Genomic DNA, 57671 nt, shown 5'->3' on the forward strand with positions numbered 1-57671 from the left:
CAGAGCTCTGCGTCGCTGCTCCTTGGTGTATGAGCGGTTCATGATGGAATCCTCCAAGATTCCGTCCGCATCCCCTTTTGACCCTTAACCCTTTGGCGCCTAGGGGTTCGCATAACCTCACAATTTGGTCACAGCGGGCCTCCGTCACAGCGCGGAGGTCAATCTGTCACTACCGTGGTTTTCAAGAGGTTTTCACCAACGAAAAACATTTTCGCTAGGGGAAACCGGATGAACCAACATTTAGGAGTGACATCATGACCAGCCCATTCGATTCCGAGAACCGCACCGGTGACATTGACAACGCAGATAACGCACCGGACCGTAGCTACGCCGACACTGATCGCCGCAACGAGGACCTGCACGACTCTGCACGTGACACCTCCACTGAGGAGCACGGTGTGCGGCGCGACGGCAGCGTGGACACGCACCTGCGCGACGAGCGCACGCTTGACGACGGCCGCGTGGTCAAGTCCGAGCCGGTTGACCTGGGCGTGAAGGACGTTCACGCGGATGGCCAGGGCTGCACCTGCGGTAACCACGGTGAAGGCTGCACTTGCGGCCACCACAAGACCTGCGACTGCCCTCCCGGTGAGTGCCACTGCCATGGCCACGCCGGTGAGCAGGGCGCGCACCGCAATGAGGGCGCGCACCGCAATGAGGGTGGTGTTCCGGACCACGGCGACTGCGCGTGCCAGCAGTGCCAGGAGCGCCGCCGCGACAACAACAGCGAGACCCGCGACAACGGCGAAGAGAAGGACTTCACCCACCCGGACACGGTGAACGAGGACGGTACGAACCCGGCTGTCCGTACCGTCGATAAGGCGGAGGGCTACAACGAGAACGCATCCTGGAACGACGGCATTGAGCCGGCACAGCGTCAGGAGCCGCGCTCGTACGAGAACGAGGACGAAAGCGTCAACTAAGCCTCTGGGTCGCTTTGTTCATTACTTATTAGACAAGGCTTAACCGTGAAAGCCTTTTACATGCGTGCTGAGTGGGCATAATGGCCCCCATGCGCATGACTGTTATTGGCACTGGTTACCTCGGAGCAACTCACGCCGCCTGCATGGCGGAGCTGGGGCACGAGGTGCTGGGGATTGATGTTGACCAGGCGAAGATCGACGCTCTGAAGAATGGCAGGGTGCCGTTCTTCGAGCCGGGGCTTCCGGAGGTGCTGGAGCGCAACATTTCCAATGGGCGTCTGAGCTTTACCACGGACTACGAAGAAGCCGCTCAGTTCGCCAACGTCCACTTCATCGGAGTGGGCACTCCGCAGCAGCGCGGGTCCTATGCGGCGGATACGACCTATGTGGAGGCTGCCGTCGATAGTCTCGTGCCGCACCTTGAGGGTGACCACGTGATCCTGGGCAAGTCGACCGTTCCCGTCGGCACGGCGGCGGCACTGCAGGAGCGTGCGGACAGGCTCGCCGAGCAGGCGGGCAAGGGCGCCAGCGTGGAGATCGCGTGGAACCCGGAGTTCCTCCGTGAGGGCTACGCCGTGCAGGACACGATCACCCCGGACCGCATCGTTTTGGGTGTGAACACCCAAAACGAAGGAACATCGACGGCAGAAGCTGTCGCCCGCGAGGTGTACGCGGAGCCGCTGAACAACGACACCCCGTTCATCGTCACGGATCTGCAGACCGCTGAGCTGGTGAAAGTCTCAGCGAACGCGTTCCTGGCCACGAAGATCAGCTTCATCAACGCCGTGTCAGAGGTCTGCGAGAATGTCGGCGCGGATGTCACGCAGCTTGCCGACGCCATTGGTCACGACGACCGCATTGGCCGTAAGTTCCTCGGTGCCGGCCTGGGCTTCGGCGGCGGCTGCCTGCCGAAGGACATTCGCGCCTTCATGGCTCGCGCCGGGGAGGTCGGCGCCGATCAGGCACTGACGTTCCTGCGCGAGGTCGACGCGATCAATATGCGCCGCCGCGAGCGCGTGATCGATCTGTCGCGGGAGATTCTCGGCTCACTGATCGGCAAGCGGATCACGGTCCTCGGCGCGGCGTTCAAGCCGAACTCCGACGATGTCCGCGACTCGCCGGCCCTTGCCGTCGCCGGCCAGCTCAATCTCTCCGGTGCCGCCGTGCGCGTCTACGACCCGCAGGCCATGGACAACGCGCGCAAGGTCTTCCCGACGCTCGATTACGCCGCGTCGCTTGATGATGCCCTCACCGGCGCTGAGCTGGTCATCCTCGCCACCGAATGGCAGGACTTCAAGGAGCTCGACCCAGCTCACGCCGGTGAGCTCGTTGCGGAAAAGCGGCTTATCGACGGGCGCAACGTCCTCCCCGTCGACGCCTGGCAGGCCGTAGGCTGGCAGCTCTGGGCGCTCGGCCGCACCCTCTAACGGAGGTCCGTTCGAGGGGGGAAGCATTTTTATTCAGGATTGTTTACAACATTCTGTGTTGCAGGTAGTCTTTCGTTGGTTAATCAGTACAGAAACGTTAGGCGAATCCTCCCAATGACCCCCCTTAGCTCTGTGCAGCCCTCTGGCCTGCGCATTTCCGTTACCAAGCGCGCCGTCAGTGCCGCCACGGTCGCCATTATTGGATTGTCCACTGTCCGGGTAGTTGCCCCCGATTGGGGCGCGCTTCCTGCTGCTTCGGCGGAACCCCAGACCGTAAACGGCCAGCATTACAACGACCAAGCTCCGCAAAACGTGCCGTGGGGTGCGGTAAAGAATGAAAATCAGTTCAGCGGAATGTTTTTAAGCCTCGATGCAATTTCGAAGGAAAAGGCTAAGACAGGCAAGTACGGCAACTGGGGTAGCTCAGTACCGCTGACCATCTGGAGCAAGCAAGATAAGACGGACTACAAGAACGTCTTCTCTGGTCTCGATCGCCCGGTGCCGTTCAAGGGTTCCAACAGGCTTGCAACTCCGCTGGGCGAGTGGTCATACACCTCCGAATTCAATGAAGTGTTCTCCGTCAACTGGACTCCCGCTCCGGGGTACATCGGTTACGCCCCGCCGCTGCCGATCCAGATCGATCCCTTTAAATCGAAGCTCAAAAAGGAGTACCACTACGCCACCGTTGACCTGCCGGGCAAAGGCACGACGGATCTGACATCCACGGGCGCCTTCGGTGCCACGCAGACTGCCCAGGCATCTGCTGGCTTCAACGGTGTGAAGGACGGCATGGGCTGGTCCGGGTTCACACCGAAGTACGCCTTCCAGGTGGATAGGCAGGACGCAGTCGCAGGCAAGGTCGACGGCGCTCTCGACTACAAGACTGACGCTGCCACCAATTACCTCGGCCACGTCACCACCGAGCTGAACACCAGCGAAGGTAAGTACTCGATCAATCCGGACACTGGTGAGGTCTCCTTCACGCCGAGCCCGATCTTCTTCTCGGATGCCGAGGTCAAGGATGCGAACATCACGCAGAAGTCGGCGGCACCGGTGCGCGTCGTCGTCAGCAACATGACCACGAATACGATCGGGAAGAACCGCCGCGTCATGGCGTACGGGCAGACTCGGCCGGCGCACACAATCAACCCGAATAATGCTTCGTATGCGGAGGTCACCACCCTTTACACGCCGAACGTCGTCAAGCCGACGGTCGGCCTGAACAACGCGGAAGCGAATGAACTGGCCGGACGCGACGTCACGCTGAATCCTGATTTCGCGCAGTCCAGCGGGCAGGCGGCGATCGATAAATCCTCAGTGGCCTTGATCAATGCCACTGGTCAGGACGCCGGGCGCGAGCTGACGGTCGACGGCGAGGGCACGTGGAAGGTCAACCGCAACGGCTCGGTGACCTTCACCCCTGAGCTCGGTTTCGTGGGCAACCCCACGCCGATCCAGTACACCGCGAAGAACGAGCACGGTGTTCCCGCGGGCAGGGCTACCCTTTCCGTGCGGTACGACGTGCAGGACGGAACGCTGGCGACGACGATCGAGGAGCAGGGCAAAGCTCAGAAGTCCACGGACAACGGTAAGGGCGACTGGGGCCTGACCGCCCAGAAGATGTTCCCGGGTTACCCGAGGTCGTGGTACGGCGAGTTCACGTACGGCCTGGTCACCCCTGATGGTGAGCTGGTCACGCAAGATACTTCGCTGCAGATTGCGAATGTCGGCCGGTACAGCATCAACAAGAACACCGGTGAGGTCACATTCACTCCGGAACCGTCCTTCACGGGCGCTGCTCCGGCTGTCGGCGTGCGCATCACGAATCTGAAGACTGCGAATGGCCAGCCCCGCCCTGCGGACGGTCACTACCGGCCGATTGTGTCAACGACGAACATGATCCTGCGGCCTGTGTCCGCCACCGGCGAGGTGGGGGAGAAGCTCACTGCGGCTCCGAAGTACGGCAGGGGTATGGTCCCGGGCTCCGTTCAGATCGACGGTGCTGACGCGGACAGCAGCGGCAAAACGAAGACTATCCCCAACCAGGGTGCCTGGTCCGTTGACCGTGAGGGCGTTTTCACGTTCACGCCTGTCGACGGTTTCTACGGCACCCCGGACCCGGTCGATTACACCGTGGCCAACGCTGAGGGTGTGCGCTCGGAGCCGGGCACGGTGCTGGGTGAGTACAAGGCTGTGAAGACGTCGCCGTCGACAAGCACTGGCGATGCAAAGCAGCCGCAGAAGTCGAAGTCGGGCAAGGAGATGTTCCCGTCCTTCCCGAGCGACTGGACTATCGCGTACTCGCTTGCGGATGCTGCGGACAACGTTCTGACGAGGAACGAGGGCACCTACACTATCGTCCCGACCACCGGCGTGGTCACGTTCGAGCCTGCCGACAACTACCGCGGAACCCCCGGTACCGTCACTGTGGAAGCAATGACGAAGACCGGCGCGAAGGAATCCACCACCTACCAGGTGTCGGTGACGGGCCAGACTACGGCGACGAACACGACGACGTTGCCGCCGGTGACGGAGACGGTCACCACCGAAGTTCCGACCACTGTGACTACTGCGGTCCCCACCACCGTGGGCGGTGTTCCGACAACGGTTGAAAAGACCGTCACCACGACCGTGACGTCGAAGTCGACGTACCAGGTCACGGTCACGACGACCCCGCCGCAGGCAACGATTACGCAGTTCCCCGCGCCGATGACGGAGACCATTTCGCCCAGCCCGGTCACGGTGACGCCTGCCCCGATCACCACAACGGTGAACGTCACGGGTGAACCGACGGCGGTCACTGCCACTCCGGAGGCCATCACCGCGACGGTGCCGGACGTGGTCACGACGGTCAGCGGCACGCCCGTCACTGTGGCAGTGCCGCCGGTGACGGTGACCCCGAACCCGGTCACCGTGACTGTGACGCCGCGTGTTTCTCCCACCGTCACGGTCACGCCTGAACCGGCAACGGCGACTCCGGATCCCGTCACTACCACGCTGACGCCGGCTCCGATCACTACGACCTTGGACGGCAACAGCCTCGAGATCAGCGATTCCGTTATCAAGGTCACTGCACCGACGGACAACCCGTTCTCTGTGCAGGTGGACGTGCCGGAGATGGAAACAGGCTCCCTGAAGTTCACCGGTGTTGGCGGTGTCGACCTCCAGCCGGAGATCACCCCGGACATGCGTGAAATGAAAGTTCCGGGCCAGGGTCGCTGGATTATTGACAGCGCTACGGGTGAGATCACTTTCTTCCCGAATCCGAACTTCGGCGGTAGGATCTCCCGGGCTGAACTCGCCTACAAGCGTAAAGACGGTTCTGAGCACAAGTTCACTATCCAGGCTTCCTACCCGAAAACGGAGGAGCCGGAAGAGCCGAGCAATACGGGCACGCCGAACAAGCCGACTGAGCCGAAACCGTCGGGGAACTCGCGCGATGCTCTACTGTGGTTGCTGCCGTTCGGTCTGCTGGCTGCGGGCCTTGGTTTGCTGGGTATGCCGACGATCACCTTGTACCCGGAGCAGATCAAGAAGAGTCTCACGCGCCAATAAAGGTCAGGGGGCGGGCAATAAACGTTGTCGCTTATCGGTGCCCCCTAGCCCCCACGCTCCTTAGTGCTGGTGGTAGTCGCTGAGGAAGTTGCCCAGCCGTTCTATGGCGTTCTCCAGCTGGGACGCCCACGGCAGCGTGACCACGCGGAAGTGGTCCGGTTTGGGGTAGTTGAAGCCGGAGCCGCCGACCATGAGGATCTTTTCGCTCTTGAGCAGGTCGAGCATGAAGCGTTCGTCGTCGTAGATGTGGTACATCTCGGTGTCGATCTTCGGGAAGGCGTAGAGCGCACCCTTCGGTTCGACGACAGAGACGCCGGGGATTTCCCGCAGCTTCTTGATGGTGATGTCGCGCTGTTCCTTGAGTCGGCCGCCTTCACCGGTGAGACTGAAAATGGACTGCCGGCCGCCGAGCGCGACCTGGATCGCGTGCTGGCCTGGCACGTTGGAGCACAGGCGCGTGCCGGCGAGCAGATCCAGGCCCTCGACGAATCCGGTGGCGCGGCGCTTCGGGCCGGTAATCATCATCCAGCCGGCGCGGTAACCGCACACCCGGTACGCCTTCGACAGGCCATTGAAGGTGCAGGTGAGCAGGTCAGGGGCGACCTCCGCCATGGAAATGTGCTTGGCGCCGTCGTACAGGACGCGGTCGTAGATCTCGTCGGCAAGCACCATGAGCTCGTGCTCGCGGGCGATATCCGCGATGCCCTCGAGGATCTCGCGCGAGTACACAGCACCCGTGGGGTTGTTCGGGTTGATCACCACGATCGCCTTGGTGCGGTCGTTCACCTTGGAGCGAATGTCCTCGAGCGAGGGGTTCCAGTCGTCTTCCTCGTCGCAGATGTAGTGCACGGGAGTGCCGCCGCTTAACGACGTCGCCGCTGTCCACAGCGGGTAATCGGGAGACGGGATGAGGACCTCGTCTCCGTCGTTAAGCAATGCCTGCGTGACCATGTTGATCAGCTCGCTGACCCCGTTGCCCAAGTACACGTCGTCAATATCGAATTCTGGGAAACCGTCGATCTCCTCGTAGCGCGTGACGACGGCTCGCCGCGCCGGAATAATGCCCTTCGACGTCGAGTACGCCTGCGAGTGCGGCAAGTTGGCGATGATGTCGCGCATGATCACATCGGGAGCATCGAAACCGAAGATGCCGGGGTTGCCCGTGTTCAGCTTGAGGATGTTGTGGCCGTCGCGCTCCATTTCCTCCGCCGTCGCCGCGACCGGTCCACGCAGGTCATAGGCCACGTTCTTGAGCTTGTCCGCCTGATCAAAATGGCGGTGTTTCTTCAAAGGCTTGCGCTGGGGGTTCTCATTGGTGTCGTCGCTCATGGGGCCATTCTATTGAGAATTCGCCGCGGTTTTCACCGCTTGAAGCGGTTAATCGTGTCTTGCGCGTAGCCCATCACGTCGCCAGTGAGCTGGTCGCGCTGCGCTGCACGCAAAGCTTTACGACGTTCCTCCTCCAGCCGGCGGGCCGTCCTCATATCCCTGAGTCGCTTGCGCTCAAGCTGTGCCGGACTTGGGGTGTACCAGCTATCCGGGCCGACCTTCATGATGTAGAGGAGGATGAACAGCGTCGGAACAATGAAGACTGGCATCATCGCCCATAACGGTGCGACAGTTTCCGCCAGCACGATGCCGCCGCTGAGCGACAGCAGCGTGCCCAGGCCGAACATGCCGAGGCGGATGTTCTGGCCACTCTTGCGGGCAGTCGCAATCTCGTGGCGGGTATAGACGTCGAGTTCCTGGCCGTGCGCCGGCTGGTACTGCTGGTATGCCTCTATCTCCTGAGACTGCTGCTGCGTGGGGAGGTCCCGGAACAGCGGTTCCAGGTCACGGTGGGTGGCGGCCTGGGTAGCGGCATCGCACCGCTTGTCGTACTCCTCCGGATCCAAGCGGCCCTCGCCGTACGCGTAGGTCAGCTGGGCCAACGCGTCCGCACGCTCCGCGTCAGACAGGCGAAGGTCGCGGGCCGGGGGCTTAGGGTACGGCTGATTACTCACGCCATCCATCTTAAACCCGGTTCATCTCGCGGCGGCGTGTTCATGCAACGGGGCACGTTAAGCGCTGTCTACCCCCTTGGTGCAATCTGAATAATGGCTGAACAATGCTTCGCTTGAACTCGCATATTTTCGCCAACACAATATGATAGCCCTTATGACCAACCCCAATGATCCAAATAACCCGTTCGGCGGTCAGGACAACAATCCTTTCGGCGGCGGCTACGGAAACAACAGCAGCAATTCCAACAACCAGAACCCCGCTGACTCGACCGGTTCCACCTCCTACGGGCAGGGAGGCTACGGCCAGTCCGGCTCCAGCTCCTATGGCCAGAGCAGCTATGGCCAGGGCGGCTCTAGCGCCTACGGAGAGGGCTCCTATGGCCAGGGTGGCTCCAGCGCTTACGGTCAGTCCGGCTCCGACCAGTTCGGTTCCACCTCGAACTCCGGCTACGGTGACTCCACCTACGGTCAGTCTGGCCAGAACGGCTACGGTCAGTCCGGCTCGGGCTACGACCAGTCTGGCTCCGGCTACGGCGCCTACGGGCAGACACCGGGTCAGGACGGTTACGGACAGAACTCCTACGGTCAGGCCTATGCTCCGGGGCCGGGTTTCCAGCACCCGGAGAATGACCCGAACGCTTCCGAGTCGGGCCGCCCGCTGCAGCCCACCGGCGGCTCGCTGCCGATCGTCGAGTCTATTCCGTTCGCGTTCAAGCGCCTGTTCAGCAAGAACTGGCACGTATACATCGGCTTCACGGTGCTGATGATGATCGCCTCGATCGTTGCGCTGCTCCTCATCATTGTTCCGGTGATCGCGGCGGCGACCAACGACCCCAATGCTGGCAGCCCGAACTACAACCTGGCGGAGGAGCATCCCTTCGGGATCATCGCCGGGTACCTGGTCATGATAGCCATCATGTTCGTGATGTACATCGTGCTGTACAACACTGCATTGCGCGACAGCCGCGGTGAAGAACCGAGCTGGGGCAACCTGTTCAAGAACATCCGATGGGGCCAGGTCATCTTGGTCCACGTCCTTCTCGGATTGGCTGTGTTTGTGATCTATGTAGTCTTCGCGCTGCTCATGATCTTCTTATCTGAGGTACACGTCGCGCTGGGCATCATCGTCTTCCTGCTCATGATCGCAGCAATGATCGCCGCTGCTCCAGTTCTCAACCTGGCGCCGTTCTACGTGTACGACGGCCGCACCAACGCCGTCGGTGCCTTCAAGATGGCGTGGCAGGATGCTAAGCCCCATTTCCTGCTGATCGTGGTTTCACTCTTCCTCATCAGCATCGCTTGCAGTGCATTCGCAATCGTAACGATCGGGTTCGGCATGTTCGCTCTTCCAGCGCTCCAGGCCCTCGCCTACGTCTTCATCTACCGCTGGATCAGCGCACACCGCGACCAGCCCAACCAGGCTGGCCCGCAGCACCCTGAGTCCCCCAACGGCTACATGAGCATGTACTAAAGCTCACCCGGGTGTAACCCTCAGCGTGCCGCCTGCATCTAACAATGGTGCTGGGCGGCACGCTTTTCATCTCTTAGCAGCAGGTATGAAGGAGCCAAGATGACCACGGTGACAGTCACCGAGCCGATCGGGTTCGGGTTCAAGCGGGTATTCGACAATTTTCTCGTCTACGCCGGGATCAACCTCATCTTCACGGCTATTGTCATCGCCACGTTGATCATGGGTGGGGTCACGGGGGTTCTCTCCGACGAGGAGATCGTGACCAACGAAGACCTCATTAAGGCGCTCGTTTTCGTCGCTGTTCTCGGCTTCATCTGGTTGTGGTGGCAGGTCGCACGCACCCGCGTTGCTCTCCGCGATGTCGCCGGCGAAGGAGCCCGCTGGTCCAACGCATTCACTGGTTTGCCGATCATCGGGGCAGTGGTGGCGTACTTCCTGACCGCCTGTTTCGGGGTGATCGTTGTCGGTCTGCCTATCGTCGGAGCGGCCCTGCTTTTCGACGTCCACCCGGCCTTCACCGTTCTCCTCGGTATTGCTGCTGTAGTGCTCGCGTTCCTGGTGTACCCGGTGGTCGTTCTGGTGCCGGTGTACGTCATCGATAGGGCAGCGAACCCATTCGAGGCCTTTGGCCGGGTCTTCAAGGACCTCAAAGGGTGCTACTGGACGGTTCTGGGGTCGATCACTCTGCTGCGCATCATCAACTCGATGCTTTCCTTGTTCACGCTCAACCTCTCGCTGTTTGTCACCTACCCGGCCGAGTCTTTGGCATTTGCCCGCATTTACCAGCTGATCCGCTCCGACTATCCTTACGTCCCCACGTACGGCGTCGCGCGCGGGATGCAGCCGCCCTACGGCGATCCCATGTACCCGGCTGGTTCCTACCCGGCTTATCCGGCCCACCCGTACCCGTCTGCATACCCTGATTCCCCGTATCCGGCGCCTTACCCGAGCCAGCCGTATCCTAGCCAGCCCTACCCGGGCCAGCCGTACCAGCAGCCGCCGTACCAGCAGCCGCCGTACCAGGGTCCGGGCACACCCGGCTGGTAACAGAAACTGCAGCTCCCAACTGCTTCGACTGTGAAGAGAATGACTAAGAGGGTCTGACCCCCGATTCAGAATCGGAGTCAAACCCTCTTAGTTGCGGCCGGGCCGGGCTGCTTGCCAGCTAGTCCGGGTTTATGCTTGCCAGCGCTCGTCTGCACCGGTCTTGCGGTCAGCGTAGCGCTTCTGGGCGTTCTCGTAGTCCTCTTCCGGGAGCTGGTAGAAGTACACGCGTGGCATGACAGCCTCAGCGTGCTCGAGGTAGGTGGTGACGAACTTGTCCACGTCCTCGCGCTCGGCCGACTTCTTGCTCACGTAGATGAACAGCGGACGGGACAGCGGGTAGTTGCCGTCCTTCGTTTCCTCAGCGGTCGGTTCGACACCGCCGACCTTCACGTTGTCGATCATGCGCTGGGCATCTTCCTCAGCGGAGAGGTAGTTACCGATGCCCATGAAGGACAGAGCGTTCGGGTCATCAGCAACCCACTGGGTCAGCTCATCGATGTCGTCGGTGGACTCGTAGTCGTCGCGGATCTCGTCACCGTCCAGGACCAGGTCCTCGAACACGCCGAGGGTACCGGAACCCTCCGGGCGGCCGTAGAGCTTGATCTCCTCGTCCGGCCAGGACGGGTCGATGTCGGACCACTTGGACACCTCGGACTCCTTCGACCAAATGTCGTGCAGCTGCTCGACGGTCAGGTCGGTCGCGAAGTCGTTGTCGCGGTGTTTGACGATGGTGATGGCGTCCAGACCGATCGGCAGCTCAATGTACTCGACGTCGTTGTCGGCGCACTGCTTCTGGAAGTCGACCTCTGCGCCGTCACCCGGGATAGGCGTGGAGGCGTCGTTGATGTCAGCTTCGCCGTTGCAGAACTTCTCGAAACCGTCGGTCGAACCAATGGCCTCTACGTCGACATCGAAGTCGTAGCGGTTCGCCATGTAGGAGGTGATCGGCTCGATGGTGGCGGAACCGGTGGTCTTGATCGGGCCCCCAGCGGCAGCGTTGGTCTCGCTGCCGTTGTCGCCGCCAGAGTTGCTGTTGCCGGAGCTGCCGTTCGAGCCGCTGTCAGAGGAGCAGCCGACTGCGAGGACGGTCATGCCCGCCAGGATGGCTGCGGTGATGGACTTGCGGGCTTTAGCCATTGGTCTTGCCCTCCTGCATCTCAGCACGGAACTCGCGCAGCAGGCGGAAGAGGTTCTTCCAGGAACCCTGGGAGTTGCTCCAGTACTTGGCGAAGTTCTCGTCGAGCTCAGCCTGCTGTTCAGGCGTGACGTTCGGGTTGATCTTCTTGTGCTTGCGGGTGCCCTCTCCGGTTGCAGCAGCAGCCTCACCCTCCTGGTCAGCGGCTAGACGGTCCGCGTTGCGGCCGCGGGCGTTGAGCTCGACGCGCAGCTCTTCTGCGGTCTCTTCGAGCTCCTCGAGCAGGGCTTGCAGTGCCTCATCCGGAGCCTCGTTCTGGATGAGCTCCTGAGCCATCGGGGACAGGTCGGGGGTCTCGTTCGGGTTAGTCATTGAAGACTCCTTACATCAAAGTGTTGGAAATGAAGACGGCTAGCAGCGGGATAGCGAAGAACACGCCACCGATGTAGATGAAGACGTAGAGCTTGTTCTTCTCGGCCAGGCCAGCGAGCCAGTCCGAGCAGCGCGGGGGGATGTTGCGCAGGAACGGGATACTCAAGATGAGAATCGCGGAGAAGAGGTTGAACAGCATGTGCACCAGCGCACCGGACATTGCTGCCTCTGCTTCTGCACCGGATGCGGAGAACGCAGCGATGAGGCCGGTGAAGGTCGTACCGATGTTCGCACCGACCACGAACGGGAACAGGGTGCGCACTTCGAACTTGCCAGACGCTGCCAGCGGAACCGTCAGGGCGGTGGTGGTGGAGGAGGACTGAACCAGCGCGGTGATTAGCGCACCAGAGAGCGCACCGATGAAGGCGTTCTTACCCAGTGCGGCGTAGAGGATGTCCTGGGCCTTGCCCACCAGCAGAGCGTTGAGGACCTTACCGATGAACTGGATGGACACCAGAATCAGAGCGACACCGATCAGGGCGAGAATAATGCCGCCCCACATGTCACCGAGTGGCTCGACGAGGCTGCTGACCAGCTCAACGAGCGGCTCTGTGATCATGTCAATGAAGTCACCGAAGGCCTCGAAGCCCTTCGAGATGATGCTGTCGCCGCCACCGGCCAACGACGGTGCGATGGCAGTTGCGGTCTTGCCTAAGAATCCGGTGAGGATCTCCAGCGGGAAGAAGACGCCGATGGCGATCAGGTTGAAGAAGTCGTGCACGGTCGCCATGGAGAAACCGTTCTTGAACTGCTTCTTGTTACCGGCCAGACCCAGGGCGACCAGGGTCGAGGTGACCGAGGTACCCATGTTGGCACCGAAGAGCATCGGGATGGCGATGTTCAGCGGCAGACCACCGGCGATCATGCCCACCACGATGGAAGTGGTGGTAGAGGAAGACTGGATGATCGCCGTGGAGACGATACCGATGGCCAGACCCACGAACGGGTTCTCAGCGAAGGAGAACAGCTCTTTAGCCTGGTCGCCGGCGACCATCTTGAAGCCGTCACCGATCATGCCGACGCCGTTGAGGAGCAGCCAGATGCCGAGGAAGACGGCGACCCAGTTAGCTACCTGCTTTGCGGTGCCTTCAAACGGGAGGAAACCGAGCGGGTCGTTTTCCTCGGCCTTGTCTTCGATGTCGTCATCGATATCGGAGGAGTCGGTATCGGAGGAATCAGTGGTCGTGGTGTTCTTGCCGTCGACATCGACCGGCTCAGAATCTTTCACGTTCCGGTCGATGACGCGCACGTCTGCCTCGTCGGGCAGATCGTGCTCACCAGCTGGATCGCGGGGGAGTCCCTTTTTACTCATTAGCGCTCACTTCTAATTAGGGGCGAATATGGGCGCTCGTCAGGCTAATCTAAGGAACTGGACAGGCGAGTAACAGAAGATGAACGCTTGTTGAACTAGAAGTCGCCCGCAGCTCCGTCTGGTTGCTGCATACGCCAGTACACCCCGCGGCGCGCCATCAGCTCGTCGTGGGAGCCCTGTTCGACGATGCGGCCGGCCTCCATGACCAGGATGGTGTCGGCGTCGCGGATCGTCGATAAGCGGTGAGCAATAACGAACGCGGTGCGCCCAGAGCGCAACGACCCCATCGCTTCCTGCACGAGAACCTCGGTGCGGGTGTCCACGGACGACGTTGCTTCATCGAGGATGAGCACCGACGGCTGAGCAAGAAACGCTCGAGCAATAGTGATCAACTGTCGCTCACCGGCAGAGATGGCGCCGGAATCCAGGTCGACGACCGTGTCGTAGCCGTCGGCAAGCGTGCGCACGAAGCGGTCGACGTACGTGGCGCGCGCGGCGGCGATGACCTCCTCGTCGGTGGCGTCAAGATGCCCGTAGCGAATGTTCTCCATGATGGTGCCTTTGAACAGCACAGCGTCCTGCAGCACCATGCCGATCTCGCCGCGCAAGGCCGCACGAGGGACGCTTCGCGTATCGACGCCATCGAGCCGGATCTCACCCCTATCGATGTCGTAGAACCGCATGAGCAGGTTGACCAGTGTCGTTTTTCCGGCGCCCGTGGGGCCGACGATCGCGGCGGTCTGCCCCGGTTCGACGCGCAGGGTCAGGTCTTCGATAAGTGGCGTGTCGGGGGAGTAGCTGAAGGAAACGTCGTCGAATTCGACGAGTCCGCGCGCGGGTGTGGCAAGGATGCCGTTGGCGTCGGTGCTCTGCGCGGGCGCGTCGAGGAACTCGAAGATGCGCTCGGCCGATGCGACACCGGACTGCAGCATTTGCAACATCCCGCCGAGCTCACCGAGCGGCTGGTTGAGCTGGCGCGAATACTGGATGAACGCCACCGCCGAACCCAGCGTGATGTGCCCGCCAGCCACGCGCAGAGCACCGACGACCGCGATGACCACATACGACAGGTAGGTGATGAACTGCATGGTCGGGAAGATCGTGCCCGAAAGGAACTGCGCCTTGAACGCGGAGCCGAACAGCTCGGCGTTGCGGCGATCGAATTCATTCTCCATCTCGTCGGTGCGACCGAAGATGAGCGCGACCTCGTGGCCGGTGAACGCTTCCTCGACGTGACCGTTCAGCGCGCCGGTAGAGCGCCATTGCTGACTGAACTGCTTCTGCGAGCGCGTTCCCAGCACGGCGATGACCAGTCCTGACAGCGGCACAGCGATGAGAGCGACGAGGGCGAGCTCCCAGGAGATGGAGAACATCATCACCACGATGCCGGTGAGCATGATCGCCGAGTGAATCAAGTGCCCCATCGCCTGTTGCAGGGCTTGCTGCACGTTGTCCACGTCGTTCGTCGTGCGCGACAGCAGGTCGCCGCGCTGCCGGGTGTCAAAGTAACTCAACGGCAGATCATGAACTTTCGCCTCGATCGACGCACGCAGGTCGTACACCGCCCGCATGACGGCCCGGTTGATCACTGCGCCTGAGGCCCAGTCAGCGAACGATGCGCCGGTGTAGATGACCAGCAGCCACATCACAACGTCGCTCAGCCGCTCCATGTCGCCGCGCGCGATCACGTCGATGGCTATGCCCAGCACCGCCGGCCCGGCCACCATGAGCAGCACCGAGACCACATTGAGCACCACGCCTGTGCCGAACGCGAGCTTGTGCGGGCCCATGAGCTTCAGCATCCGCCAGGCAGAGGGCCAGAACGCTTTTGCTTGTCTGCGCCCCGCCTCCCCGGTCTTCTCCTCCAACTCCAGGAACTCTTCGTCGGTCAAGTCTGTCTTGGCACTCATGCGTCCACTCCTTCCTGGGACGCAACGATCTCTTGGTACGTCGGTGAGTTGGCCAGCAGGGATTCGTGGGTACCGCGGTCCACAATCCGGCCGGCTTCCATGACCAGGATCTGGTCGGCGTCGACAATGGAGCTGACCTTCTGCGCCACGAGAATGGTCACCGCACCGGCCGTGTATTCGGCCATGGCCGCCTGCAGGTTGGATTCGGTGATGGGGTCAAGGGCGGAGAAAGAGTCGTCGAAAAGCAGCACCTTCGGATTTGCTACGAACATGCGCGCGATGCACAGACGCTGGCGCTGCCCGCCGGAAACGTTCGTGCCGCCCTGGGAGATGGGCATGTTCAAGTCCTCGACGAAGTCCGCCTGAGCGACGCGCAACGCCGCCCACAGTTCGTCATCGGTGGCGTCCGGGTTGCCGAAACGCAGGTTCGTCGCCACCGTGCCGGAAAACAGGTACGGCTTCTGCGGAACCATTGACACGGTGCTGGCCAGGTGCTCGCGGCTCAGCTCCGTGGTGGGCACGCCGCCGAGTGACACCACGCCGGACCTGGGCGCACGCAGCCGTGGGATCAAGGACAGCAGCGTCGTCTTTCCCGCGCCAGTCGACCCGATCACGGCCGTCGTCGTGCCTGGGCGGGCCTCGAAAGAAATGTCCTCCAGGACCGGGGCGTCCGCGCCGGGGTAGCAGTAGGTGACGCGGTCGAATGTGACGGTGGGGTCAGTGGCCGGGGTGGTTGGGGCGTCGATAAGCGAGGGCGAGTGCACCAAGACTTCCGTTACACGGCGTGCGCACACGAACGCGCGGGGCAGCGGAATGATCATCGCCGCGCCCATCACCACCGCAATGAGAATTTGCAGCATGTACTGCATGAATGCCGTCAACGAACCGATCTGCATCAGGCCGGCATCGATACGTTGGCCGCCGAACCACATCAACGCGGCGATCGCGGCGTTGAGGATCAGCATGACCACAGGAAACAGGATCACGAACACGCGGCCGACGTTCAGGCTCACCCGCGTAATGTCCGCGTTGGCCTCGGCGAAACGTTGCGTTTCGAAGTCTTCGCGGCCGAACGCGCGCACCACACGAATGCCGCTGATCTGCTCGCGCAGAACGGCGTTGACCGCGTCGAGGCGCTCCTGCATCTGCGTGAACAACGGCAACAGCAGCGCAACGACTGCCGTGACCACCACCGCGAGAATCACTACCGCAACCGCGACCAGCCATGACAAGCCAGCGTCCTGCCGCAACGCCATGACCACACCGCCGATCGCCATGATCGGCGCGGTCGCGAGCATGCCCAGTGTGAGCTGCAGCGCGACCTGAATCTGGTAGATATCGTTCGTCCCGCGCGTGATCAGCGTCGCCGGCGGAAACTCCGCCATATCCTCAGCGTCAAAGCGGTTGACGTGCGCGAACACGTCCTTGCGCAGCTCACGCGCCACGCTTGTCGACGCCCACGCCGCCAACCACATCACCCCCACCGCCGTGACAATCTGCACCAAGGCCGCGAACAGCATCACCCCGCCAGTGCGCCATATATAAGGTATGTCGCCACGGGCCAGACCCTTGTCGATGATGTCCGCATTCAGCGACGGCAACCACAACGTAGCCAGCACCGACACGAGCTGGAGTACCAGCACGCCCGCGATGGCGGCGGCGAAGCGGCGGTCTGTGCGGAACACGCTGCCGATGAGGCGGATCAGATGGGGGAGGTTCACGGGGCAATCATAGGCCTGTGCCGTTTCTGGAGCATAGTGTCGCCATTCGGCCGTATATACTTGGAGTTATATCCGTAGTGACGGTGTTGATAGTGCTAAAGGAGGAAGTTGTGACGAAGCCCGTTGAAACCACCGTGTTCAAATCCGGAAACAGTCAGGCTGTCCGCATTCCGGTGACCCACCGACTCGTCGTCGAACGAGTGACCGTCGAGCACGTCCCCGAGGGTCTGCTCCTCCGTCCCGTCGAAGAGACAATCGGTGACGCGCTCAGCCGGCTGCGCGCCTACCAAGGCGCAGAAGGTATCGAAGGGGGACTTCTCGAAGAAGTCGAAGACCTTCCACTCGAACCCTTACCTGACTTCGACGACAGGTCTTGATAGACCATGCGGTATCTGTTCGACACGAACGCCTGGATTGATCTTGAACGGGGCAGTTATCCGCACGTGCTGGACCGTGCCTCGAGCTGCACACGAGATCAAGTAGGCGTCTCCACAGTGGTTCTCGGAGAACTGTATGCAGGTGCTTTACGGTCGATGGACCCTATTCGAGCGCGACAATCCATCGACACGTTCTTGGCGGGCTGGCCGAGGATCGGTGTGGATGAACGAACTGCAGAGATCTACGCGGAAATTCGAGCGGCCCTGCAAAGTCAAGGACGAGTTATCGGCCCCAATGACTTATGGATCGCGGCTCAGGCATTGCGCGAGGATGTGGTCCTCGTGACGGCCAACGACGATGAATTCTCCCGAGTGCCATCGCTTGAGGTTGAGAACTGGCGATAGTCCGCACTGCGGAGTCCCTGCGGTTTTGCGGCAGTCCGGTGAGGTGGCGCCGGGCTGGAATACTGCTCGGGCATTTCCGGAATACTGCTCAGGTAAACATGCAGGTCAGAAACGTTCGGTTTGGCTTATAAGGTCGAGCAGTATTCCGGGGGTCGGGTGGAGTTCGATGGAGCGGACTCCGCATTGCGGAGTCCCTGCGGTTTTGCGGAGTCCCTGCGGTTTTGCGGAGTCCCTGGGGTTTTGCGGAGCTAGGGTGTGGCTGGAACTGCATTCGCTGCAGACAGCAGGGTCGTCCACTGGGCCACCGTGACGACGCCAGGCGCAGACGGGCCGGATGCTGACACCGCGGAAACGTCCGCCCAAGCCGGCCGGTGCCAGCCTTCCCACGTGGTGAAGGGGAGGCTGCGGGACTCGAGAAGGGCGACGATCGCGCCGGGCTGGTCGGCCACCTGCGGTGAAGCGACGACGGGGGTGCGGCTGACGGCAATCGCGGCATCGGCGGCGGACGCGGAGAGCGCGTCGTAAACCTCGGCCGCGCCAGGAGATGTGCCGATGACCACGACGGACCCGGCGGTGTCACCGGCCCCGGCGTCAGAATCAGACGCCACGACAATCGTGTCGTAGTAGTGGGTCAGTTCGCCGACGGTCACGTCAGTTCCGATGGTGAGGTTGCCGAAGAGTCTGAGGCGGGGGACGTCGATAAGCGAGCGGGCGCTGCGGTGCGATGAGCCGAAGCGGATGAGGGATGTGGGGGCGGGGGAGGCGTCGAAAAGGTCGACGAAGTAGCTGCGGCCGGGCATGCAGATGAGGAGGTCCGATGCGTGGATGCCGGTGGGGCCGGCTCCAATGACGGCGACGCGGGAAACGCGGTTGGTCATGTGAGGCTCCTTCTGTAGCTAGGTAGACCGCTTGGTCTAAAAACTTAGCAACGATTAGTACGCAGTCAAGGCTCAAGCGAGATTTACATTCATATGAACGTGCAGACCAGCGAGCCGAAACCTTGCGGAGGAGTGACCTTAGGCGGGCTGGCTGTGTAGCGTGCTGATCAACAAACCGCACCGCGCAACGCTATAGACAGAGCGGTACACAGAAGGAGGCGGCATGACCACCACCACAAGCGCAGAAGCACGGCCCCGCCCGGCGCGTAAGCCGAAGCCGGAAGGCCAGTGGAAGATCGACGGCCAGGCGCCCCTCAACCACGATGAGGAGCTCAAGCAGGTCGAGCCGGTGCTGGCGGTCAAGCAGCGCGTCATCGACATCTACTCTAAGCAGGGCTTCAAGTCGATCCCGGAAGAAGATCTGTACCCGCGCTTTAAGTGGCTGGGCATGTACACGCAACGCAAGCAGAACTTGGGCGGCGAGCACACCGGCAAGGACAACCTCGAGCTGCAGGACGAGTTCTTCATGGCGCGCGTGCGTTTTGACGGCGGCCAGTGCTCCACCGAACAAGCCCGCGCCGTCGGCGAGATCAGCCGCGACTACTGCCGGTCCACAGCCGACCTGACGGACCGCCAGAACATTCAGCTCCACTGGCTGCGCGTCGAAGACGCGCCGGCGATGTGGGACAAGCTCGAGTCGGTCGGCCTGAACACCTGGGACGCCTGCGGCGATGTGCCGCGCGTGATCATGGGTTCGCCGGTGGCGGGCATCGCGAAGGATGAGATTATCGACGCCACACCGGCGATTGAGAAGATCAAGAACGAGTACGTCCTGCGCGAGGAATTCCAGAACCTGCCGCGCAAGTTCAAGACCGCGATTTCCGGCAACGCCCGCCAGGATGTCGTGCATGAGATCAACGACATCGCGTTCATCGGGGTCAACCACCCCGAGTTGGGTCCGGGCTTCGAGTGCTTTGTCGGCGGAGGCTTGGCGACGAACCCGATGCTCGCTCAGTCCCTCGGCGCGTTCATCACTTTGGAGGAGGTGCCGGAGGTGTGGGCAGGCGTGGTCCGCCTGTTCCGCGACTACGGTTACCGCCGCCTCCGCGCCCGGGCACGCATCAAGTTCTTGGTGGCGCAGTGGGGCATCGATAAGTTCCGCCAGGTCCTCGAGGACGAGTACCTGGGCTACAAGCTTCCCGACGGCCCGCACGCCCCGACCAACCTGATCGACCGCGACCACATTGGCATCCACGAGCAGAAAGACGGCAATGTCTACCTGGGCGTGAAGCCGACGATGGGCCACCTCACCGGCGAGCAGCTCATCGCCATCGCTGACCTGGCCGAGTCTTACGGCCTGAGTCGTCTGCGCTTCACCCCGTTCAAGGAAATTCTGTTCCTCGACGTCGACCCGGAGCAGGTCCGGGCGCTTGCGGCAGACCTGACTGAGATGGGCCTGTACTCCGCCCCCAGCGAATTCCGCCGCGGCATGCTCACCTGCACCGGCTTGGAATACTGCAAGCTCGCCCACGTGACCACAAAGGCCCGCGGCATTGAGCTTGTCGACGAACTCGAGGAACGCCTCAAGGACTTCGACTCTCCCATCACCATCGCCCTGAACGGCTGCCCGAACGCCTGCGCCCGCACGCACATCGCGGACATCGGCCTGAAGGGCCAAATGGTCGACGACGGCAACGGCAACAAGGTCGAAGGCTTCCAGGTCCACTTGGGAGGCGCCATCGGCGACGGCGCCAACTTCGGCCGGAAGCTCCGCGGCCACAAGGTCCTCTCGACTGAGCTTGGGGATTATGTGACGAGGGTGGCGGGTAATTTCGTCGAAAAGCGAAACGACGGCGAGCTCTTCCGCGACTGGGTCGCGCGCGCCGACGAGGATGACCTGCGATGAGCTTCCGCCGCAAGCCGAACCCGAACCGCAACCACCCCGCGTATTGCCCCTACTGCGCGGGGGAAGGGTTATTTCCTGATGAACAATCGGATTTTGCATGGAAATGCACCGAGTGCCTGCGTATCTTCGAGGTGTTGTTCCACGGGCAAGATGACCCGGACGTGGCTCCGCAGAAGGCCAAGTCAACGGAGCAAACACTGCAGGAATCGCTGGCCCGTCACGGCCACGACGCGGTGTTGAGGAAGGAGAAATAGTGGACTTTCTAAACAGGTCCGCGGGTGATGTGCGCGACCCCGAAGTGAGCCCCGAGGGCCCCAAAGAAACAGCGCCGCTGACCCCAGAGATCGCCGAAGCAAACGCGAAGCTTGTCGACGAATGGGCTGACAAACTCTACAACGCCTCCGCGAAAGAAATCCTCGAGTGGGCCCACGAGTATGCCCCAGGCAACCTCGTGGTGACGTTGAGCATGGAGAACACCGTTCTCGCGGAGCTGGCGAAAGACTACCTGCCGGAGGCGGACTTCCTCTTCCTGGATACGGAGTACCACTTCGACGAGACGCTTGATGTCGCGGACCAGGTCGAAGAGCGTTATCCGGCGCAGCGCCTCGTCCGCGCAAAGGCGATCTTGTCGCGCGAGGAACAGGACCGCGTCTACGGCAAGGCGCTCTACCGCCGCAACCCGACCGCGTGCTGCCGCATGCGCAAGGTGGAGCCGCTCGCGGTGAACCTCTCGCCCTACGTCGGCTGGGTCACGGGCCTGCGGCGTGACGACGGCCCCACCCGCGCCGAAGCCCCCGCTTTGAGTTTGGATGCCACGGGCCGGTTGAAGATCAGCCCGATCATCACGTGGTCGCTGGACGAGACCGACGCATACATAGAGGACAAGAATTTGATCATCCACCCGCTGACCAAGCAGGGCTACCCCTCCATCGGCTGTGCGACCTGCACCCTGCCGGTCGCTGAGGGCGAGGATCCCCGCGCTGGTCGCTGGGCCTTTTCGAGCAAGACGGAGTGTGGTCTGCATGGCTAACGAACTCTCCCCGCACCTGCGGGATCTGGAGAACGAGTCGATTCACATCCTGCGTGAGGTGGCAGGGCAATTCGACAAAATCGGCCTGCTGTTCTCGGGCGGCAAGGACTCCTGTGTCGTCTTCGAGCTGGCGCGCCGCGCGTTTGCGCCCGCCGCAATGCCGATCGAGTTGCTGCACGTGGACACCGGCCACAACTTCCCGGAAGTGATCGAGTTCCGCGACCGCCTCGTCGAGGAAACCGGTGCCCGCCTGCGTGTGGCGCACGTGCAGGATTGGATTGACCGCGGCGACCTGGTCGAGCGTCCCGACGGCACCCGCAACCCGCTGCAGACCGTGCCCCTAGTGGAGACCATCGCTGAGGTCGGTTACGACGCAGTTCTCGGCGGCGCCCGCCGCGACGAGGAGCGCGCCCGCGCCAAGGAGCGCGTCTTCTCCGTCCGCGACTCTTTCGGCGGCTGGGACCCGCGCCGTCAGCGCCCTGAGCTGTGGAGTCTCTACAACGGCGAGAAGCTTCCGGGCGAGAACATCCGCGTCTTCCCCATCTCCAACTGGACGGAAGCGGACGTGTGGGAGTACATCGGCGCCCGCGACATTGAGCTGCCGGCCATTTACTTCGCTCACGACCGCGAGGTGTTCAACCGCGACGGCATGTGGCTCACCGCCGGCGAGTGGGGCGGCCCGCGCGAGGATGAGACCGTGGAGACCCGCCGCGTGCGCTACCGCACCGTCGGTGACATGAGCTGCACCGGCGCAGTCGATTCGACCGCGACAACCATTGACGAGGTGCTGGTCGAGCTCGCCTCCTCCACCCTGACCGAGCGCGGCGCCACGCGTGCCGACGACCGCCTGTCCGAATCCGCCATGGAAGACCGCAAGAAGGAGGGCTACTTCTGATGAGTCCTTTTGGAAATTCTGCAGAGCCGAATGCGTCGGCGAGTGAAGCGTTAGCGCAACGAGCGACGCTGAGGCTCTGCACGGCCGGCTCCGTTGACGACGGCAAATCCACCTTCGTCGGCCGCCTCCTGCACGACACGAAGTCGGTGCTCGCGGATCAGCTCGCCAGCGTCGAACGCACCTCCGCCGACCGCGGCTTCGAGGGCCTCGACCTCTCCTTGCTTGTCGACGGCCTTCGCGCCGAGCGCGAACAAGGCATCACCATCGACGTCGCCTACCGGTACTTCGCCACCGACCAGCGCAGCTTCATCCTCGCGGACACCCCGGGGCATGAGCAGTACACGCGCAACACCGTCACGGGCATGTCCACGTCCCAGGTCGTCGTTTTGCTTGTCGACGCCCGAAACGGCATCAAACCGCAAACCATCCGCCACCTCACCGTGGCGAGCCTGCTCGGTGTGAAGACAGTCATCCTGGCCGTGAACAAGATCGACCTGGTGGACTACTCGCAGAACGTCTTCGAGGAGATCAAGGGCGAGTTCGAGTCCCGCTGCACTGCCCTGGGCATCGAGGAGCCGCACGCCGTGCCGATCTCCGCGAAGTTCGGCGCCAACGTCGCCGAGCGCTCCACCGAGACATCCTGGTACGAAGGCCCGACCGTGCTCGAGCTGCTGGAGACCATCCCGGTCAACTCCGGCCGCGCGCTGGACCTGGCGTTCCGGTTCAACATCCAGTACGTCCTGCGTGAGCACGAGACCGACTACCGTGCCTACGCCGGCACCGTGAACTCCGGCTCCGTGAAGGTCGGCGATGAGGTTGTCGCGCCGAATGGCCGCACCACGACGGTGACGCACATCGACACGGCGGATGGCCTCGACGGCGCGCAGTCCGCTGAGGCTGGCGACGCGGTCTCCCTGCGCCTTGCCGACGACATTGACCTCACCCGCGGCGACCTGCTGGCCTCCGCGCCATTCCCGGAGCTCGTCCGCGAGTTCCACGGCACCGTCGTCGGTCTGACCGAGAAGGACGTCGCCGCTGGGCAGGCTGTGAAGCTGCGCTACGGCACCTCGCTGGTCCGTGCCCGTGTTGCCAGCGTCGACCGCGTCATCGACATCGACGGCACGGCTTCGTCCAACTCGGATAACACCGCGCCAGAGTCCTTCGGCCTGAACGACATTGCGCACGTGACCGTCCAGACGGCGCAGGAGCTGCCGGTGGAGGAGTACGCGGCGCGCGGTGCCGTGGGCAATTTCCTGCTCATTGACCAGGCGTCCGGTAACACGCTGGCAGCTGGTCTCGTGGGAACGCGGCTGCGGTAGGAGAGCTGAGGTCATCATGAACGCACCCGCCCTGATCACGCTGTCGCACGGATCGCGCCACCCCGGCGCGCGCCCCGGTGTGGCCACGCTGACCGCTGCTGCTGCAGCTCAGCTGGGCGTGACGGGTGTGGATGCGCACCTCGAGTTCGACACCCCCGACCTCACCGCCGCTGCCCAGCAGCTTGTCGACGCTGGCTGCACCCGCGCCGTTGTCGTACCGACCCTGTTCACCACCGCCTTCCACGCCACCCACGACGTTCCGCAAGCGATCGCGGAAGCCCGCGCAGCGACCGGACTCGACCTCATCCCCGCCGAGGGGCTGGGCCAAGGTCGCGACGTCGCCGCCATCCTCGCCGCTCGAGCCGTGAGCGATATCGCGGCGTCTGGCCTGTCAATCCAGGAGATCATCCTCTACCCGGTCGGCACTTCCAACACGGAGGCGGCCGGGAAGACGGTGGAGCTGGGGCGAGACGTCGAAAAGCTCGTCGGCATTCCTGTCACGACCGTTCCCGCGACGGGCCATGGGAAGAGGGACGTGGGGGAGCTGGAAAGCGTCGATAAGCATTTGCTCCCGCTCTTTGTCACTGAAGGGTTGCTCCTGGACCGGGCGTTTCGAATGTGGCCCGGTTCCGTCTCCGCGCCGCTGGGTGCGGACCTCGCACACGTCGTAGCTTCGCGCTACCGCCGCGCACTCGCGCACACAGACGCACTGGCCGCTTCGGCCACGGCGTAATTCTCACCAAAGGACAGCCACCATGAACCGCATGATCACGCTCATACTCATCGCCATCGCCGGCTTAGCCGGCCAACTTGTGGACGGCGGCCTGGGCATGGGCTTCGGCGTCACATCGACGACGATCCTTGTCATGCTCGCAGGCCTGGGACCCGCGCAGGCCTCCGCGGTGGTGCACACGGCTGAGCTGGGTACAACGCTCGTGTCCGGCATCAGCCACTGGAAATTCGGCAACGTCGACTGGCGCGTTGTCGCAGCGATCGGCATTCCTGGCTCCATCGGAGCGTTCGCCGGTGCGACTGTCCTGTCCAACCTGTCGACGGAATCCGCGAAGCCGATCATGTCGCTCATTCTCGCGGCGATCGGCATCAACCTGGTCTACCGATTCTCCCGCGGGCTCATTCGCCGGCAGGTCGTAGAGACGCCGCACTCGAAACCCTTCCTTGGGTTCCTGGGTTTGTTCGGCGGATTTGTCGACGCCACTGGTGGCGGCGGCTGGGGTCCCGTCACCACCTCGACGCTGCTGTCGGCTGGCCGCTCCGAGCCGCGCCGCATTGTCGGTACCGTCAACACCGCGGAGTTCTTCGTCACCGCGGCCGCGACCGCCGGCTTCGTGCTGGGAATGTGGGACGACCTGGTCACCCACCTCTCCGCGGTCGGTGCGCTGCTGCTCGGCGGCGTGATCGCCGCGCCGCTGGCCGCATGGCTGGTGACCAGGCTCAACCCGATCCTGCTCGGCGGCATCGTGGGCACCTTGATCGTCATGCTCAACCTGCCCGTCGTGCTCAAGGCCCTTGGTGTCGGGGCGACCGTGCTGATCGTGGTGCGGGTGGTCGTTCTGGTTGTCGGCGTGGCACTGTCGATCCGCGGCTGGCGGCGCCACCGCGCGAACTGGCGCGCGGCGAACGAGAAGGAAGCAGCAATCGGCGCTGAGTCGGGTTCGGCCGAGGCGACGGAAACGCCGGCACACGCGCCGGATACCTCCAACGCCAGTGCGCGGAGCTAAGCACTAGTACAGCTCTGGTCGACCGGCCGGGGCAAGCCCATCCTGCGGACGCTCCCGGGTAGCCCTTTCAATGAGCGTTCGCCCAGCGAGGAGCGCACCCCACGGCCCGATCACCCACGCAGGCCAGAAATAGGTGGGAGTCGCCGTCACCGCGATGATGCCCCAAATGGTCAGCACGATCAGCGACACCGCTACCCACGTTGCAACCTCAACTTTCAACTCCTTGTTGTGGAGTTGGCGCACCGAACGGGAAGAGACCGGGCGTGGCATCGTCCGAGCGGGCGCTGCAGCGCCAGTAGGGGAAGGGCCGGTACCTGCCGAACGTGTGGCTATGCTTGCGGTCTTTGCCTGCGGAAGACCCTCGAGTGCGCGCGAGATTGCCGCGGGATTGTCGTCGAGAAGCATCGCCGACCGTTCTTCAAATTCGTTGAGATCGATCTGGCCCGAGCCGACAGCGTCTTGCAACTGGGCTAACGCAGCGTCGTGGGCAGGGGAATCAGGAATCGATGACATGCGCGTCCCTTGTGCGGCTCAAAGGGGTGGCCAATTCACTGGGTTCCATTGAACACGTTCCAGGCCCTATGCGCAATGCTCGGAGCTTTAACTTTTCTCTAGACTGGGGCCATGTTGATTTCGGAGCAAATACTACTTCTCTCCACCAACGACGAAGGCAAGCACGAGTCGGCTTTCCTGTGGAACGACATGCTGCTGCGCAGCGGTTTGCTTGCGGACTTGATGAGCCGCGGCCTTGCCACCATCACAGAGCGCAAGCTCCGAGACCCGATCGTCGCTCCGAGCGTGCCTGCGGCTCAAGTGGAGGATCCTGTCCTCCGTACTGCCGTTGAAGCTCTGGAGAAACGGTCGGGCAAAACGACTTACGACGTCCTGTGGTCCGAATGGTTTGGTAAGCGCCAGGATGTCGCCCAACGACTGGTCGCCGAGGGGATTCTGGAGGAGTCCGGCGGCGGCTTCCGTCTTTTCTCCCGGAACCAGTTCCCGACCCGCGATGGGATGCCAGAACTGGAGCTCCGCGGCCGCCTGGAGCAGATCCTTCGTGGTCAGGCGCAGCCGACGGAGCAGGATGCGACGCTCATCATGCTCCTCGATATCTACGACGCCATCCGCCCGCTCCTCAAAGAGGAGCTGCGCGGGATGGGGCGCACAGAACGCAAGCAAGCGATTGAAAACGCATCCGCCTCCGTCACATCCCCCGAGATCGCTCAGACACTCAAAGCTGCGAAGAAGTCCGTGGAAATGGCTGCGGTTGGGGCGACAATGACCGTGTTCACCCCCTAAGTCGGACTGGGTGTGTTGGTGTTTTTTCGGGCAAGGCACCGCGCTCAATACATTTTTACTATCGCCTTCTGACGCCTCCGGTGAAATCCCGCCTGGGAAAACGTCGCATCGGTTCACTGAAAGGCGATACTGAAAATCTATTCCTGCCGAGCCCAGGGGACAGTAGCTTTGACCACACGACCGTGCTCCGCTGGTTCGGAGCTAACACGCAGCAAACTGCGATGATGCAGGGGACATTTTTCCGGGCGGGCCAGCTCCGAGTGTCCATATACTGAGGGCATGTTGATTTCGGAGCAAATACTACTTCTCTCCACGAACGACAAAGGTAAACACGAAACCTCAATGCTGTGGAACGACATGCTCCTCCGCAGCGGACTCATGGCCGATCTGGTTGGTTGGAAACTAGTCACGATCACTGACCGAACAATCCGCGACCCGAAGCTCACAGCTGCTGTTCCGTCGGCGCAGGTCGAGCATCCTGTGCTGCGACACGGCGTAGAGATGATTGAGAAGCGAAACAACAGGTCTACTTACGACATCATCGCGGATGACTGGTTCGCGAAGCGGAAAGATGTCGCACAGGGGCTCGTCGCGCAGGGTGTCCTCGAGGAAACAGACGGGGTTTTCAGTTTCCTCTCCCGAAATCAATTTCCTACTCGCGATGAGTCGGTGGAGCTGCAGCTCCGCGGCCGACTTGAGCAGATTCTCCGCGGCCAAGCAAACCCGACATTGCAAGAATCGATGCTCGTAGCGCTTCTCGACGCCTACGATGCCGTCCGCGCCCTCCTCAAGGAAGAGCTACGCGGAATGGGCCGCGGCGAAGTGAAGCAGGCAGTCAGAGATGTGGCGGCCTTGGTGACGGACCCGGATCTTGAGCTGGTGATCAAGGCAGCGAACAGTGCTGAAACATCGGTCACGGTCAACACGACAGTGATGATGGCTAACCAGGCCAGGAGATAGCGCAGGGGCTGACCGGACACCAAGGGAGTGTTCGGTCCAGCGCCAGCAAGTCCGCACAGGAGTCTTGTCTGCGTCCAATCGCTTACTCACTGCACTGCGCGAACTAAGCGTCTAGTTAGAGCTCGTTGATTGGGTTTTGCCCCATACCTTCTCACCTAGCAAAGCGAGCGTTGCCGGCAGGAGGATGGGTCGAACGATGAGTGCGTCCAAAGCGACGGCCATCGCCAGCCCAAGGCCCAGCTCTTGAATGATGCTGATTTCAGCCACCATGAATGAGAGGAAAACTCCAATCATGATGATCGCGGCGGAGATGATGAGACGGGATGTGTGCGCAACTCCCTCCGCGATGGCATCGCGATGGGTTGAGCCGGAAGCGAACTGCTCTTTCATTCGTGAAGCCATCAACACCATGTAATCCATACTCAGGCCAAATACGATCGCGAACACGACGATCGGCGTCACACTGTTGATCGCTTCACCAGTTACGGCTTTCCACAGCAGGGATAGGCAACCCATCGCTGCGGAGACAACGAGACCGTTGAGCACGACCGCGAGTGTGGCTAGTCGCCACGACCGGAAAGCCCATCCAAGGAGAAGCAGCGAAATCAAGAGGACGAAACCCACGATCCAGGGAATGGACTTTTGGACCAGTCGATCAAAGTCGTCGCCCTGCGCTGTGGCGCCTGAGACGAAGGTGTCGGGGTACTCGTCTGCCGCCTTCTTGATATCCGCAACCATCTCGTGGGCGGCGTCGGAATCCGGTAAGTCCGTAGACGTAATGACGACCCTCTTATAGGCGCGTCCCTCTTTCTCGGCGCTCAATGGGTAGGGGGAATACTGCTCTGCAGGTGTTCCCGACGCGAATACCTGATCGACGTGTGGAACCTCTTCAATGTCCGCGAGGAATTCCTCGACTTCTGCATTGAGTTCTTGGGCTGACTGGCCCTCCGTCCCGGCGAACGTAACCATAGTGGGAAACAGCTCGCGGGCGTTGAGCTCAGATTCAATGATTTCGATCCCCTCGCGTGAGTCCATTCCTGCTGGGAGAATGGACGAGCTTGCTACGGGAACCTGGAGTTTGATGCTCGCCAGAGGGGTAGCGGCGATGAGCAATGGCACGGCGATCAACACGACTGCAAGCAAGGGCGATTTGAGCGGGAGGCTCGAAGTGCGTTTCTCCTCATCTTCCGGAGCTCGCATTGTTTTCTCGTATCCAGGGAGTTTGCCGAAGAAGAATCGGTCTCCCAGCAGCATAATTGCAGCTGGCACAAGAGTTGCCAACGCCAAAAGCGCGATGGACGTGACCACGATGCCAGCCATGGCAATCGAGCTGAAAACCATATTCCGAGCGATGAACAGAGCACATAGAGCGGCGATGACGCTCAAGCCGCCAAAGCGGATGGAATGCCCTGCGGTGTTGGTTGCTCGCCGCAGAGCGTCCTCAGGCGGATGTCCCGCGATAAGAAACTCCTTGTATCGAGCGATCAAGAACAAGCAGTAGTCCACCGAAACGGCCAAACCGATAAGGGAGGCTGCGGTGATGTACATGTTGGAAACATCGAGGAACGAAGCTAGCAGGGTTCCGATGCCTTGCGTTCCAATAAGGCAAGCGCCTGCAACCAGGAGTGTCACCAGCGTAGGACCGACAGCTCTGTAAATGAGCAGCAGAACCAAAATGAGAAGTGGGAAGGCGATGATCTCCGCTCGCAAGGCATCTTGCTGGGACTGAATGTTCAAGTCGTAGTCCAAAGCGGGGGCTCCAGTCACATGGCTCGTGACATCTTCTCCTTCCACTGCTGTCTCGACTCTGTCACGGAGGTCAGGGATCATGTTTTGAGTCGTCGTATTATCAGCCGCTACGCCGACTTGGAGGATTTGGGTTTTCCCTGAATCAGAAGACAATGAGGCGAGCGCACGCCCATCGATGACTGAGTCGATGTTCGGCAGAGTTTCTATACCCGTCGAGACGTTGTCTAGCACTTCTGAAGAGATGCTGCTGTCGGAGTTCAGGACGACAGTGAGTTGATTCGCGGGATCGCCGAAGGCATGCTCGTTCACCTCTTGGCCGACAAAGGACGTCCCGTTCTCGTCGTTGAAGCCTCCGGCTTTCACGGCACCGTTGAGCTGGAGTGCTCCAACTACCCCGAGCGCGGAAAGGAGCAACCACACTACGAGAATGAGCTTTGAGTACTTTTTTACGAAGCTTATGGGCATATTTAGTTTCTTTCCGATGCTGACTTGGCCGACGCAACCGCAGACGCGATCTTTTCTCGGCGGAGATCGCCACGCGGATCATCGGCGGGGATGCTGTCCTCTGCTTGGCGGTAAGCCTCTATTGCGGCGTCGATGTCTCCAATTTTGAGGAACGACTCTGCGAGCCCCACGTACGATTGAGAGGTCATCTTTCCTCCGCGGGACACCGCCCGTTGGAACTGAGAGCGCGCCAAATTCGCTCCACCACCGAGCCAACGTGGCAGTGTTAAGGCGCTTCTTCCAGCGAGGTAAGCAGAAAAATCATCAGATCCGTCTAGGTCTGAAAGTAGAAGAGCCCGCTGGTTAACGATCGCGGCGCGTGCTGCAGTGCCTGCCGATGTGTGTGAGTTGAGGGCCTTGAAACCGGATAACCGGGTCTGCTGAACGGGGAGACTGAGGTCGCGGCGGGATGTTTTACGCGCGATGCGCAACAGCAATTCGACCCGCCGAACTACCGCCGGAGGAAGGGTTCCCTGGGGAGTGAGGTTCTCCCGCACTATAGTTTGCGCCAGTTCCACCATGCGGCTCACCGCGGCACCACGATCGGCTCCATTCGGATTCTTGCTTCGATCCTTTAGCTCAGCGACGATGTCAAACGCTTGGTCGCGCATTTGACGGGCGTTTTCTCGCTCATCACCCACCTCTGGCTGGACCAACGGCTCGCCGATGGAAACGGAGAAGAGACGGCGCCGCGGTACAGTAGCGCCTTTTGGTAGAACCTCTGCAAGTCCGGTCATTCCGATGGGTACGACGGGTGTGTTGTTCGCTAATGCCATGCGAAACGCGCCGGATTTGAAGGGCAGGAGTCCTTCGCCCACGTTGCGTGTGCCTTCTGGATAGAGCACGAGAGTGCCGCCGTCCTCGAGAACGTCTTGTGCGCGACGAAATACTTCTTCTCCTGGTGCGTCACGGTCGACTGGATAACAGTTCATCGACTCGTGCCAAACACGCGAAAGAAACGATTCGAATGCCTCGGCTTTGGTGGGGAACCACTCCTCGCCTCCGCGAACTGAGTTTGCCAGGGTCTTCGTAACGAAGTGGTCCATGTAACTGGAGTGATTGGCTACAAAAATGACCGGTCCGGTGCGTGGAATATTTTCCAAACCCTCGATGAAGCCGACGTGGTTCAGGACGAAGTCGTGGATTCGCGGCGTAGAAACTCGGCGGACAGTTTGACCAAGAAAGCTTGAATTGTAGTTCTTCACTGTGCGTCGCCTTTCAGCGTCTCGGCGATGGGAGTTCCGTCGGGCTTCTGGTCAATTCGGACTCCTGCGCGTACTTGTTCGTTCCGGTAGTCGCGCATGCGCTCGATGGTCGAGATGGAGATCCCGCGCTCTTTGCACCACGGGACGAGTTGAGGGAGTCGAAGCATTTCACCGTCATCACCGATGATTTCGATGATGACGCCAACTGGAGAGAAACCAGCCATTGCGGCCAGATCGCTTCCGGCCTCTGTGTGGCCGACTCGGGTGAGAACCCCGCCTTCGCGAGCGATGAGGGGGAAGATGTGCCCTGGACGGTGAAAGTCATTCTCGTTACCCCCGTTAGCCAGGAGCTGGACCGTTCGCGCTCTATCAGAGGCTGAAATACCTGTAGTGACCCCGTAGTCACCGGTCGCGTCGCAAGAGACAGAGAATGCCGTGCCGAAATCGTCCTCGTTGGTTTTCACCATGGGGTGCAGATTCAACCGTTGTGCATGGTTTGCAGGCATCGGCACGCACAGCAATCCTCTGCCCTGCGTAATCATGAAGTTGATGGCCTCTGGAGTAGCAGCTTCAGCGGCCATGATCAGATCGCCTTCGTTCTCGCGGTCTTCGTCGTCGACAAGGACCACCATCTTGCCCGCCGCGACGTCGGAAACGATTTTCTCAATCGGGCTGAGTTCGGTTTCTGCGAAAAGGCGCTCGTCAGTCTTGTTGACGGATGCCTGTTCTTCGTGTGTTTGGAGCATCATGTTCCTTTCCAGTCTTAGATGTGGCAACATGCATGTTGCAACACGGAATGTAACCAGACGGGAAAACGTAGATCAACTTCTCTGAACTGGGAATTTATTTGAAGTGGAAGTCGACCAGGCAGGGGGAAATAAATTTACTTGACCAAAGCACGTGTCTTGGATAATGTCGGTGACATGTCATTTAAAACCGAAAATAGTGCCGCCGTGACGATTCATGCCGGTGAGCGCGCCATTCTTGGGGTCGTGACAGACTTGGAACGCCTGCCCTCGTGGAATCCTGCTTTCAGCTTCGTGAGCCCGCCTCGTGCCGACGGCTCGCACGCGCTCACGGTGCAAAAAGTATTGAACGGTACGATCGTGGCCGCCGCGTCTGAGACTTCAACGGGCCACGTTGTCGACTTTGAAATTGATATTCCGGGTCTGCGCGAACATTCGTCTTTTCTGCTTGAATCCCAGTTGGATGGAACGACACGGGTTACTCATCGGATTAGGCAAGCCGGGACTCTGTCGGCCGTGATTGGGCAGCGAGAGGCGGCGTTGGTGCCCGGTAAGCGGTTAGCGCGATTGGCGCGTTTCCTCGAGACTGAAAGCTGACAACACGAGGAAAGGAATGACATGCCGTTAGAGCTATTCACTCATCCTGAGGAATTCCGTTATCTCATTCTCGCGCTCCAGCGCCAGGGGAGCCGACGGCTCAATCGGCTCTTCTCTGAGGTGGGTTTGACTCACTCCCAGGCGGAGGTCGTGGAAGTGCTAGGCGTTCATGGCCCAATTAGCACGAAAGAAGTTGGCCAGTATCTTGTCTGTGAATCCGGTAGCCCTAGCCGTTTGCTCGACGCGCTTGTTAGGAAAGGAATATCTGTCTCAGCACAGTCGACCGAGGACAAGCGTCTGACGCTTCATGCTCTCTCACCCAAAGGGCGTGAGCTTCTCACTCAGATCAAAGAGAAGAAAGTCGAGTTCGAATCCCAGTTAGCGGCCGAACTGCGAGCAGTGTCAGAGGCTCACGGGGGATCGGTGATCGAGGAACTTGTTGCACTTGTGTCGGATCCAGAGCTCAAGGGGGCTCTGCAGCGACGTTTTCCGCACCTCTATCACCCGTGATGCGAGGGAATGCGGCTTGTTGTTTACCGATTGCCGGATAGACTGGGGCGAGTTATATATCGACCATAGAAGGACTTTCCACCATGCTCGTCAGCGAAGCCCTCTTCCTGCTGCTCTCGGACAAATCCGCCCACGTCGAGGTGGGGGTGAGCCACCAGCGCGTGGCGTTGAACGGCGCGTTGCTGTGCGATCTGGTCGCAACCGGGCTGGTCGATGTGCATGCCGGTAAGAGCCCGAGCGTCTCGCTTGTCGACGGCGCCGTCGCCCGCTCCGAAGGTCACCCCGCCCTCGCTCACGGTGTGGCCCGTGTGGAGAAGAAGGGGCAGCCGAGCGTGTACTCGCTGCTCAATTCCCGGAAGTTCGCCAAGAAGGAAGCCATTGCCCAGCGACTCATTGAAGAGGGTGTGCTCGACGAGGAGCGCGCGGGATTCTTGGGCCTGCACTGGCAGCGCTTCCCGGAGAAGGATGAGACCATCGAGAAGGCCATGCGCCAGCGTTACCGCGACATCTTTCTGGGCAAGGAGGAGCCGCGCCCGGAGGAAGCAATGGTCATTCTTCTGCTGAAGAACACCGGCGAGCTGCGTCGCCAGTTCCTCGGCGAGATCGAGGGTATTCCATTCAATGACCTGCGTATGCGGGTGAAGCAGATCGATCGGCAGGTGCTGGACGCAGGCACCTTCGAGAATGTCGACGGAATCAACACGGTGCTGCTATCGGTCGCCAGCGCCGCCGCTGTGGAAGAAGCGGCGGCATCGAGCTAACGCCAGCTACGGCACGCGGCGCGTCCACTCCTCGGTGCTGAACTTGGTGTCCACGAGGTGCTGGGCTGCGGCCAAATCATCGTCGCTAAGCGCGCCGACCTCTGACGGGTAGCGCGCCGTGAATGTGTCCATGAGCGCCTGGATGACTTCCTGGCGCGGGACACCTGTCTGGCGGCGCAGCGGGTCAACACGCTTGGCGGCGGACTGCACGCCCTTAGACGACAGTTTCACCTTGCCCACGCGCAGGACATCCATCATCTTGTCAGCGTTGATGTCGTAAGACATCGTCGTGTGGTGCAGGATCGCGCCAGGGATGCGCTTTTGCGCAGCACCGCCGATCTTGCCGCCGTCGGAGGTGATGTCGTTGATGGGAACGTACCAAGCGTTCACACCGAGCGACTGCAACCCGGCCAGGACCCAGGCATCGAGATACTGGTAGCTGTCCACGTAGGACAGGCCGCGCACGATGTCGTCGGGCAGGTACATGGAGTAGGTGACGCAGTTGCCGCCCTCCATGAACATCGCCCCGCCGCCGGAGATGCGGCGCACAGGCACGATGCCGTGCTTCTCAATGCCCTCTGGATCCAACTCGTTCTGGAAGGACTGGTAGGAACCGAAGACAACAGCCTTGTCCTCCCATTCCCAAAAACGCAGGATCGGGCCCTTGCGCCCAGCAGCGACCTCTTCGAGCAGGTACTGGTCCAGCGCCACGTTGATTGGGGTGGGCAAAACGGGGGAGTGGATGACCGTCCACTCGTAGTCGGTGAGGTCTTTGGCGTCGAGGACCGCGCGCCGAGTGACGATGGCCACATCCTTCGTGGAAAAACCGTGGAGCGCGAGGTCATCGAAGCGAGAAAGCTCTGTGTCAAGGCGTTTGCACAGATCGTCGGCGGTCTCGGTGACTGATGCGCCGACGAGCGCGCGGTTGATCGCGTCGTACGCCTCCTCCGGCTCGAGGAAGAAATCGCCGGAGATGCGCGCATCCGTGATCGTCGTGCCGTCTTCTTGGACGTCCGCGACGACGAGCTTGCCTCCGGCGACCTTCACCTCAAAGTGGTGGGAGGTCACTTAGCGAACTCCTCGATGATGGCCTTGTTGAAAGCAGGGAGGTCATCGGGGGTGCGCGAAGAGACGATGCGCTTATCGACGACTACCTCTTCATCAACCCACGTCGCCCCAGCGTTCGACAGGTCGGTCTTGAGGGAAGGGTAAGAGGTCATGCGCACACCGGAGACAGCTTCTGCGTCGGTGAGGATCCAGCCGCCGTGGCAGATCACGCCGACGGGCTTGCCGGCCTGGGTGAACTCGCGGACGAGCTTCACAGCAGCCTCGTCCGTGCGGATCTGGTCAGCGTTGGAGGTGCCACCCGGCAGCAGCAGTGCGTCGTAATCGGCTGCGTTGGCCTCGGAGGTAGTCAGGTCGACAGAGACCTCGGTGCCGTTCTTGCCCTCGATGGAGCCGGACTCGGTGGACACGACTACGGTGGCCGCGCCTGCCTCGTGCACGGCATCGCGCGGGCTGGTCAGCTCAGAGTCTTCAAAGTTGTTGGTGGAAAGGATGGCAATGGTCTTGTTCTCCAGAGTGCTCATGCCAATCCAGGGTATAGAAAAAAGGCCAGCCCGGGGGCTGGCCTTTCAGGGGAAGCGCGGATAAGCAGTTTAAACGTCGTCGCTATCGAGGTCGCGCTTGCGCCCCTTGTCGGACGAGACGGCTTCCTTGGACAGGGCGCGGGATTCGCCCGGTGTCTCCTCGTCGTAGGTCTTCATCGTATCGTGCGGGACCTTGGTGGAGCCGAGCTTGCCCGCTTCCTCGTCGAGCTGGGTCTGGCCCTTGCGGCGACCGAGGGAGCGCATGCGGTCGCGCACAGCCAGGTAGGCTTCGCGGGAATCCAGCGTTTGGGATTGCTGGGTGGCTATCTGTATGTCATCGGCTGTGATCTCTCCGCTGCGGAGCGACACCATCTCAGCCCAGTAGCGGAACCAGACGGCCACGACAGCAGCCACCGGGACAGCCAAGAATGCGCCGATGATGCCGAAGACCGTACCGCCGACGGCGACAGCCAAGAGAACAATCGCCGCGTGCAGGCCCATCGCCTGGGACTGCAGCACCGGCTGGAGCACGTTGCCCTCCAGCTGCTGGACCAGGATGACCAGCGCAAGCACGAGAAGCGCCTTAGTCACGCCGCCGGAGACCAGGGCAACAACGACCGCTAGGGCACCGGCAGTGAACGCACCGATGATCGGGATGAAGCCACCGAAGAAGGTGATCACAGCCAGCACCGGCGCCAGCGGAACGCCCAGCAGGACCAGGCCAAGGCCGATGAAAATAGCGTCCACCAGGGACACGATTGCCTGGGTGCGGATGAAGCCGGACAGGGTGTTCCAGGAGCGCATGAGCACCTCAGTCAGGTGCCAGCCAGCCTTCACGCCGGTGTACTTGCGCAGCCACGGCAGGAAGCGGTCACCGTCCTTAAGGAAGAAGAAGGTGAGCACCAGCATCAGTGCCAACGTCGTACCGATGGAAGCAACCGCGCCCACACCCGTGACCACCCCGGACGCGATGTTGGAGGCTTGGCCGCGGACGAAGTCGCCCGCCTGGCTGATGGCCTGCTCAATCTGGCTGGTGTCCACGTCGAACGGGGCGGAGGTTTCCACCCAGTCCAGGATGCGCTGGACACCCTCTTCGGCCTGGTGGTAGAGCTCCACCGACTGCGTCTTGATCGTCGGGGCCATTGCGGCGAACAGGCCGCCGATCGCGCCGAAGAAAGCGAGCAGAACGATGAAGACGGCCAGCGCGCCGGGCACCTTGTGGTTGCGCAGCCAGCGGACAGGCGGCCACAACACCGTGCAGAAGATCAGCGCGAGCAACAGCGGCAGTACGCCGACCCACACGAAGCCGATGATCTTGAACAGGAATGCCGTCGCAATGACGACGACAATGAAACGCAGCGCCCACGCCGCCGCCGACTTGCCGTCGCTGGCGATGACCTGGCCGCGGTCGATCGGTTCGTGGGACATCTCCAGTGCCGCGTCGGCGGGAGTGGGGAGGGTCTTCGGCTCCTCAAGCGAGTCGAGGAGGGTGTCGGCGAAATCCCCACCGGTGTTCTTGCCGGTGGTGCCGTCCTTGTTCGAATTATTCACGCCTGTGCATTCTGCCAGAGTGGGCGATTTTGTCCACATCGAATGTGGGCGCATTCCGTAACGGTTCGGCGACAGTCATGATGCACCAGCGTTCACCGGGTGTGGGGGAGGTGGCGTCGACAAGCGCGCGTGATCAGCGGGAACGAAGAAAGTTGAGCGAACCGGGAACAACTTTGTGTGGCTGCAGGTTGTGGAGATTGAGTGAGTCAAGCTCAACTCTTCGCAGCGGTGTCACCCTCGAGTGGTACAGTGGCCCGCAGAAGTTGAGCGACGAGCAATCAACTCACAGAAAAACACTGATAAACGCACCTTGACACAGGAGGACATCACACAATGGGACGCGCAGTAGGTATTGACCTCGGTACGACGAACTCGGTCGTTTCCGTTCTTGAGGGCGGCGAGCCCGTCGTTATCGCGAACGCTGAGGGGTCGCGCACCACTCCGTCGGTCGTCGCTTTTGCGAAGAACGGCGAGATTCTCGTCGGCCAGTCCGCAAAGAACCAGGCCGTGACCAACGTTGACCGCACCATCCGCTCGGTGAAGCGCCACATGGGCGACAACGACTGGAACGTTGACATCGACGATAAGAAGTACACCCCGCAGGAAATCTCCGCCCGCACGCTGATGAAGCTCAAGCGTGATGCGGAGGCATACCTGGGTGACGAGGTCACTGATGCCGTCATTACCGTTCCGGCCTACTTCGAGGACGCACAGCGCCAGGCCACCAAGGAGGCCGGCCAGATCGCAGGCCTGAACGTGCTGCGCATCGTCAACGAGCCGACCGCGGCTGCTCTCGCTTACGGCCTGGAGAAGGCTGACACCGAGCAGTCCATCCTCGTGTTCGACCTGGGTGGCGGTACCTTCGACGTCTCCCTGCTGGAGATCGGCGACGGTGTCGTCGAGGTGCTGGCTACCGCCGGCGACAACGAGCTCGGTGGTGATGACTGGGATCAGCGCATCGTCGATTGGCTCGTGGAGAAGTTCAAGGCTCAGCACAGCATCGACCTGACCAAGGACAAGATGGCTCTGCAGCGTCTGCGCGAGGCTGCTGAGAAGGCGAAGATTGAGCTGTCGTCCGCTCAACAGGCATCCATCAACCTGCCGTACATCACGGTTGACGCTGACAAGAACCCGCTGTTCCTGGATGAGAATCTCACCCGCACCGAGTTCCAAAAAATCACCTCTGACCTGCTTGACCGCACCAAGGAGCCGTTCAACCAGGTGATCAAGGACGCTTCCATGTCCGTCGGCGACATCGACCAGGTCGTCCTCGTCGGTGGTTCCACCCGTATGCCGGCTGTGTCCGCCCTGGTTGAGGAGCTCACCGGCAACGTGCCGAACAAGTCCGTCAACCCGGACGAGGTCGTGGCCCTCGGCGCTGCCCTGCAGGCTGGTGTCCTGCGCGGCGACGTCAAGGACGTGCTGCTTCTCGACGTCACCCCGCTCTCCCTCGGCATTGAGACCAAGGGCGGCGTGATGACCAAGCTGATCGAGCGCAACACCACCATCCCTCACAAGAAGTCCGAGACCTTCACCACCGCTGAAGACAACCAGCCGTCGGTGCAGATCCAGGTCTTCCAGGGTGAGCGCGAGATGGCGTCGGCCAACAAGCTGCTCGGCTCCTTCGAGCTCGGCGGCATCGCTCCGGCACCGCGCGGTGTTCCGCAGATCGAGGTCACCTTCGACATCGACGCCAACGGCATCGTCTCCGTGTCCGCCAAGGACAAGGGCACCGGCAAGGAGAACACGATCAAGATCCAGGAAGGCTCCGGCCTGTCCCAGGACGAGATCGACCGGATGATCAAGGACGCGGAGGCTCACGCTGACGAGGACAAGGCTCGCCGCGAGGAGCAGGAGACCCGCAACAACGCGGAGTCCATGGCCTACCAGACCCGCAAGTTCCTGGACGAGAACTCCGACAAGATCTCCGAGGACATCCGCACCAAGGTCACCGCAGCTGCCGATGAGGTCGACGAAGCGCTCAAGGGCGAGGACATCGACGCCATCAAGACAGCCGTGGAGAAGCTGTCCACCGAGTCCCAGGAGATGGGCAAGGCCATCTACGAGGCTGACGCTAACGCCGGTGCTACCCAGGCAGGCGCTGCGCCGGAGGCTGACGACAACGTTGTCGACGCTGAGGTTGTCGAAGAGGACGACGCTGACAACACCGACAACGCTGACGACTCCCGGAACAACTAAGGAGCAACCATGACGAACCCGCACGAGCAGATGCCCGACAACCCGGGTGCGCCCGAAGCGACCGACGAGGAGTACATCTCCCCGGACCAGACCGAAACCTTGGCTGAAGAAGCGGCTGAGGCTGAGGCCCTGGATTCCGAGGACCCCCTCGCCGACCCGGCGGTAGACAAGGAAATCGACGAGGCATTCGCCGAAGGTGAAGGCATTGACCGTGAGGTCAACCGCGACGTCGACGGCGACGGCACCGTCAGCGACTTGGAGCTCCAGCTCGCCGAGCGCACGGAGGACCTCCAGCGCGTGAGCGCCGAGTACGCCAACTACCGCCGCCGCACCGACCGCGAGCGCGCACAAATCGCTGACACCGCCAAAGCCAAGGTCGTCGCGCAGCTGCTTCCGCTTATCGACGATCTCGAGCTCGCAAAACAGCACGGCGACCTGGCCGAAGGACCCCTGAAGGCGTTCAGCGACAACCTCCGCGGCGTACTGGACAACCAGAGCGTGCAGGGGTTCGGTACCGAGGGTGATGCCTTCGACCCGGAGATCCACGAAGCTGTGCAGGATCTGTCTACCGGTGACGCCAAGGTCATCGGGACGGTGCTGCGCAAGGGCTACAAGATCGGCGACAAGCTGATCCGCAACGCGATGGTCATCATCGCTGACCCGGCTGATGGGGCTGGCCCTGATTCGGCTGGCTCCGCGGATGAGGCCGGTCCGGCTGGTTCGCCTGGCACGGACGGCCCGACGGAATAGTTGGGTGATGCGGCCGGAGGGGAAGCGCAGATAAGCAGAAAGCTTTCCCCCTGGCCGCTTCTTTATTTAGTAACGAATTTATTGAGCGAAACTACACTTAGAAAGTAAACCTCTGAGACGAAAGGAGGGGGTGCACATGGCTATGCAGCAAGAATGGGCCAACAAGGACTATTACGGCGACCTGGGGCTGAGCAAGTCCGCCTCCGCGGCCGACATTAAAAAGGCCTACCGCAAACTCGCCCGGGAATACCACCCGGACTCCAACCCCGGCAACAAGGCGGCCGAGGACAAGTTCAAGCGAGTCGCTGAAGCCTACGACGTCATCGGCGACGAAGCAAAGCGCAAAGAGTACGACGAATTCAAGAAGATGATGGACTCCGGAGGCTTCATGCGCTTCGGAGGGAAAGGAGGCTCGGGTTTCCCGGGCGGGTTTCGCAGCACGGAACAAGACTTCACCACCACCGACTACGGATTCGGAGAAGCGTTTGGACAAGGCGGAGGATTTTCTGCGGAAGGCGGTCTTGGTGACCTCTTCGGTGGCCTCTTTAACCGCGGCGGCGGCACTGGCAGGGGTGCTCGGCCGACGCGGGGGGCCGACGTCGAAACGCAAATAGAACTCGACTTCCGCGAAGCCGTCAAAGGCACCACCATCCCCGTCGAGCTGACCGGTGAAGCGCCGTGCACCGACTGCCACGGCTCAGGGTCGAAGACCGGCAAAACCTCAACATGCCCGGACTGCTCCGGCACCGGGTTTGTCAGCGAGCAGAAGGGCGCGTTCGGGATGTCCCGGCCCTGCACCCGTTGCGGCGGCACCGGCCAGACCGTCGAGGACCCGTGCCCGACATGCGGCGGCACCGGCACGACCCACCGGACTAGGTCAATCACCGTGCGGATCCCCGCCGGCGTGATCGACGGCCAAAAGGTCCGCCTGGCCGGCCAGGGCGAGGCAGGACCGAACGGAACCCCGGCCGGCGACCTCTTCGTCTACGTCACCGTCCGACCCGACAAAGTGTTCACCCGTAACGGCGACGACCTCGCAGTCACCGTGCCCGTCAGCTTCTGCGAGCTAGCCCTCGGCGGCACCGTCACCGTGCCCACCCTGGACAACCCCGTCAAGGTCAAAGTGCCGGCCGGCACACCCAACGGCCGCACGCTGCGTGTGAAAGGCCGCGGCGTGCCCAAGAAATCTGGCAACGCTGGCGACCTCATGGTCACCGTCGAAGTCACCGTGCCGAAGAACCTCGACGCCACCGCCTCCAGCGCCCTGCGCGCCTACGCCCAGGCCGAAAAGGACTCCGGCTTCAACCCCCGCGCGGGCTGGGCCGGAGCCGTTTAGGAAAGGAGGTGACGCACAGTGCCAATGGATGAGGAATACTACGTCATCTCCGTCGCCGCCGAACTGACCGGAATGCACGCCCAAACCCTGCGCACCTACGACAGGATGGGCCTGGTCACCCCGATGCGCACCTCCGGCGGCGGGCGCCGCTACTCCGAACGCGACATCAACCGGCTACGGACCATCCAGCGCCTGTCGCAGGAAGAGGGGGTGAACCTCGCAGGCATCAAGACCATCATCAGCCTCAGCGAGCGTATCGACGAGCTCGAGGACGAAAACACCGAACTCAAACAGCTCCTCGCACAGGAGAAGCGCGAAAAGCGGCGCGGCGGCGAACTCGTCCACGTGCCCCGCTCCACGGCGGTGGTGGCGTGGTCGCGAAACACTCGCCGGAGTCGGACCTCGTCCACCCAGCAGCAGCAATAGCGGTCGGGACTGGGGCTGGCGCTGGGGTTGCGGCTGGGGGACTTTGCCCCCTCAGCAGTCCCAGCGGTCCCCATTGGCCCCTGTGCCCGCAATTGTGGGATGCGGGGGCCTTTTGCGGTCTTGTCTCGGGTTCGTCTTGGGTTCGATTGAGGGCCGCTTGGGTCGCGGTTGTGCAAAAGATAACAAACCCGATTCCTGTCTAGAGCTGTCTGTGCAGTTAGAGAGCTTTTCGGGGGGTAAATCGAATTCGAGTTTGTCATCTTTTGCACAAGGCCCCGTGCGATCGCTCGATCGGGCCTAGCCCGTGCCCAACTTGGACCTAGCTCGGACCTAGCCCGGGCCACGCTGCCCGGCGTGCGCAATAGTTTACGTGCCGGGTTCACTAAAATTGTGTTTGTGCAGGTGGGCGAGCCAGAGGTCTGTAAATCGAAATCGAGTTTGTCAACTTTTCCGCACGTGAACCCCAAGGGGCGCACTAAACCCACACGCGCACCGCAATTGGCGCACGCCGCACGCGCACCCTAGGCACTCGCGCGGGGCCGCCTCAGAACCCAAAAAGAGGGCCAGCCACAAGGCTGACCCTCTCCGAGAACTAGCTCACCAAGCTAGAACTCGATCGCTGCCGCACCCTTGATGTTGCGGAGGTTAGAGCGTGCGAGCTCGACCATGTTGCCGATGCCGCCGTCGAGGACGGTCTTGACTGCGGACTCGGTGAAGCCCTTGATCATGGCCCAGTCGAAGTTGGGCGGCAGGGACAGGGCGTCTGGGTCGGTGACAATGTCAACAAGCACCGGGCCGTCGTGGGCGAAGGCCTTCTTCAGGGTCTTTTGCAGATCCTGCGGCTTTTCCACGCGGAAGGAGGTGATGCCGACGGCGGAGGCGATGTCGGCATAGTTGACGCCGTCGTGGTCGGTCTGGAATTCCTTCAGGCCGGCAACCATCATCTCGAGCTTGACCATGCCCAGGGACGAATTGTTGAACACCATCATCTTGACGGGCAGCTCGTGCAGCTTGACGGTGATGAGCTCGGACAGCAGCATCGAGACACCGCCGTCACCGGAGAAAGTGATCACCTGGCGGTCACGGTCGGCGGCTTGAGCGCCGATGGCCTGCGGCACAGCATTGGCCATGGTGCCGTGGCGGAAGGATGCGAGCTCATCCTTCTTGCCGTTCGGGGTGATGTAGCGGGCGGCCCAGACGTTGCACATGCCGGTGTCGACGGTGAAGAGGGCGTCGTCGTCGGCAAGCTCGTCGATGAGGTTGGCGGCGTACTCGGGGTGGATCGGGGTGGCCTTGTCCTTCTTGCCGTAGTTGTCGACCACGTTCTCGAGCAGGCGCGCGTGCTCCTTGAGCATCTTGTCTAGGAACGAGCGGTCCGTCTTCTCCTCGATGTGGGGGAGGATGTTCTCGATGACGCTCTTGACATCACCGACGACGGGGTATTGCACCTTCGTGCGGCGGCCCATGTTCTCGGCCTTGATGTCGATCTGGGCGACGTTGCCGGTGGGCAGCCAGTCGTTGTAGGGGAAGTCGGTGCCCACCAGGATGAGCAGGTCGGCTTCGTGGGATGCGTCGTAGCACGCGCCGTAGCCGAGCAGGCCGTTCATGCCCACGTCGAACGGGTTGTCGTACTGGATGTGCATCTTGCCGCCGAAGGAGTGGCCGATGGGGGCCTTGATCTTCTCGGCGAGCTGGAGGACTTCTTCGCGGGCGTTTTGGACACCGACGCCGCAGAAGAGGGTCACGGTTTCAGCGTCGTTAATTGCTTGGACCAGCGCCGCAGCTTCGCCGGAGTCCGGGAAAACGCGCTTGTCGGTGCCGCGGGCGATGGTGGATTCGAGCAGCGGCAGGTCTACTGCGTCCTGGCTGGCGATGTCACCGGGCATGACGAATACGGATACACCGTTGCCGGCCATCGTGGACTGGATCGCGTGGTGCAAAATGCGCGCGCCCTGGGTGGCGGAGTTGGCCATCTCGCAGTACCCGGAGCATTCCTGGAAGATCTTCTCCGGGTGGGTTTCCTGGAAGAACTTGGAGCCGATCTCCTGGCTGGGGATGTGCGACGCAATGGCGAGCACCTTGTTGCCATTGCGGTGGGAGTCATAAAGGCCCTGAATAAGGTGGGTGTTGCCCGGTCCGCAGGAGGCTGCGCACACCGCGAGTTCGCCGGTCACGGAGGACTCGGCACCGGCTGCGAATGCGGCAGCTTCCTCGTTGCGGACGTGAATCCACTCGATGTTGCTCTCCGCGACCGCGTCCGAGACGGGGTTGAGCGAGTCACCGACAATGCCGTAAATGCGCTTGACGCCGTTCTTTTCTAGCGTCTCCACGATCTGGTGGGCGAAATCTTTAGCCATAAGAAATTCCTTTCAATTTTGTTGCACCACCACCGTACGCGCTTTTCGCTTATCGACGCGCCATCCGCCCCAGCCCCTCCAGCATCTCCGCGTCCGTGAAGTAATCGGTGTGGGAACCGCGCACCCCGTTCAATTGGTCGGCACCGAAGATGGGGCTCGAGGGGTTGTAGCCGTGCACGGCACCGAACGGCCCCCGGAGCGCCCGGATCGGGTCGGTGGGGGAGTCCACGACTGTGACCTGCGGGTTATCGCCCACGAGCGTGAGTTCGTTGGCGTTGCGCGCCGGGACTCCGGGCGAACCGGCGAGGACCAGGTCATCGGCGAACAGCCCGTGATCCATTGCAGCGCGGGTGGCCACGACCGATCCGTAGCTGTGGCCGATGACGATCTTGTGGGCGTCAGGGAAGCGTTCGTCGATAGCCATTTGGAACATTGCGAGGTCGTCGGCACCGGCGCGGGCAGCTGACGGGTCAATGCCCGAGGGGACATCCGGCGGCGGGGCGTACCCTTGCCACACGATGACGGCGCCGCCGGTCGCATCGGCGACGTTCTGTGCTTCTTCGATGGCCCGGGGAAGTTTCTCCGGGGTTCCGGAGGACACGCCCGAGACCATGGTGGTCACCGAGCTGGGGTCGATGAGGTCGCCCGCGCCACCGTCGCCAACATCGCTCCGCGGCCCGACCATGACGGTGTACCCGCCGGGGCCGGCCTCGAGGAGAAGGCCGTCCGCATCCTCGATCGCGTCTCGGACGGATGCGGGGGCGGTGCCCATGTTCCGCGCGCTGATATCGTTCAGCGACTCCCCGGGATGGAAAGCCAGCCGGTCCAGGTCGGCTTCGTGCTCTAAGAGACAGGCCCCGGAGATCGCGGAAGCGCAGGCCTGGTCGAGCATCCGGGCGGCCAGGGCCAGGCTGACGACGGCGGCGCGGTGGGCCGCTATGGCGGGCGGGGGAACGATCGCTGTCCTGAGGACTTCATTTGCGAGGTCGAGGGCGGCCTGCGCTGTGGCGGCGTCCTCCAAGATCCTGGCCACAGTATTCATCTGGTCGGCGGGCCCATCGAAGGCGCGCCCGAGATCAGCCAGACGGCCCAGCCCGGCATCGGCGGCCGGTCCGGCGAAGCCGGTGGAGGAGAGGGAGGTGAGGTGGTGGGAGGTGTCGTCGATACGCGAAAGGGCGCTGGTGCGCGCGGACCGCAAGCTGGACGCGGCGGCGGTGAGTTCTGATGTGACCAGCATTTATCCTCCGAAGACCGTGTCGTCGACGTGGACGGCGTCGGCGACGAAGCTGTGCAGTTCGCCGTCGTGGGCGTGGAGGGCCTCGTCGCGGCGGCGCAGCGCGGCCTGGAGGGAGTCATGCGCGCGGGCGAGTGCGGTCGCGGTGAGGCTGGGAGTGGCCAGTCCGTCCATCGTGGGTGCGGACCATTCGGACAGGTCGGGGAGGTTACGTGGCGTTTCGATGTAGCTCATGGCCCTAGCCAAAACCATCCGCAAACTAGGTGCAACAAGGCCCCGTTTTGCCTGTGGAATTCGGCGAGAATTACACATACGCTGGGGCGCATGCGTATCGGACTCGTGCAAATCACCACTTCCGACGACAAGGCGGACAACCTCCGGCTGGCGTCCGAAAAGATCCGCGAAGCGGCGGACAAAGGTGCGACACTCATCGTCTGCCCGGAGGCGACTTCGCAGGCGTTCGACTCCGGTCGCCTGGACACGCAGGCCGAGGAGCTTGACGGGCCGTTTGCGACGGGGTTGCGCGAGCTTGCTCGCGAGCTCGGCGTCACCATCGTCGCCGGCATGTTCCGCCCCGCCGACAGCCAGGGCGAGATCAACCGCGTCTACAACACCGCGCTGATCACCGGAAACGGGCTGCATGAGGGGTACGACAAGATCCACACCTTCGACACCGCGCAATACCAAGAGTCCAAAACTGTCCGCCCCGGCACCGACCTGCACACCTTCACCCATGAGGGCGTGACGGTGGGCGTGGCCATTTGCTTCGACATCCGCTACCCCGAGCAGTTCAAGCAGCTCGCCCGCGAAGGCGCCAAGGTCATCGTGGTTCCCACCAGCTGGGCCGACGGCGAAAATAAGGTCGAGCAGTGGAACATTCTTTCCCGGGCCCGTGCACTGGATGCAGGGGTATTCATCATGGCCCCAGACCAGGCCCGGCCGGGTGGTTCCGCCGAAGCAGGAAAAAATTCCGGGCCGACCGGCGTGGGGCACTCGATGGCGGTCGCGCCCGACGGCCGCATCCTTGCCGAGGGCGGATACGAGCCCGAGGTCATCGTCGTCGACATCGACCCCGACGAGGCCGCCAAGCAGCAGGAAGCGCTGCCGCTCCTTTAAAACAGTGTCAGGCTGAGCCAGTCCGTCTTTTCTGCGAGGGAGCGGATGCCGGGCTCGTTGGCACCGATGGCGTCGACAAGCAGATTGACACTCATCTGCTGCTTTTCGACGTCCTCAGCCATCCTCCCCACCAGCTCAAACACCGCCGCACGCGCCCCCGGTAGCCTCTCGCCCGTGCCGTCGACGGTGAAGGTCACGCCCAGCGCGCCGGCGGGCAGGGTGAGGTCAATGGCATCGCCGCGCGGCTCGCCGAAAGTCCAGTACTCGCCGATGCCCGGCACGCGAATCGGGCCAGCTTGGCCGCCGTCCCGGAGATTCGGAAGCAGGAAGAAGACGAGCTGACCGTAATCGTTCGGAGGAACGGCAGGGACGAGTTCCTCCCACTGCTGCTGAAGAGCATCAGCTGCCCCGCTCACCGCTGGGCCGGCGTTCGGCCGCAGGACCGGCAGCGACTGGCCGGAGAGGTAATCGACTGGGGCAGGAGCCTCAAGATAGACAGCGCAGCCCGGCATGCCCGAGCCGTTGATCTCCGGCGGGATGAATAGGGGCAACACGCCCGTGACCTCCGCGGCCGTCGCCGGCGGAATGCCGTCCACGTCCGCCCGGCGGGCAACCGCCGCCATACCGATCAACCTGCCGCGGGCGCGGTCGAGCAGCTCACGCTCGTCGGCCTCCGTCATCCGTCCCGGAAGCTGCCCTGCCAGCGCCAGCGCGCGGGAGAGAGCTTGCTCCATCTCGTCGGCCAATGCCTCGTAATCCTCCGGGGTGACGCCCAGGCGCCGCCGGTCCAAGGCAGTGTCTTCGACGGAGGGTGTGGGGGAGGGGGTGAATAAAACGTCGATAAGCGTGCGTGCTTCAGGCACCTGCGTGAGCTGCGCGTCCAGCTCTTCCCGTGCCATGTGATCAAGCTCGGCCATGCAACAAACACTAGTATGTCCGGGCTGCACGCTAAGCTAACCGGCATAGCACAATTCGTGAAGGGTCCGGCACATGGAATTCACTCCCTACGACATGCTGCTTGACGTCGGATGGATATCCCTCCTCCTTATCGTCGGCAACGTTCTGCGCCAGCGAATCCGCATGCTCCAGCAGCTGCTGCTGCCGGCCCCGATCACAGCCGGTCTGCTCGGCCTGGTGCTCGGGTCCGAGGTGCTCGGGTGGATCAACTTCTCAGAGAACGTCGGCACCTACACCACTATCCTCATCGCCGTCGTGTTCGCGTCGATGGCGTACTCGATGGATCTCGGCGGCTCCGTGGCTAAGGGTGCGCGCAACATGTGGGCGTTTTCCACCACGATGTTCGTGTTCCAGTGGGGCCTGTTCGTGCTGCTCGGCCTCTACCTGTTCAAGCCCGTGTTCGGCACCGAAGACTGGTTCGGCATGATGCTGCCGGTCGGTTTCGTCGGTGGCTTCGGTACCGCCGCGGCCGTGGGGTCCTCGCTGGAGGACATCGGTGTGGAAGGCGCATCCTCGCTCGGTTTCACTGCCGCGACCGTGGGCACGCTTGTCGCCATCGTCGGCGGTGTCATCGTGGCCAACTGGGGCATTCGCGCCAGCAAGACGACCGAGCTGCAGGGCGAACTGCCGGAAGACCTCCGATCCGGCTACATCGAGAACGAAGATGAGCGCCCATCCATCGGTAAAGCCACGACCAACCCGTCGTCGATCGAGCCGCTCGCGTTGCACGCCGGCTTCATCGTTTTCACCGTGCTCATTGCCTATGTGCTTAACGACGCAATCAAGGCCCAATGGCCCAACGTCTCCATTCCCTTGTACGCCCTGTCGTTCGTCATCGGCTTGCTGGGCCGCCTTGGCCTGCGCCTGGTGCGCCGCCCGAACTACCTGGACAAAGACACCGTTAGTGCCATCTCCGGTGCTGCGACCGACTACATGATCGCGTTCGGTATCGCCTCCATCGTTCCCGCCGCGCTGGCGGACTACTGGCAGGCGCTCGTGCTGCTGTTCGTTCTCGGCGTGGTGTTCTGCCTGTTCTACCTGCTGGTCATGGCGCCGCTCTACTTCGGTGAACACTGGATCGAGCGCGGGCTCTTCGGCTGGGGCTGGGCAACCGCCGCTGTGGCCACCGGTATCGCGCTGCTCAAGATGGCCGACCCGAAGCTCAAATCCGGCACCCTGAACGAATACGGCGTGGCCTACGTCGGCTTCGCCCCCTTCGAGATCGGCATGACCATTCTCGCGCCGATTGCCGTCATCGCCTCCTTCACCGGCGGATTCGGGTGGATTTCCACCGCGATCGCGGCGGGCATTCTGGTCATGAGTTTTGTTCTCAAATGGGCCCCCGCGAAGAAATACGCCGACGGCCAAACAGGAGTGGGGACTGACGGTTCAGGCAGTACGAGGATCAAGAACGCGATCTAACCCCCGCTTTTCGACGCTTTCGCCTCCACCCTCATCTGATAACCCTCCCCGTACTTCTTGAGGAGGGGCATCCGCAGCGACTCGAGGAACGCTTCGGGGAGAAGCTTCCTGATGCGCTCTTCGAGGTCATTTGCCCGTTCGGCATATTCGTCCTCCGGGTACCTGATGTATGCAAGACCTGCCAGGATCGTTTCCATTTCATCCTCGCTGAAGATGAGGGGAGGGATAGCATCGACGCTCTTGAGCTGGTACCCGCCGTAGAATCCGGGGCGGCCCTCGACCTCGAATCCCAACGCGCCGAGTTCTCCGATGTACCTGCGCAGCGTGCGATCGTTGACACCGATCCGCTCCGCAAGCTCGCTACCTGTGAATGTTTGCCTGGTTTGCAAAAGCGCGAGCAACATCGCGCCTCGTAGAAACGGTGGGCACTTGGGGCGACCTTCAAAGATCGATCCAACGTCCTTCGCTTCGGCCTTGTTTGTCATGGCCTGTTTCCCCCTCTTTTGTCTCCCACGATCTCTGCTTGTCCCCCACGATCCACACAGCCCCACGGCCGTGGTTGCCGCGATGAATCTGCCGTTAGGTTAGTTTGGTGGATATGTGCTCGCCAGCGGTTGTGGGCATGACTGACCGCATCGTTGGCGTTTTTATGTCTTGAGCAGCGATTTTGGTGCCGCTAGAACCAGGGCATAAAAGCCCTAGTTCTCGCTCGTACGAAACTGCTGCTAGAACCCGATGAACGGTCGCAACTAGGACATCGGTGACCGCAACGGCAGGAGCGCACATGTCCGCATGTAGACGGAAAGGGCCAGAGGGGGCGGGGCGTCGTCAAGCTTTTTAGCCTTGAGTGGAACAGACTCAACCTTGCGGGCGTTGAAGTGAGCGACCACCTAGCGTGGAGTTAGGCATTTAGAACAAAAGCATTCAGAAAGGAGCCCCTCGTGAGCTCATTCAACCCCACTACAAAGACACAGGAAGCTCTCCAGCAGGCGCTGCAGACGGCCTCGGCCAACGGCAACCCGGATATCCGTCCAGCGCACTTGCTGCAGGCCATCCTCTCCCAGGAGGAGGGCATCGCCGCGCCGGTGCTGAAGGCGACCGGCGTTGACCCGCAAACCGTTGTGAAGGAAGCCGCCGACATTGTCGATGGCTACCCGAAGGCGGAAGGCCAGAACATGGCCAACCCGAACTTCAACCGCGACGGCCTTAACGCGCTGAACACGGCGCAGGAACTCGCCAGCGAGCTTGGCGACGAATACGTCTCCACAGAAGTCCTCCTCGCCGGCATCGCCCGCGGTTCGGACGATGCCGCTGACCTGCTGAAGAAGCGGGGTGCGACGTACGAGACCATTAAGGGGGCGTTTCCGTCGGTACGCGGGCACCAGAAGGTGACCACGCAGGACCCGGAAGGCCAGTTCCAGGCGCTGGAGAAGTACTCGACCGACCTGACGGCACGCGCCCGGGAGGGCAAGATCGACCCGGTCATTGGGCGTGACAGCGAGATCCGCCGCGTCGTCCAGGTGCTAAGCCGCCGGACGAAGAACAATCCGGTGCTGATTGGTGAGCCGGGCGTGGGTAAGACCGCGATCGTGGAGGGCCTGGCCCGCCGCATCGTCGCGGGCGACGTGCCGGAATCTCTGAAGGGCAAGACGCTGATCAGCTTGGACTTGGGTTCGATGGTCGCGGGCGCGAAGTTCCGCGGCGAGTTCGAGGAACGCCTCAAGGCCGTGCTGGATGAGATCAAGTCCTCCGACGGTGAGATCATCACCTTCATCGACGAGCTGCACACTATTGTCGGTGCCGGCGCCACCGGCGAGGGCTCGATGGATGCCGGCAACATGATCAAGCCGATGCTGGCCCGCGGCGAGCTGCGCTTGGTCGGTGCGACCACCCTTGACGAGTACCGCAAGTACATCGAAAAGGACGCCGCCCTGGAGCGCCGTTTCCAGCAGGTGTATGTCGGCGAGCCGAGTGTGGAAGACACCATCGGTATCCTCCGCGGCCTGAAGGACCGTTACGAGGTGCACCACGGTGTCCGCATCCAGGACTCGGCGCTGGTCGCGGCGGCAAGCCTGTCCGACCGCTACATCACCAACCGCTTCCTGCCGGACAAGGCCATCGACCTGGTCGACGAGGCTGGCTCGCGCCTGCGCATGGAGATCGACTCCTCCCCGCAGGAGATTGATGAGCTTGAGCGCGTCGTCCGCCGTCTCGAGATCGAAGAGATCGCACTGGAAAAGGAGTCCGACGCAGCTTCGCGCGAGCGTCTCGACGCCCTGCGTCAGGAACTCGCCGACCAGCGCGAGAAACTCGGCGAGATGAAGGCCCGCTGGGAGAACGAGAAGTCCGAAATCGACAAGGTCCAGCACGCCAAGGAAGAGCTGGAAGATCTGCGCAACCAGTCCGAGATCGCTGAACGTGACGGTGACTTCGCCAAGGTGTCGGAGCTGCGATACGGTCGCATCCCGGAGTTGGAGGCGCAGGTGGAGGCGGCGGAGGCGTCGGCAAGCGCGAAGACCATGCTGACGGAAGAAGTCACGCCGGATGTCATCGCGGACGTTGTGTCCAGCTGGACGGGCATTCCCGCCGGCAAGATGATGGAAGGCGAGACCGAGAAGCTGCTGCACATGGAAAGCGTGCTCGGCGGGCGCGTCGTCGGGCAGCACGAGGCGGTCAACGCGGTGTCGGATGCTGTGCGCCGTTCGCGCGCCGGGATCGCCGACCCGAACCGCCCAATCGGTTCCTTCCTCTTCCTCGGCCCGACGGGTGTGGGTAAGACGGAGCTGGCCAAGTCGCTCGCGGAGTTCCTCTTCGACGACGAATCCGCCATGATCCGCATCGACATGTCCGAATACGGCGAGAAGCACTCCGTCGCGCGCCTCGTCGGTGCGCCTCCGGGATACGTCGGCTTCGACGCCGGCGGCCAGCTCACCGAAGCCGTGCGCCGTCGCCCGTACTCGCTCGTGCTTTTCGACGAAGTCGAGAAAGCCCACCCGGACGTCTTCGACGTCCTCCTGCAGGTCCTTGACGAAGGCAGGCTTACCGACGGCCAAGGCCGCACCGTCGACTTCCGCAACACCGTCATCATCCTCACCTCCAACCTGGGTGCCGGTGGTTCGCGGGACGAGATCATGGAGGCTGTGAAGCGGGCGTTCAAGCCGGAGTTCATCAACCGCCTCGACGACGTGGTCGTGTTCGATCCGCTGACGCAGGACCAGCTGGTCGGCATTGTGGACATCCAGCTGCGTTCGCTCGCGTCGCGGCTCGCGGAACGCAGGCTTGCACTCGACGTCTCCGACGCCGCCAAGCGCTGGCTCGCCGACCGCGGCTACGACCCCGCCTACGGCGCCCGCCCATTGCGCCGCCTGATCCAGAAGGAGATCGGCGACAAGCTGGCCCGCGAGGTACTGGCCGGAGAGATCCGCGACGGTGACGCCGTGCTCGTTGAGGTCGGCCCGGACGCGGACACGCTGACCGTCACCCGCGGTGCTGGTGCTGGCGGTGCCGGCGAGGCCGCTGACGCTGGTGAGGGTGCTGGCGACGGAGCCGCGCACGCCGGCGCCGACGCCGCAGACGCCAACTAGCGCTGCGGCAGGCCCGACAGTCCCCACCTCGACCCCACCGCGCCCCCCACCATTCCGATTGACTAGAACCAGACGACTAGAAAGCTCCGTTTCGGGCCGAGAACCGGGCAATCTAGCTGTCTGGTTCTAGCTATTTGCCGGGTTGGCTTGGGCGGCGGCTGGCCCGCTCGATCGCGCCGCGCAAGGTCTCGATGCAGTACTCGGGGTTCGTTAACAGCTCCCGCGGCGAAAACCGCACAACTTCCAGGCCCGTGTTGATCAGCAGTTTCTGCCGTTTCAGTTCGCCGCGGCTGATGTCGTCGAGGGATCCGTAGGTGACGCCGTCGTACTTCGCATCCCCGTCGATTTCCACGGCCACGCGGTCACCGATCATCAGGTCGGGCTCGATGTACCGCCCACCGGGAAGAGGCAGCCGCGGGTGCATCCGGATGCCTTCAATTCCGGCTTCGACGAACAGCCCCTGCGCATACGGCTCAAACGGAGACAGCGCGCGCGGACTGCTCAACTCGATGCACTGTCGAATTGTCGCGATCCCTTTAACCGGCCCAAGCCTTTCCGCTTCTCGACGCAACCTCCCAATTCCCCACCCGCTGTACTTCAACCAAGACATAGCCACCAGGCCTTCCACCAGCCCATACGTAGCGGCAATGTCGGCGGCGGTGCGGAATGGGGTGAGGGTGCGGGCGCCGTCGATAAGCGTGATCTCTTCAGGGCGCAGCTTCATGCGCCGACAACGTTGACCCTCTGGCATGGTCGTGCAGGGGTGAGCGCCGCGGGTCAGTTCGGCGGTTTCTTTCGATCGCGTAACCACCCACATGCCGTGGATGCGCGCGGCGGTGCGTCCGATTGCGATGGATTTCGGCACGCCCCGGCCAGTGGCGATGGCGACGAGTCGGGCCCTCTCATGCGGCACCAGCGAACGGAAGTAGTCGCTGCGGACGGCCTGGGTCGGCGCCAGTTTGACCATGTGGCCGGTTTCGATGGCTGCCCACACCGGGCTGCCCGCTTTGTGACGCCGCAGATTGATCAGTTCATCCCCCGAATTCATGCACCCAGCCTGACTTATCGCACCGGGCGGCGCACCTACGGGCCCGTTTGGCTGTGGAATTTGGCGGGTTATCCACATGGGGCCGGTTCGCTTGCCGGGCTGTCTTGGGCTGGCCGGGCGGTTGGCCTGGTGTCTTTTCCGCTTTGAGCAGTCGGATTATTACCGTTACATCGCATTCATGAATGCCTCCAAGACCCCGAAGATGGATCAGATCAAGGCTGATAAGAGGGAAGGGGGCACCTTCGAACTGACGCCGGCTCAGGCAGAGGAAAACGGAAAGCTGCTCGGCTTGGATCTGAAGGGTGTGATTGGCGCTGTTGCTGGTTCAGTGATCGGAGGCGGCGGTCTTGACGCATTCGTCGACATTGCCAAGACGAAGCTTCTTGAAAATGGACCGGAAGTGGCCGCTCCCATCGTCACCTACACCAAGTCCATGGGCGCCTGCGCCGGTAAGGAAAGCGAGTCCAGCTCCGTCCCCGCAGGCTCCTCCCTCTCCGTTGCCGGAGTCGGCGGCCTGCTGGCAGCTGGCGTTGCCCTGCTGTTCCTGATCACAGGCCTGATTGGTTTCGCTCTGCGTCCGGTGGTGGACGAGGCGTTCAACCGTTAAACTCTTTCGTGTATTTTGGAGCACAAAATATTCAGCTCGTTTTAGAAAGGACTAGACCATGACTGTGTACGCTAACCCGGGTTCTGAGGGCTCGATCGTTAACTTCGAGAAGCGCTATGACCACTACATCGGCGGTCAGTGGGTTGCTCCGGCGGACGGTGAGTACTTCGACAACTCCACTCCGGTCACGGGTGAGGTGTTCTGCCAAGTCGCACGAGGCACGCAGGCAGACATTGACCGAGCGCTTGATGCGGCGCACAAGGCTGCGCCGGAATGGGGCAAAACTTCTGCGGCGGAGCGCGCATTGATCCTCAACCGCATCGCGGACCGCATGGAGGAGCACCTCGAGGAAATCGCGGTCGCCGAGACGTGGGAAAATGGCAAGGCTGTGCGCGAGACTCTTGCCGCTGACATTCCGCTGGCCATCGATCACTTCCGCTACTTTGCGGGTGCCATCCGCGCGCAGGAGGGTCGCCTTTCGCAGCTTGACGACGACTCTGTGGCCTACCACTTCCACGAGCCGCTGGGCGTTGTCGGTCAGATCATTCCGTGGAACTTTCCGATCCTCATGGCCGTGTGGAAGCTCGCCCCAGCGCTGGCGGCGGGCAATGCCGTGGTGATGAAGCCGGCGGAACAGACCCCAGCATCGATTCTTTACCTGATGAACATCATCGGTGATCTCATTCCAGACGGCGTGGTCAACATTGTTAACGGCTTCGGCGATGAGGCCGGCGTCGCGCTGACCGGTTCTGACCGGATCGCAAAGATCGCGTTCACTGGTTCGACGGACGTCGGCAAGCTGATCAACAAGTCGGTCGCGGAGAGGATCATCCCGGTGACGCTCGAGCTTGGCGGCAAGTCCCCGTCGATCTTCTTCGAGGACGTGCTCGCCCATGATGACGAATTCCGCGCTAAGGCCATCGAGGGCTTTGCAATGTTCGCCCTCAACCAGGGTGAAGTGTGTACCTGTCCGTCGCGTGCGTTGGTGCAAGAGTCCATCGCCGAGGAGTTTTTGGAGCTCGGAATCGAGCGCGTGCGCCAGATCAAGACCGGTAACCCACTGGACACCGAGACCCAAATGGGTGCGCAGGCGTCCCAGGAGCAAATGGACAAGATCACCGGCTACCTCGAGATGGCGCCGCAGGAGGGCGCGGAAACCTTGATCGGCGGCAAGGTGAACACCGATGTGACCAGCATGGGCGGTCTAAGCGGCGGCTTCTACATTGAGCCAACGGTGTTCAAGGGTGACAACTCGATGAAGATCTTCCAGGAGGAAATCTTCGGCCCGGTGCTGTCGGTGGCGACCTTCAAGGACTTCGACCAGGCCATCAGCGTCGCAAATGACACCATCTACGGTCTCGGTGCCGGTGTCTGGTCGCGCGACGGAAACACCGCTTACCGCGCTGGCCGCGCTATTCAGGCAGGCCGTGTGTGGGTGAACCAGTACCACACCTACCCGGCGCACGCGGCGTTCGGTGGCTACAAGCAGTCCGGCATTGGCCGTGAGAACCACCTGATGATGCTCGACCACTACCAGCAGACGAAGAATCTGCTCGTGTCCTACTCCGAGAAGCCCACCGGGCTGTTCTAGTCCCGGAGCGCGGGCTTGACCGGGAGTATCCCAGCCACATCACCGCTGCTTGGCCTTCGCCGTTTCTCAATGTGTTGTGGTCGGCCACGTCTTGCGCTTGGGATACGAGTCCTGCCAGCTTGTTCGGGTCACCTGAGCCAACGCCGGGAGAGAGGATTGAGATGGACGCGGGGTTGGTCGGCACGCCCTGACCACTCGGACCGACCATCACTGTGTATCCTCCCGGGCCTCCTTCGAGGAGCATGGCACCCGTCTCGTCGACGATTTGCTTCACGTGGTCAGGTGCTTTCGCGTAGAGCTCATCGTGGATTTGTTGCGGGGTTTTATCCAGGTTATGCGCTAACCTCTCGATATCCGGCTCGTAGTCGGCCATGCATGTTGCATTGATCGACTCAGAGCATCCGAAATCCAGGATGAGGGAGTACAGCCGGAGCTCGGCTAGAAGCTTGGTGAGGTACAACTCGGTCCCCAGAAGTAGCGGTGTCTTGAGTGCCGTTTCTATCATCCGCTCTATATTTTCTTGAGACATCGCGGCCTGCCAGAGAATCTCCGCAACCTCATCCAACTTCACAGACGGGCCGAAAAGGCTGTGTCCAAACCCCCGGAGCAGTGCCTTCCCCGCGTCGGCGGCGGTCCCGTTGAAGCCTTGGGAAGTCAGGTCGGAGCTGTGGTCGGTGATGTCGTCGCCACGGGTGCGGGTGCGGGAGCTGACGGTGCGGGGGGCGTCGGCGGCGTCGTAAAGCTCTGATGCGACGAGCATGCTCACCACCCCTCGAACATGGTGCTGTCGATGTGGTTGATGTCGGCGACGAAGTTGTGGATGTCGTCGTCGTGTTCGACGCGCTGACCCAAGACCAGCTCGTCGGGATCGTGGACATCCAGCTGCGCGGGTTGGCTGCGCGGCTCGCGGAACGCCGCTTGGTTCTCGAGGTTTCTGATCCCGCGAAGCGCTGGCTTGCCGACCGTGGCTACGACCCCGCCTACGGCGCCCGCCCATTGCGTCGCCTGATCCAGAAGGAGATCGGCGACAAACTGGCCAAGGAAGTCCTCGCCGGTGAGATCCGCGACGGTGACGCGGTGCGGGTGGACGCCGATCCGGAAGGGGAGACGCTTGACGTCAACGCGAAGTGATTGGGAGAAAACGATCCGGTAACACGGGTCGTTTTCTATTTACTTTCCTCTTGGAAACTCCTAATGTGACTCGCAACATATTCACCCTCCGACTGGAAAGGAACCGTTGCGATGTCCACCCCAACCACCATGCGAGCCGCCGTTGCTGAGCAATTCGGCCCCGATGTCAATGTCCGTGACTTGGATCTGCCCACGCCGGGTCCCTTCCAGGCACTGGTGAAGCTGCACGCCTCCGGCATCTGCCACACCGACCTGCACGCCGTCGAAGGCGACTGGCCCGTCAGGCCGGAGCCACCGTTCGTACCCGGCCACGAGGGCGTGGGCGAAATCGTCGAGCTCGGCCCGGGTGAGCACACGGTGGCCGTCGGCGACATGGTCGGCAACGCCTGGCTCTGGTCCGCGTGCGGCGAGTGCGAGTTCTGCCGCACCGGCCGCGAAACTTATTGCCACAACGCCCAATACGGCGGCTACACCGTCGACGGGTCCTTCGGCGAGTACATGCTGGTGGACACGCGTTACGCTCCCCGCATCCCGGATGGCGTCGACCCGGTTGAGGTCGCGCCGATCCTCTGCGCAGGTGTCACGGTGTACAAGGGCCTCAAGGAAGCCCAGACCAAGCCGGGCCAGTTTATGACGATTTCCGGCATCGGCGGCCTGGGCCACCTCGCGGTGCAGTACGGCGTAGCAATGGGCATGCGCGTCATCGCCGTCGACGTCGCGGACGACAAGCTCGAGCTAGCCCGCGAGCTCGGTGCCGAGTTCGCCGTCAACGCAAAAGACCGCGACCCGGGCGAGGCGGTCCAAGAGTTCACTGACGGCGGCTCCCACGGCGTGCTGGTCACGGCAGTCCACCCGGACGCGTTCGGCCAGGCCATCGCGATGAGCCGCAGCGACGGCACGATCGTTTTCAACGGCCTGCCTCCGGGGGACTTCCCGGCACCGATCTTCGACATCGTGCTG

The 57671-nt window shown here is 62.1% G+C and carries 50 protein-coding genes and 1 pseudogene (1 of these 51 running past the window's edge); 30 read left to right on the top strand and 21 right to left on the bottom strand.

The window, feature by feature from the left end:
- Positions 1-254 precede the first annotated feature (254 nt).
- The 3 genes from KBX17_RS09305 (at position 255) to KBX17_RS09315 (ending at position 5905) form a co-directional block, all read left to right on the top strand.
- Positions 255-923: a hypothetical protein gene (locus KBX17_RS09305; RefSeq protein WP_005288164.1), complete on the top strand. Its 669-nt coding sequence runs from the start codon at positions 255-257 to the stop codon at positions 921-923.
- A gap of 89 nt (positions 924-1012) precedes the next feature.
- Positions 1013-2350 carry a UDP-glucose/GDP-mannose dehydrogenase family protein gene (locus KBX17_RS09310; RefSeq protein ID WP_040424122.1) on the top strand — a complete coding sequence of 446 codons (1338 nt, stop codon included), beginning with the start codon at positions 1013-1015 and terminating at the stop codon, positions 2348-2350.
- A 114-nt stretch (positions 2351-2464) separates the two neighbouring features.
- Positions 2465-5905 carry a hypothetical protein gene (locus tag KBX17_RS09315; RefSeq protein WP_256019554.1) on the top strand — a complete coding sequence of 1147 codons (3441 nt, stop codon included), beginning with the start codon at positions 2465-2467 and terminating at the stop codon, positions 5903-5905.
- A gap of 60 nt (positions 5906-5965) precedes the next feature.
- Here the strand turns inward: KBX17_RS09315 and KBX17_RS09320 are convergent, their stop codons facing one another.
- Together KBX17_RS09320 and KBX17_RS09325 are read right to left on the bottom strand one after the other, a co-directional pair.
- Complete coding sequence (locus KBX17_RS09320; protein WP_005288176.1) at positions 5966-7234, bottom strand: pyridoxal phosphate-dependent aminotransferase; 1269 nt, start codon at positions 7232-7234, stop codon at positions 5966-5968.
- Between the two features lie 32 nt (positions 7235-7266).
- Positions 7267-7908 carry a DUF1707 domain-containing protein gene (locus KBX17_RS09325; protein ID WP_198002214.1) on the bottom strand — a complete coding sequence of 214 codons (642 nt, stop codon included), beginning with the start codon at positions 7906-7908 and terminating at the stop codon, positions 7267-7269.
- Positions 7909-8062: 154 nt separating this feature from the next.
- On the opposite strand from KBX17_RS09325, the gene KBX17_RS09330 reads away from it, so the two are divergent.
- Together KBX17_RS09330 and KBX17_RS09335 are read left to right on the top strand one after the other, a co-directional pair.
- On the top strand, positions 8063-9379 hold the full coding sequence (locus tag KBX17_RS09330; protein WP_050748780.1) for a hypothetical protein: 1317 nt from the start codon (positions 8063-8065) through the stop codon (positions 9377-9379).
- Between the two features lie 99 nt (positions 9380-9478).
- Positions 9479-10426: a hypothetical protein gene (locus KBX17_RS09335; RefSeq protein ID WP_256019556.1), complete on the top strand. Its 948-nt coding sequence runs from the start codon at positions 9479-9481 to the stop codon at positions 10424-10426.
- A 129-nt stretch (positions 10427-10555) separates the two neighbouring features.
- On the opposite strand, the gene KBX17_RS09340 is transcribed toward KBX17_RS09335, so the two are convergent.
- From KBX17_RS09340 to KBX17_RS09360, 5 genes are all read right to left on the bottom strand, one after another.
- Positions 10556-11563, bottom strand: a complete 1008-nt coding sequence (locus tag KBX17_RS09340) for a substrate-binding domain-containing protein (RefSeq protein ID WP_256019557.1) — start codon at positions 11561-11563, stop codon at positions 10556-10558.
- Complete coding sequence (locus KBX17_RS09345; protein ID WP_005288192.1) at positions 11556-11933, bottom strand: hypothetical protein; 378 nt, start codon at positions 11931-11933, stop codon at positions 11556-11558. The genes KBX17_RS09340 and KBX17_RS09345 overlap by 8 nt, the downstream gene beginning before the upstream one ends.
- Before the next feature lie 10 nt (positions 11934-11943).
- Positions 11944-13305, bottom strand: a complete 1362-nt coding sequence (locus KBX17_RS09350) for a Na/Pi symporter (RefSeq protein WP_005288195.1) — start codon at positions 13303-13305, stop codon at positions 11944-11946.
- 95 nt (positions 13306-13400) lie between these two features.
- Complete coding sequence (locus tag KBX17_RS09355) at positions 13401-15215, bottom strand: ABC transporter ATP-binding protein (RefSeq protein WP_256019559.1); 1815 nt, start codon at positions 15213-15215, stop codon at positions 13401-13403.
- Positions 15212-16936 carry an ABC transporter ATP-binding protein gene (locus KBX17_RS09360; RefSeq protein WP_256019560.1) on the bottom strand — a complete coding sequence of 575 codons (1725 nt, stop codon included), beginning with the start codon at positions 16934-16936 and terminating at the stop codon, positions 15212-15214. Before KBX17_RS09360 ends, KBX17_RS09355 begins: the two co-directional genes overlap by 4 nt.
- A 110-nt stretch (positions 16937-17046) precedes the next feature.
- Here KBX17_RS09360 and KBX17_RS09365 point away from each other — a divergent pair, with 110 nt between their 5' ends.
- Both KBX17_RS09365 and KBX17_RS09370 read left to right on the top strand, forming a co-directional pair.
- Positions 17047-17313 (top strand): antitoxin, encoded by a 267-nt coding sequence (locus KBX17_RS09365; protein ID WP_256019562.1) that lies wholly within the window; start codon positions 17047-17049, stop codon positions 17311-17313.
- A gap of 6 nt (positions 17314-17319) precedes the next feature.
- Positions 17320-17718: a type II toxin-antitoxin system VapC family toxin gene (locus tag KBX17_RS09370; protein WP_256019563.1), complete on the top strand. Its 399-nt coding sequence runs from the start codon at positions 17320-17322 to the stop codon at positions 17716-17718.
- 248 nt (positions 17719-17966) lie between these two features.
- On the opposite strand, the gene KBX17_RS09375 is transcribed toward KBX17_RS09370, so the two are convergent.
- Positions 17967-18596, bottom strand: coding sequence for a hypothetical protein (locus tag KBX17_RS09375; protein WP_256019565.1), 630 nt, complete (start codon positions 18594-18596; stop codon positions 17967-17969).
- Between the two features lie 223 nt (positions 18597-18819).
- Between KBX17_RS09375 and KBX17_RS09380 the strand changes: the two genes are divergently transcribed.
- From KBX17_RS09380 to KBX17_RS09410, 7 genes are read left to right on the top strand one after another with little or no spacing between them, the layout of a single operon-like run.
- Entirely contained in the window at positions 18820-20502 is a 1683-nt protein-coding gene (locus KBX17_RS09380; protein ID WP_256019566.1) for a nitrite/sulfite reductase, read from the top strand.
- On the top strand, positions 20499-20756 hold the full coding sequence (locus KBX17_RS09385; protein ID WP_256019569.1) for a hypothetical protein: 258 nt from the start codon (positions 20499-20501) through the stop codon (positions 20754-20756). The genes KBX17_RS09380 and KBX17_RS09385 overlap by 4 nt, the downstream gene beginning before the upstream one ends.
- Positions 20756-21532 (top strand): phosphoadenylyl-sulfate reductase, encoded by a 777-nt coding sequence (locus tag KBX17_RS09390; protein WP_005288215.1) that lies wholly within the window; start codon positions 20756-20758, stop codon positions 21530-21532. The genes KBX17_RS09385 and KBX17_RS09390 overlap by 1 nt, the downstream gene beginning before the upstream one ends.
- Positions 21525-22427 carry a sulfate adenylyltransferase subunit CysD gene (gene cysD, locus KBX17_RS09395; RefSeq protein ID WP_256019570.1) on the top strand — a complete coding sequence of 301 codons (903 nt, stop codon included), beginning with the start codon at positions 21525-21527 and terminating at the stop codon, positions 22425-22427. Before KBX17_RS09390 ends, cysD begins: the two co-directional genes overlap by 8 nt.
- Positions 22427-23746, top strand: coding sequence for a sulfate adenylyltransferase subunit 1 (locus tag KBX17_RS09400; RefSeq protein ID WP_256019572.1), 1320 nt, complete (start codon positions 22427-22429; stop codon positions 23744-23746). The genes cysD and KBX17_RS09400 overlap by 1 nt, the downstream gene beginning before the upstream one ends.
- Positions 23747-23762: 16 nt before the next feature.
- The gene (locus KBX17_RS09405; protein WP_256019573.1) at positions 23763-24479 is read left to right on the top strand and encodes a sirohydrochlorin chelatase; all 717 of its coding nucleotides are present in this window, start codon (positions 23763-23765) and stop codon (positions 24477-24479) included.
- A gap of 31 nt (positions 24480-24510) precedes the next feature.
- Complete coding sequence (locus tag KBX17_RS09410; RefSeq protein WP_256019591.1) at positions 24511-25485, top strand: sulfite exporter TauE/SafE family protein; 975 nt, start codon at positions 24511-24513, stop codon at positions 25483-25485.
- Between the two features lie 3 nt (positions 25486-25488).
- On the opposite strand, the gene KBX17_RS09415 is transcribed toward KBX17_RS09410, so the two are convergent.
- Positions 25489-25998 (bottom strand): DUF1707 domain-containing protein, encoded by a 510-nt coding sequence (locus KBX17_RS09415; RefSeq protein ID WP_256019575.1) that lies wholly within the window; start codon positions 25996-25998, stop codon positions 25489-25491.
- A gap of 111 nt (positions 25999-26109) precedes the next feature.
- Between KBX17_RS09415 and KBX17_RS09420 the strand changes: the two genes are divergently transcribed.
- Positions 26110-26781, top strand: a complete 672-nt coding sequence (locus KBX17_RS09420; RefSeq protein ID WP_256019576.1) for a GPP34 family phosphoprotein — start codon at positions 26110-26112, stop codon at positions 26779-26781.
- A gap of 279 nt (positions 26782-27060) precedes the next feature.
- The gene (locus tag KBX17_RS09425; RefSeq protein WP_255998821.1) at positions 27061-27741 is read left to right on the top strand and encodes a GPP34 family phosphoprotein; all 681 of its coding nucleotides are present in this window, start codon (positions 27061-27063) and stop codon (positions 27739-27741) included.
- A 111-nt stretch (positions 27742-27852) separates the two neighbouring features.
- Here KBX17_RS09425 and KBX17_RS09430 read toward each other — a convergent pair whose 3' ends face one another.
- The 3 genes from KBX17_RS09430 to ribB are packed head-to-tail and all read right to left on the bottom strand — an operon-like array spanning position 27853 to position 31948.
- Positions 27853-29955, bottom strand: coding sequence for an MMPL family transporter (locus KBX17_RS09430; protein WP_256019577.1), 2103 nt, complete (start codon positions 29953-29955; stop codon positions 27853-27855).
- Between the two features lie 2 nt (positions 29956-29957).
- Positions 29958-31199, bottom strand: a complete 1242-nt coding sequence (locus KBX17_RS09435; protein WP_256019578.1) for a lysophospholipid acyltransferase family protein — start codon at positions 31197-31199, stop codon at positions 29958-29960.
- Complete coding sequence (gene ribB / locus KBX17_RS09440) at positions 31196-31948, bottom strand: 3,4-dihydroxy-2-butanone-4-phosphate synthase (RefSeq protein ID WP_005288240.1); 753 nt, start codon at positions 31946-31948, stop codon at positions 31196-31198. The genes KBX17_RS09435 and ribB overlap by 4 nt, the downstream gene beginning before the upstream one ends.
- 174 nt (positions 31949-32122) lie before the next feature.
- Between ribB and KBX17_RS09445 the strand changes: the two genes are divergently transcribed.
- The 3 genes from KBX17_RS09445 to KBX17_RS09455 all read left to right on the top strand — a co-directional run bounded on the left by KBX17_RS09445 (position 32123) and on the right by KBX17_RS09455 (position 33813).
- Positions 32123-32542, top strand: a complete 420-nt coding sequence (locus KBX17_RS09445; protein WP_005288245.1) for a hypothetical protein — start codon at positions 32123-32125, stop codon at positions 32540-32542.
- Positions 32543-32563: 21 nt separating this feature from the next.
- Positions 32564-33052: a MarR family winged helix-turn-helix transcriptional regulator gene (locus KBX17_RS09450; protein WP_005288248.1), complete on the top strand. Its 489-nt coding sequence runs from the start codon at positions 32564-32566 to the stop codon at positions 33050-33052.
- A gap of 83 nt (positions 33053-33135) precedes the next feature.
- Positions 33136-33813, top strand: a complete 678-nt coding sequence (locus KBX17_RS09455) for a GPP34 family phosphoprotein (protein ID WP_256003775.1) — start codon at positions 33136-33138, stop codon at positions 33811-33813.
- A 6-nt stretch (positions 33814-33819) separates the two neighbouring features.
- On the opposite strand, the gene KBX17_RS09460 is transcribed toward KBX17_RS09455, so the two are convergent.
- The 3 genes from KBX17_RS09460 to KBX17_RS09470 form a co-directional block, all read right to left on the bottom strand.
- On the bottom strand, positions 33820-34881 hold the full coding sequence (locus tag KBX17_RS09460; protein WP_256019579.1) for a biotin/lipoate A/B protein ligase family protein: 1062 nt from the start codon (positions 34879-34881) through the stop codon (positions 33820-33822).
- A complete protein-coding gene (locus KBX17_RS09465; RefSeq protein ID WP_005288257.1) occupies positions 34878-35402 on the bottom strand; it encodes a type 1 glutamine amidotransferase domain-containing protein in 525 nt (174 codons plus the stop codon). Before KBX17_RS09465 ends, KBX17_RS09460 begins: the two co-directional genes overlap by 4 nt.
- A 69-nt stretch (positions 35403-35471) precedes the next feature.
- Positions 35472-36992, bottom strand: coding sequence for an AI-2E family transporter (locus tag KBX17_RS09470; RefSeq protein ID WP_005288260.1), 1521 nt, complete (start codon positions 36990-36992; stop codon positions 35472-35474).
- A 294-nt stretch (positions 36993-37286) separates the two neighbouring features.
- Between KBX17_RS09470 and dnaK the strand changes: the two genes are divergently transcribed.
- From dnaK to KBX17_RS09490, 4 genes are all read left to right on the top strand, one after another.
- Positions 37287-39152 carry a molecular chaperone DnaK gene (gene dnaK, locus KBX17_RS09475; protein ID WP_256019580.1) on the top strand — a complete coding sequence of 622 codons (1866 nt, stop codon included), beginning with the start codon at positions 37287-37289 and terminating at the stop codon, positions 39150-39152.
- A 9-nt stretch (positions 39153-39161) separates the two neighbouring features.
- A complete protein-coding gene (gene grpE, locus KBX17_RS09480; protein ID WP_005288267.1) occupies positions 39162-39902 on the top strand; it encodes a nucleotide exchange factor GrpE in 741 nt (246 codons plus the stop codon).
- 136 nt (positions 39903-40038) lie between these two features.
- Entirely contained in the window at positions 40039-41238 is a 1200-nt protein-coding gene (gene dnaJ, locus KBX17_RS09485) for a molecular chaperone DnaJ (RefSeq protein WP_005288270.1), read from the top strand.
- 24 nt (positions 41239-41262) lie between these two features.
- Positions 41263-41664 (top strand): heat shock protein transcriptional repressor HspR, encoded by a 402-nt coding sequence (locus KBX17_RS09490; RefSeq protein WP_005288272.1) that lies wholly within the window; start codon positions 41263-41265, stop codon positions 41662-41664.
- 605 nt (positions 41665-42269) lie between these two features.
- On the opposite strand, the gene KBX17_RS09495 is transcribed toward KBX17_RS09490, so the two are convergent.
- Genes KBX17_RS09495 through KBX17_RS09505 form a run of 3 tightly spaced genes read right to left on the bottom strand, consistent with a single transcriptional unit; the run spans position 42270 to position 45489 of the window.
- Complete coding sequence (locus tag KBX17_RS09495) at positions 42270-44021, bottom strand: pyruvate dehydrogenase (RefSeq protein WP_256019581.1); 1752 nt, start codon at positions 44019-44021, stop codon at positions 42270-42272.
- Positions 44022-44070: 49 nt separating this feature from the next.
- On the bottom strand, positions 44071-45258 hold the full coding sequence (locus KBX17_RS09500; protein WP_256019582.1) for an alpha/beta hydrolase: 1188 nt from the start codon (positions 45256-45258) through the stop codon (positions 44071-44073).
- A complete protein-coding gene (locus KBX17_RS09505) occupies positions 45259-45489 on the bottom strand; it encodes a hypothetical protein (protein WP_256019583.1) in 231 nt (76 codons plus the stop codon). It abuts the gene before it with no gap.
- Positions 45490-45579: 90 nt separating this feature from the next.
- Between KBX17_RS09505 and KBX17_RS09510 the strand changes: the two genes are divergently transcribed.
- The gene (locus KBX17_RS09510; protein WP_255998843.1) at positions 45580-46371 is read left to right on the top strand and encodes a carbon-nitrogen hydrolase family protein; all 792 of its coding nucleotides are present in this window, start codon (positions 45580-45582) and stop codon (positions 46369-46371) included.
- Here the strand turns inward: KBX17_RS09510 and KBX17_RS09515 are convergent.
- On the bottom strand, positions 46368-47288 hold the full coding sequence (locus KBX17_RS09515) for a hypothetical protein (RefSeq protein WP_255995138.1): 921 nt from the start codon (positions 47286-47288) through the stop codon (positions 46368-46370). The genes KBX17_RS09510 and KBX17_RS09515 overlap by 4 nt on opposite strands.
- A gap of 73 nt (positions 47289-47361) precedes the next feature.
- Here KBX17_RS09515 and KBX17_RS09520 point away from each other — a divergent pair, with 73 nt between their 5' ends.
- A complete protein-coding gene (locus tag KBX17_RS09520; protein WP_256019584.1) occupies positions 47362-48750 on the top strand; it encodes a sodium/glutamate symporter in 1389 nt (462 codons plus the stop codon).
- On the opposite strand, the gene KBX17_RS09525 is transcribed toward KBX17_RS09520, so the two are convergent.
- Positions 48747-49235, bottom strand: coding sequence for a YafY family protein (locus KBX17_RS09525; protein ID WP_255995139.1), 489 nt, complete (start codon positions 49233-49235; stop codon positions 48747-48749). The genes KBX17_RS09520 and KBX17_RS09525 overlap by 4 nt on opposite strands.
- Before the next feature lie 456 nt (positions 49236-49691).
- Here KBX17_RS09525 and clpB point away from each other — a divergent pair, with 456 nt between their 5' ends.
- Positions 49692-52334, top strand: a complete 2643-nt coding sequence (gene clpB, locus KBX17_RS09530) for an ATP-dependent chaperone ClpB (protein WP_256019585.1) — start codon at positions 49692-49694, stop codon at positions 52332-52334.
- A gap of 130 nt (positions 52335-52464) precedes the next feature.
- On the opposite strand, the gene KBX17_RS09535 is transcribed toward clpB, so the two are convergent.
- The gene (locus KBX17_RS09535) at positions 52465-53382 is read right to left on the bottom strand and encodes a hypothetical protein (RefSeq protein WP_255998849.1); all 918 of its coding nucleotides are present in this window, start codon (positions 53380-53382) and stop codon (positions 52465-52467) included.
- Positions 53383-53560: 178 nt separating this feature from the next.
- Between KBX17_RS09535 and KBX17_RS09540 the strand changes: the two genes are divergently transcribed.
- The 4 genes and pseudogenes from KBX17_RS09540 to adhP form a co-directional block, all read left to right on the top strand.
- Positions 53561-53989, top strand: coding sequence for a hypothetical protein (locus KBX17_RS09540; RefSeq protein ID WP_255996129.1), 429 nt, complete (start codon positions 53561-53563; stop codon positions 53987-53989).
- A 58-nt stretch (positions 53990-54047) separates the two neighbouring features.
- Complete coding sequence (locus KBX17_RS09545; RefSeq protein WP_255996127.1) at positions 54048-55580, top strand: aldehyde dehydrogenase family protein; 1533 nt, start codon at positions 54048-54050, stop codon at positions 55578-55580.
- A gap of 816 nt (positions 55581-56396) precedes the next feature.
- Positions 56397-56711: pseudogene (locus KBX17_RS09550) on the top strand (ATP-dependent chaperone ClpB); the annotation flags it as partial.
- A gap of 111 nt (positions 56712-56822) precedes the next feature.
- Positions 56823-57671: the 5' portion of an alcohol dehydrogenase AdhP gene (gene adhP / locus KBX17_RS09555; protein WP_255996125.1), read on the top strand. 183 nt of this gene lie beyond the right edge of the window; only the first 849 of its 1032 coding nucleotides appear in the window; the start codon lies at positions 56823-56825; its stop codon lies beyond the right edge, outside the window.

Source organism: Corynebacterium sp. CCUG 65737 (assembly GCF_024454115.1).
In the GTDB taxonomy this organism is placed as follows: domain Bacteria; phylum Actinomycetota; class Actinomycetes; order Mycobacteriales; family Mycobacteriaceae; genus Corynebacterium; species Corynebacterium genitalium.

Bases quoted from the DNA above. Each gene is read 5' to 3' on its own strand.
- KBX17_RS09305 (WP_005288164.1), top strand. From the start codon at position 255: ATGACCAGCCCATTCGATTCCGAGAACCGCACCGGTGACATTGACAAC.
- KBX17_RS09310 (WP_040424122.1), top strand. From the start codon at position 1,013: ATGCGCATGACTGTTATTGGCACTGGTTACCTCGGAGCAACTCACGCC.
- KBX17_RS09315 (WP_256019554.1), top strand. From the start codon at position 2,465: ATGACCCCCCTTAGCTCTGTGCAGCCCTCTGGCCTGCGCATTTCCGTT.
- KBX17_RS09320 (WP_005288176.1), bottom strand. From the start codon at position 7,234: ATGAGCGACGACACCAATGAGAACCCCCAGCGCAAGCCTTTGAAGAAA.
- KBX17_RS09330 (WP_050748780.1), top strand. From the start codon at position 8,063: ATGACCAACCCCAATGATCCAAATAACCCGTTCGGCGGTCAGGACAAC.
- KBX17_RS09335 (WP_256019556.1), top strand. From the start codon at position 9,479: ATGACCACGGTGACAGTCACCGAGCCGATCGGGTTCGGGTTCAAGCGG.
- KBX17_RS09340 (WP_256019557.1), bottom strand. From the start codon at position 11,563: ATGGCTAAAGCCCGCAAGTCCATCACCGCAGCCATCCTGGCGGGCATG.
- KBX17_RS09345 (WP_005288192.1), bottom strand. From the start codon at position 11,933: ATGACTAACCCGAACGAGACCCCCGACCTGTCCCCGATGGCTCAGGAG.
- KBX17_RS09350 (WP_005288195.1), bottom strand. From the start codon at position 13,305: ATGAGTAAAAAGGGACTCCCCCGCGATCCAGCTGGTGAGCACGATCTG.
- KBX17_RS09355 (WP_256019559.1), bottom strand. From the start codon at position 15,215: ATGAGTGCCAAGACAGACTTGACCGACGAAGAGTTCCTGGAGTTGGAG.
- KBX17_RS09370 (WP_256019563.1), top strand. From the start codon at position 17,320: ATGCGGTATCTGTTCGACACGAACGCCTGGATTGATCTTGAACGGGGC.
- KBX17_RS09375 (WP_256019565.1), bottom strand. From the start codon at position 18,596: ATGACCAACCGCGTTTCCCGCGTCGCCGTCATTGGAGCCGGCCCCACC.
- KBX17_RS09380 (WP_256019566.1), top strand. From the start codon at position 18,820: ATGACCACCACCACAAGCGCAGAAGCACGGCCCCGCCCGGCGCGTAAG.
- KBX17_RS09385 (WP_256019569.1), top strand. From the start codon at position 20,499: ATGAGCTTCCGCCGCAAGCCGAACCCGAACCGCAACCACCCCGCGTAT.
- cysD (WP_256019570.1), top strand. From the start codon at position 21,525: ATGGCTAACGAACTCTCCCCGCACCTGCGGGATCTGGAGAACGAGTCG.
- KBX17_RS09400 (WP_256019572.1), top strand. From the start codon at position 22,427: ATGAGTCCTTTTGGAAATTCTGCAGAGCCGAATGCGTCGGCGAGTGAA.
- KBX17_RS09405 (WP_256019573.1), top strand. From the start codon at position 23,763: ATGAACGCACCCGCCCTGATCACGCTGTCGCACGGATCGCGCCACCCC.
- KBX17_RS09410 (WP_256019591.1), top strand. From the start codon at position 24,511: ATGATCACGCTCATACTCATCGCCATCGCCGGCTTAGCCGGCCAACTT.
- KBX17_RS09415 (WP_256019575.1), bottom strand. From the start codon at position 25,998: ATGTCATCGATTCCTGATTCCCCTGCCCACGACGCTGCGTTAGCCCAG.
- KBX17_RS09420 (WP_256019576.1), top strand. From the start codon at position 26,110: ATGTTGATTTCGGAGCAAATACTACTTCTCTCCACCAACGACGAAGGC.
- KBX17_RS09425 (WP_255998821.1), top strand. From the start codon at position 27,061: ATGTTGATTTCGGAGCAAATACTACTTCTCTCCACGAACGACAAAGGT.
- KBX17_RS09430 (WP_256019577.1), bottom strand. From the start codon at position 29,955: ATGCCCATAAGCTTCGTAAAAAAGTACTCAAAGCTCATTCTCGTAGTG.
- ribB (WP_005288240.1), bottom strand. From the start codon at position 31,948: ATGATGCTCCAAACACACGAAGAACAGGCATCCGTCAACAAGACTGAC.
- KBX17_RS09445 (WP_005288245.1), top strand. From the start codon at position 32,123: ATGTCATTTAAAACCGAAAATAGTGCCGCCGTGACGATTCATGCCGGT.
- KBX17_RS09450 (WP_005288248.1), top strand. From the start codon at position 32,564: ATGCCGTTAGAGCTATTCACTCATCCTGAGGAATTCCGTTATCTCATT.
- KBX17_RS09455 (WP_256003775.1), top strand. From the start codon at position 33,136: ATGCTCGTCAGCGAAGCCCTCTTCCTGCTGCTCTCGGACAAATCCGCC.
- KBX17_RS09465 (WP_005288257.1), bottom strand. From the start codon at position 35,402: ATGAGCACTCTGGAGAACAAGACCATTGCCATCCTTTCCACCAACAAC.
- KBX17_RS09470 (WP_005288260.1), bottom strand. From the start codon at position 36,992: ATGTGGACAAAATCGCCCACTCTGGCAGAATGCACAGGCGTGAATAAT.
- dnaK (WP_256019580.1), top strand. From the start codon at position 37,287: ATGGGACGCGCAGTAGGTATTGACCTCGGTACGACGAACTCGGTCGTT.
- grpE (WP_005288267.1), top strand. From the start codon at position 39,162: ATGACGAACCCGCACGAGCAGATGCCCGACAACCCGGGTGCGCCCGAA.
- dnaJ (WP_005288270.1), top strand. From the start codon at position 40,039: ATGGCTATGCAGCAAGAATGGGCCAACAAGGACTATTACGGCGACCTG.
- KBX17_RS09490 (WP_005288272.1), top strand. From the start codon at position 41,263: ATGGATGAGGAATACTACGTCATCTCCGTCGCCGCCGAACTGACCGGA.
- KBX17_RS09495 (WP_256019581.1), bottom strand. From the start codon at position 44,021: ATGGCTAAAGATTTCGCCCACCAGATCGTGGAGACGCTAGAAAAGAAC.
- KBX17_RS09500 (WP_256019582.1), bottom strand. From the start codon at position 45,258: ATGCTGGTCACATCAGAACTCACCGCCGCCGCGTCCAGCTTGCGGTCC.
- KBX17_RS09505 (WP_256019583.1), bottom strand. From the start codon at position 45,489: ATGAGCTACATCGAAACGCCACGTAACCTCCCCGACCTGTCCGAATGG.
- KBX17_RS09510 (WP_255998843.1), top strand. From the start codon at position 45,580: ATGCGTATCGGACTCGTGCAAATCACCACTTCCGACGACAAGGCGGAC.
- KBX17_RS09515 (WP_255995138.1), bottom strand. From the start codon at position 47,288: ATGGCCGAGCTTGATCACATGGCACGGGAAGAGCTGGACGCGCAGCTC.
- KBX17_RS09520 (WP_256019584.1), top strand. From the start codon at position 47,362: ATGGAATTCACTCCCTACGACATGCTGCTTGACGTCGGATGGATATCC.
- KBX17_RS09525 (WP_255995139.1), bottom strand. From the start codon at position 49,235: ATGACAAACAAGGCCGAAGCGAAGGACGTTGGATCGATCTTTGAAGGT.
- KBX17_RS09535 (WP_255998849.1), bottom strand. From the start codon at position 53,382: ATGAATTCGGGGGATGAACTGATCAATCTGCGGCGTCACAAAGCGGGC.
- KBX17_RS09540 (WP_255996129.1), top strand. From the start codon at position 53,561: ATGAATGCCTCCAAGACCCCGAAGATGGATCAGATCAAGGCTGATAAG.
- KBX17_RS09545 (WP_255996127.1), top strand. From the start codon at position 54,048: ATGACTGTGTACGCTAACCCGGGTTCTGAGGGCTCGATCGTTAACTTC.